This is a genomic window from Sinorhizobium prairiense, assembly GCF_029201645.2.
Classification (GTDB): Bacteria; Pseudomonadota; Alphaproteobacteria; order Rhizobiales; family Rhizobiaceae; genus Sinorhizobium; species Sinorhizobium meliloti_A.
Map to the genome: position 1 here is coordinate 115,343 of NZ_CP104132.1, position 55,649 is coordinate 170,991.

51 protein-coding genes, 1 tRNA gene and 15 pseudogenes (1 of these 67 cut by a window edge) are annotated in these 55,649 nt (G+C 59.7%); 32 read left to right on the top strand and 35 right to left on the bottom strand.

Going from position 1 to position 55,649, the window contains the following annotated elements:
- Positions 1–408: 408 nt before the first annotated feature.
- Both N0Q91_RS20135 and N0Q91_RS20140 read right to left on the bottom strand, forming a co-directional pair.
- A complete protein-coding gene (locus tag N0Q91_RS20135) occupies positions 409–1,239 on the bottom strand; it encodes an alpha/beta fold hydrolase (protein WP_275600265.1) in 831 nt (276 codons plus the stop codon).
- Between the two features lie 35 nt (positions 1,240–1,274).
- A pseudogene (locus N0Q91_RS20140) lies at positions 1,275–2,215 on the bottom strand (homocysteine S-methyltransferase family protein).
- 190 nt (positions 2,216–2,405) lie between these two features.
- On the opposite strand from N0Q91_RS20140, the gene N0Q91_RS20145 reads away from it, so the two are divergent.
- Positions 2,406–3,368 carry an AraC family transcriptional regulator gene (locus N0Q91_RS20145; RefSeq protein ID WP_275598483.1) on the top strand — a complete coding sequence of 321 codons (963 nt, stop codon included), beginning with the start codon at positions 2,406–2,408 and terminating at the stop codon, positions 3,366–3,368.
- A gap of 490 nt (positions 3,369–3,858) precedes the next feature.
- Complete coding sequence (locus N0Q91_RS20150; RefSeq protein WP_275598484.1) at positions 3,859–5,301, top strand: DUF1254 domain-containing protein; 1,443 nt, start codon at positions 3,859–3,861, stop codon at positions 5,299–5,301.
- A 261-nt stretch (positions 5,302–5,562) separates the two neighbouring features.
- On the opposite strand, the pseudogene N0Q91_RS20155 reads toward N0Q91_RS20150, so the two are convergent.
- The 10 genes and pseudogenes from N0Q91_RS20155 to N0Q91_RS20200 all read right to left on the bottom strand — a co-directional run.
- Positions 5,563–5,930: pseudogene (locus N0Q91_RS20155) on the bottom strand (IS630 family transposase); the annotation flags it as partial.
- 119 nt (positions 5,931–6,049) lie between these two features.
- The gene (gene tnpC, locus N0Q91_RS20160) at positions 6,050–7,669 is read right to left on the bottom strand and encodes an IS66 family transposase (protein ID WP_275598485.1); all 1,620 of its coding nucleotides are present in this window, start codon (positions 7,667–7,669) and stop codon (positions 6,050–6,052) included.
- 75 nt (positions 7,670–7,744) lie between these two features.
- Positions 7,745–8,089 (bottom strand): IS66 family insertion sequence element accessory protein TnpB, encoded by a 345-nt coding sequence (gene tnpB, locus N0Q91_RS20165; RefSeq protein ID WP_003537853.1) that lies wholly within the window; start codon positions 8,087–8,089, stop codon positions 7,745–7,747.
- Positions 8,086–8,472 (bottom strand): transposase, encoded by a 387-nt coding sequence (locus N0Q91_RS20170; RefSeq protein ID WP_015008426.1) that lies wholly within the window; start codon positions 8,470–8,472, stop codon positions 8,086–8,088. The genes tnpB and N0Q91_RS20170 overlap by 4 nt, the downstream gene beginning before the upstream one ends.
- A gap of 135 nt (positions 8,473–8,607) precedes the next feature.
- Entirely contained in the window at positions 8,608–9,057 is a 450-nt protein-coding gene (locus N0Q91_RS20175) for a DUF2721 domain-containing protein (protein ID WP_275598486.1), read from the bottom strand.
- Between the two features lie 413 nt (positions 9,058–9,470).
- Positions 9,471–10,262, bottom strand: coding sequence for a hypothetical protein (locus N0Q91_RS20180; protein WP_275598487.1), 792 nt, complete (start codon positions 10,260–10,262; stop codon positions 9,471–9,473).
- Between the two features lie 59 nt (positions 10,263–10,321).
- A complete protein-coding gene (locus N0Q91_RS20185) occupies positions 10,322–12,253 on the bottom strand; it encodes a DUF3604 domain-containing protein (RefSeq protein ID WP_275598488.1) in 1,932 nt (643 codons plus the stop codon).
- Between the two features lie 24 nt (positions 12,254–12,277).
- Positions 12,278–12,697 (bottom strand): hypothetical protein, encoded by a 420-nt coding sequence (locus tag N0Q91_RS20190; RefSeq protein ID WP_275598489.1) that lies wholly within the window; start codon positions 12,695–12,697, stop codon positions 12,278–12,280.
- 276 nt (positions 12,698–12,973) lie between these two features.
- Positions 12,974–14,014, bottom strand: coding sequence for a HupE/UreJ family protein (locus N0Q91_RS20195; RefSeq protein WP_375341895.1), 1,041 nt, complete (start codon positions 14,012–14,014; stop codon positions 12,974–12,976).
- Positions 14,011–14,883, bottom strand: coding sequence for a peptidylprolyl isomerase (locus tag N0Q91_RS20200; protein WP_275598491.1), 873 nt, complete (start codon positions 14,881–14,883; stop codon positions 14,011–14,013). Before N0Q91_RS20200 ends, N0Q91_RS20195 begins: the two co-directional genes overlap by 4 nt.
- 331 nt (positions 14,884–15,214) lie before the next feature.
- Here N0Q91_RS20200 and N0Q91_RS20205 point away from each other — a divergent pair, with 331 nt between their 5' ends.
- A complete protein-coding gene (locus N0Q91_RS20205) occupies positions 15,215–16,588 on the top strand; it encodes a DUF3300 domain-containing protein (protein ID WP_275598492.1) in 1,374 nt (457 codons plus the stop codon).
- A gap of 17 nt (positions 16,589–16,605) precedes the next feature.
- Positions 16,606–17,567: pseudogene (locus N0Q91_RS20210) on the top strand (DUF2950 family protein).
- A 221-nt stretch (positions 17,568–17,788) separates the two neighbouring features.
- On the opposite strand, the gene N0Q91_RS20215 reads toward N0Q91_RS20210, so the two are convergent.
- The gene (locus N0Q91_RS20215; protein ID WP_275598493.1) at positions 17,789–18,910 is read right to left on the bottom strand and encodes a Fic family protein; all 1,122 of its coding nucleotides are present in this window, start codon (positions 18,908–18,910) and stop codon (positions 17,789–17,791) included.
- Positions 18,911–19,413: 503 nt separating this feature from the next.
- Here N0Q91_RS20215 and N0Q91_RS20220 point away from each other — a divergent pair.
- On the top strand, positions 19,414–19,695 hold the full coding sequence (locus N0Q91_RS20220; protein ID WP_275598494.1) for a hypothetical protein: 282 nt from the start codon (positions 19,414–19,416) through the stop codon (positions 19,693–19,695).
- A gap of 73 nt (positions 19,696–19,768) precedes the next feature.
- Here N0Q91_RS20220 and N0Q91_RS20225 read toward each other — a convergent pair whose 3' ends face one another.
- The 4 genes and pseudogenes from N0Q91_RS20225 to N0Q91_RS20240 all read right to left on the bottom strand — a co-directional run bounded on the left by N0Q91_RS20225 (position 19,769) and on the right by N0Q91_RS20240 (position 20,883).
- Positions 19,769–20,044, bottom strand: coding sequence for a hypothetical protein (locus N0Q91_RS20225; protein ID WP_275598495.1), 276 nt, complete (start codon positions 20,042–20,044; stop codon positions 19,769–19,771).
- Positions 20,045–20,210: 166 nt separating this feature from the next.
- Positions 20,211–20,288, bottom strand: a pseudogene (locus N0Q91_RS20230) (DUF6481 family protein); the annotation flags it as partial.
- A 28-nt stretch (positions 20,289–20,316) separates the two neighbouring features.
- On the bottom strand, positions 20,317–20,541 hold the full coding sequence (locus N0Q91_RS20235; RefSeq protein WP_275598496.1) for a hypothetical protein: 225 nt from the start codon (positions 20,539–20,541) through the stop codon (positions 20,317–20,319).
- Between the two features lie 132 nt (positions 20,542–20,673).
- Positions 20,674–20,883, bottom strand: a complete 210-nt coding sequence (locus N0Q91_RS20240; protein ID WP_275598684.1) for a cold-shock protein — start codon at positions 20,881–20,883, stop codon at positions 20,674–20,676.
- Positions 20,884–21,236: 353 nt separating this feature from the next.
- Between N0Q91_RS20240 and N0Q91_RS20245 the strand changes: the two are divergent.
- The 6 genes and pseudogenes from N0Q91_RS20245 to N0Q91_RS20270 all read left to right on the top strand — a co-directional run.
- A pseudogene (locus tag N0Q91_RS20245) lies at positions 21,237–21,733 on the top strand (IS21 family transposase); the annotation flags it as partial.
- A 366-nt stretch (positions 21,734–22,099) separates the two neighbouring features.
- A complete protein-coding gene (locus tag N0Q91_RS20250; protein ID WP_275598497.1) occupies positions 22,100–22,636 on the top strand; it encodes an integrase catalytic domain-containing protein in 537 nt (178 codons plus the stop codon).
- Positions 22,588–22,965, top strand: coding sequence for a hypothetical protein (locus N0Q91_RS20255; protein WP_275598498.1), 378 nt, complete (start codon positions 22,588–22,590; stop codon positions 22,963–22,965). Before N0Q91_RS20250 ends, N0Q91_RS20255 begins: the two co-directional genes overlap by 49 nt.
- On the top strand, positions 22,941–23,234 hold the full coding sequence (locus N0Q91_RS20260; protein WP_275598499.1) for a hypothetical protein: 294 nt from the start codon (positions 22,941–22,943) through the stop codon (positions 23,232–23,234). The genes N0Q91_RS20255 and N0Q91_RS20260 overlap by 25 nt, the downstream gene beginning before the upstream one ends.
- Positions 23,235–23,238: 4 nt before the next feature.
- Positions 23,239–23,658, top strand: a complete 420-nt coding sequence (locus tag N0Q91_RS20265; protein ID WP_275598500.1) for a sensor histidine kinase — start codon at positions 23,239–23,241, stop codon at positions 23,656–23,658.
- 54 nt (positions 23,659–23,712) lie between these two features.
- The gene (locus tag N0Q91_RS20270) at positions 23,713–25,707 is read left to right on the top strand and encodes a hybrid sensor histidine kinase/response regulator (protein ID WP_275598501.1); all 1,995 of its coding nucleotides are present in this window, start codon (positions 23,713–23,715) and stop codon (positions 25,705–25,707) included.
- Here N0Q91_RS20270 and N0Q91_RS20275 read toward each other — a convergent pair.
- Positions 25,704–27,572 carry a sensor histidine kinase gene (locus tag N0Q91_RS20275; RefSeq protein ID WP_275598502.1) on the bottom strand — a complete coding sequence of 623 codons (1,869 nt, stop codon included), beginning with the start codon at positions 27,570–27,572 and terminating at the stop codon, positions 25,704–25,706. The genes N0Q91_RS20270 and N0Q91_RS20275 overlap by 4 nt on opposite strands.
- A 114-nt stretch (positions 27,573–27,686) precedes the next feature.
- Between N0Q91_RS20275 and N0Q91_RS20280 the strand changes: the two genes are divergently transcribed.
- Positions 27,687–27,878, top strand: coding sequence for a hypothetical protein (locus N0Q91_RS20280; protein WP_275598503.1), 192 nt, complete (start codon positions 27,687–27,689; stop codon positions 27,876–27,878).
- A gap of 265 nt (positions 27,879–28,143) precedes the next feature.
- Here the strand turns inward: N0Q91_RS20280 and N0Q91_RS20285 are convergent, their stop codons facing one another.
- Positions 28,144–28,455, bottom strand: a complete 312-nt coding sequence (locus tag N0Q91_RS20285) for an LLM class flavin-dependent oxidoreductase (RefSeq protein WP_275598504.1) — start codon at positions 28,453–28,455, stop codon at positions 28,144–28,146.
- Positions 28,456–28,482: 27 nt separating this feature from the next.
- Here N0Q91_RS20285 and N0Q91_RS20290 point away from each other — a divergent pair, with 27 nt between their 5' ends.
- Complete coding sequence (locus tag N0Q91_RS20290) at positions 28,483–28,833, top strand: Rrf2 family transcriptional regulator (RefSeq protein ID WP_275598505.1); 351 nt, start codon at positions 28,483–28,485, stop codon at positions 28,831–28,833.
- Here the strand turns inward: N0Q91_RS20290 and N0Q91_RS20295 are convergent.
- The 6 genes and pseudogenes from N0Q91_RS20295 to N0Q91_RS20320 all read right to left on the bottom strand — a co-directional run.
- A pseudogene (locus N0Q91_RS20295) lies at positions 28,781–28,975 on the bottom strand (2Fe-2S iron-sulfur cluster-binding protein); the annotation flags it as partial. The gene N0Q91_RS20290 and the pseudogene N0Q91_RS20295 overlap by 53 nt on opposite strands.
- Before the next feature lie 662 nt (positions 28,976–29,637).
- The gene (locus N0Q91_RS20300) at positions 29,638–30,753 is read right to left on the bottom strand and encodes an AI-2E family transporter (protein ID WP_275598506.1); all 1,116 of its coding nucleotides are present in this window, start codon (positions 30,751–30,753) and stop codon (positions 29,638–29,640) included.
- Between the two features lie 408 nt (positions 30,754–31,161).
- Positions 31,162–31,578, bottom strand: a pseudogene (locus N0Q91_RS20305) (DUF4112 domain-containing protein).
- Positions 31,575–31,803 (bottom strand): annotated as a pseudogene (gene ligD / locus N0Q91_RS20310) (non-homologous end-joining DNA ligase LigD); the annotation flags it as partial. The pseudogenes N0Q91_RS20305 and ligD, both read right to left, overlap by 4 nt.
- 203 nt (positions 31,804–32,006) lie before the next feature.
- Positions 32,007–32,075 (bottom strand): annotated as a pseudogene (locus N0Q91_RS20315) (hypothetical protein); the annotation flags it as partial.
- Positions 32,053–32,214, bottom strand: coding sequence for a DUF1810 family protein (locus N0Q91_RS20320; RefSeq protein WP_275598507.1), 162 nt, complete (start codon positions 32,212–32,214; stop codon positions 32,053–32,055). The gene N0Q91_RS20320 and the pseudogene N0Q91_RS20315, both read right to left, overlap by 23 nt.
- Positions 32,215–32,551: 337 nt before the next feature.
- On the opposite strand from N0Q91_RS20320, the gene N0Q91_RS20325 reads away from it, so the two are divergent.
- From N0Q91_RS20325 to N0Q91_RS20340, 4 genes and pseudogenes are all read left to right on the top strand, one after another.
- Positions 32,552–32,803, top strand: coding sequence for a hypothetical protein (locus N0Q91_RS20325; protein ID WP_275598508.1), 252 nt, complete (start codon positions 32,552–32,554; stop codon positions 32,801–32,803).
- An 804-nt stretch (positions 32,804–33,607) separates the two neighbouring features.
- Positions 33,608–34,645, top strand: a pseudogene (locus N0Q91_RS20330) (sensor histidine kinase).
- A gap of 3 nt (positions 34,646–34,648) precedes the next feature.
- Positions 34,649–35,039 (top strand): annotated as a pseudogene (locus tag N0Q91_RS20335) (response regulator).
- 134 nt (positions 35,040–35,173) lie between these two features.
- A pseudogene (locus tag N0Q91_RS20340) lies at positions 35,174–35,477 on the top strand (IS30 family transposase); the annotation flags it as partial.
- Here the strand turns inward: N0Q91_RS20340 and N0Q91_RS20345 are convergent.
- Positions 35,468–35,707, bottom strand: a complete 240-nt coding sequence (locus N0Q91_RS20345; RefSeq protein ID WP_275598509.1) for a hypothetical protein — start codon at positions 35,705–35,707, stop codon at positions 35,468–35,470. The pseudogene N0Q91_RS20340 and the gene N0Q91_RS20345 sit on opposite strands and share 10 nt — an antisense overlap.
- Before the next feature lie 188 nt (positions 35,708–35,895).
- On the opposite strand from N0Q91_RS20345, the gene N0Q91_RS20350 reads away from it, so the two are divergent.
- The 3 genes from N0Q91_RS20350 (at position 35,896) to N0Q91_RS20360 (ending at position 38,392) form a co-directional block, all read left to right on the top strand.
- Positions 35,896–36,684, top strand: a complete 789-nt coding sequence (locus N0Q91_RS20350) for an alpha/beta fold hydrolase (RefSeq protein WP_275598510.1) — start codon at positions 35,896–35,898, stop codon at positions 36,682–36,684.
- Between the two features lie 31 nt (positions 36,685–36,715).
- The gene (locus N0Q91_RS20355) at positions 36,716–37,882 is read left to right on the top strand and encodes a PAS domain-containing sensor histidine kinase (RefSeq protein ID WP_275598511.1); all 1,167 of its coding nucleotides are present in this window, start codon (positions 36,716–36,718) and stop codon (positions 37,880–37,882) included.
- A 174-nt stretch (positions 37,883–38,056) separates the two neighbouring features.
- Positions 38,057–38,392, top strand: coding sequence for a hypothetical protein (locus N0Q91_RS20360; protein WP_275598702.1), 336 nt, complete (start codon positions 38,057–38,059; stop codon positions 38,390–38,392).
- Here N0Q91_RS20360 and N0Q91_RS20365 read toward each other — a convergent pair.
- Together N0Q91_RS20365 and N0Q91_RS20370 are read right to left on the bottom strand one after the other, a co-directional pair.
- Positions 38,314–38,665 (bottom strand): annotated as a pseudogene (locus tag N0Q91_RS20365) (type II toxin-antitoxin system RelE/ParE family toxin). The gene N0Q91_RS20360 and the pseudogene N0Q91_RS20365 sit on opposite strands and share 79 nt — an antisense overlap.
- Before the next feature lies 1 nt (position 38,666).
- Positions 38,667–38,984: pseudogene (locus N0Q91_RS20370) on the bottom strand (LysR family transcriptional regulator); the annotation flags it as partial.
- Between the two features lie 61 nt (positions 38,985–39,045).
- Between N0Q91_RS20370 and N0Q91_RS20375 the strand changes: the two are divergent.
- The 4 genes from N0Q91_RS20375 (at position 39,046) to N0Q91_RS20390 (ending at position 40,879) form a co-directional block, all read left to right on the top strand.
- Positions 39,046–39,255, top strand: a complete 210-nt coding sequence (locus N0Q91_RS20375) for a CopG family transcriptional regulator (protein ID WP_275598512.1) — start codon at positions 39,046–39,048, stop codon at positions 39,253–39,255.
- Positions 39,256–39,544: 289 nt separating this feature from the next.
- Positions 39,545–40,210, top strand: coding sequence for a DUF433 domain-containing protein (locus tag N0Q91_RS20380; protein WP_275598513.1), 666 nt, complete (start codon positions 39,545–39,547; stop codon positions 40,208–40,210).
- Complete coding sequence (locus N0Q91_RS20385; protein WP_275598514.1) at positions 40,207–40,620, top strand: DUF5615 family PIN-like protein; 414 nt, start codon at positions 40,207–40,209, stop codon at positions 40,618–40,620. Before N0Q91_RS20380 ends, N0Q91_RS20385 begins: the two co-directional genes overlap by 4 nt.
- Before the next feature lie 185 nt (positions 40,621–40,805).
- Positions 40,806–40,879: transfer RNA gene (locus N0Q91_RS20390), tRNA-Ile, on the top strand.
- A 3-nt stretch (positions 40,880–40,882) separates the two neighbouring features.
- Here the strand turns inward: N0Q91_RS20390 and N0Q91_RS20395 are convergent.
- Positions 40,883–41,512 (bottom strand): annotated as a pseudogene (locus tag N0Q91_RS20395) (DUF1326 domain-containing protein).
- Positions 41,513–41,812: 300 nt separating this feature from the next.
- Between N0Q91_RS20395 and mctS the strand changes: the two are divergent.
- The 5 genes from mctS (at position 41,813) to N0Q91_RS20420 (ending at position 47,294) form a co-directional block, all read left to right on the top strand.
- Positions 41,813–43,204: a two-component system sensor histidine kinase MctS gene (gene mctS / locus N0Q91_RS20400; protein ID WP_275598515.1), complete on the top strand. Its 1,392-nt coding sequence runs from the start codon at positions 41,813–41,815 to the stop codon at positions 43,202–43,204.
- Entirely contained in the window at positions 43,201–43,845 is a 645-nt protein-coding gene (mctR, locus tag N0Q91_RS20405) for a two-component system response regulator MctR (protein WP_275598516.1), read from the top strand. The genes mctS and mctR overlap by 4 nt, the downstream gene beginning before the upstream one ends.
- 130 nt (positions 43,846–43,975) lie before the next feature.
- Complete coding sequence (locus N0Q91_RS20410; protein ID WP_275598517.1) at positions 43,976–44,524, top strand: TRAP transporter small permease subunit; 549 nt, start codon at positions 43,976–43,978, stop codon at positions 44,522–44,524.
- Between the two features lie 17 nt (positions 44,525–44,541).
- Positions 44,542–46,113: a TRAP transporter large permease gene (locus N0Q91_RS20415; RefSeq protein ID WP_275598518.1), complete on the top strand. Its 1,572-nt coding sequence runs from the start codon at positions 44,542–44,544 to the stop codon at positions 46,111–46,113.
- A gap of 65 nt (positions 46,114–46,178) precedes the next feature.
- The gene (locus N0Q91_RS20420; RefSeq protein WP_275598519.1) at positions 46,179–47,294 is read left to right on the top strand and encodes a TRAP transporter substrate-binding protein; all 1,116 of its coding nucleotides are present in this window, start codon (positions 46,179–46,181) and stop codon (positions 47,292–47,294) included.
- Between the two features lie 264 nt (positions 47,295–47,558).
- Here the strand turns inward: N0Q91_RS20420 and N0Q91_RS20425 are convergent, their stop codons facing one another.
- The gene (locus N0Q91_RS20425; RefSeq protein ID WP_275598520.1) at positions 47,559–47,813 is read right to left on the bottom strand and encodes a hypothetical protein; all 255 of its coding nucleotides are present in this window, start codon (positions 47,811–47,813) and stop codon (positions 47,559–47,561) included.
- Positions 47,814–47,867: 54 nt separating this feature from the next.
- Positions 47,868–48,785 (bottom strand): LysR family transcriptional regulator, encoded by a 918-nt coding sequence (locus N0Q91_RS20430; protein ID WP_275598521.1) that lies wholly within the window; start codon positions 48,783–48,785, stop codon positions 47,868–47,870.
- 102 nt (positions 48,786–48,887) lie between these two features.
- Between N0Q91_RS20430 and N0Q91_RS20435 the strand changes: the two genes are divergently transcribed.
- Complete coding sequence (locus tag N0Q91_RS20435) at positions 48,888–49,553, top strand: DUF924 family protein (protein WP_275598522.1); 666 nt, start codon at positions 48,888–48,890, stop codon at positions 49,551–49,553.
- A 1,305-nt stretch (positions 49,554–50,858) separates the two neighbouring features.
- Complete coding sequence (locus N0Q91_RS20440) at positions 50,859–51,101, top strand: hypothetical protein (protein WP_275598523.1); 243 nt, start codon at positions 50,859–50,861, stop codon at positions 51,099–51,101.
- A 401-nt stretch (positions 51,102–51,502) separates the two neighbouring features.
- Here the strand turns inward: N0Q91_RS20440 and N0Q91_RS20445 are convergent, their stop codons facing one another.
- On the bottom strand, positions 51,503–51,895 hold the full coding sequence (locus tag N0Q91_RS20445; RefSeq protein WP_275598524.1) for a response regulator: 393 nt from the start codon (positions 51,893–51,895) through the stop codon (positions 51,503–51,505).
- A gap of 207 nt (positions 51,896–52,102) precedes the next feature.
- Complete coding sequence (locus tag N0Q91_RS20450; protein ID WP_275598525.1) at positions 52,103–53,233, bottom strand: IS1595 family transposase; 1,131 nt, start codon at positions 53,231–53,233, stop codon at positions 52,103–52,105.
- A gap of 659 nt (positions 53,234–53,892) precedes the next feature.
- On the opposite strand from N0Q91_RS20450, the gene N0Q91_RS20455 reads away from it, so the two are divergent.
- Positions 53,893–55,092, top strand: coding sequence for an NAD-dependent formate dehydrogenase (locus tag N0Q91_RS20455; protein WP_275598526.1), 1,200 nt, complete (start codon positions 53,893–53,895; stop codon positions 55,090–55,092).
- A gap of 260 nt (positions 55,093–55,352) precedes the next feature.
- Here the strand turns inward: N0Q91_RS20455 and N0Q91_RS20460 are convergent, their stop codons facing one another.
- Complete coding sequence (locus N0Q91_RS20460; protein WP_010967243.1) at positions 55,353–55,646, bottom strand: type II toxin-antitoxin system RelE/ParE family toxin; 294 nt, start codon at positions 55,644–55,646, stop codon at positions 55,353–55,355.
- Positions 55,643–55,649, bottom strand: partial view of a type II toxin-antitoxin system RelB/DinJ family antitoxin gene (locus N0Q91_RS20465; protein WP_275598527.1) — the end only. Its footprint extends 302 nt past the window's final position; the window shows 7 of its 309 coding nt (coding positions 303–309); the start codon falls outside the window, past its right edge — the gene reads right to left on this strand; its stop codon occupies positions 55,643–55,645. Before N0Q91_RS20465 ends, N0Q91_RS20460 begins: the two co-directional genes overlap by 4 nt.

Sequence of the window (55,649 nt, forward strand, 5' to 3'; positions counted from 1 at the left end):
TGGCGAGAAAAAACTGGAAGAGTTTGCGGTCTCAGCCGTGTCCGGCTTCGAGAACTACATAACGATGAAGGATATTCTGGGCCAGGACCAAGCGCGTATCGAGGCGCGACAATCCTCGATGCGCTGCTGGACAAATACGGGGTTGCCTGACCGGCTCTCCCTCGGACGCGTCGGCTCACCTATACGTCACGCTCCAGACACGACCATCGCTGCCCGTCGTGTGGGGCCAGGATTATATTTCTTCCGTCTTGCGGTGAGGTCGACCTTGCGGAACACCCCCGCGGCCCGGTTTTCGCCGGTCTGCGCTCGAGCACCATAAGGCCGCCATCGGAAGTCGCGTGGGCGCAGTCGTTGATCGTTGTAGGCGCCCGCCTACAGGCCACAAGGCGATCGGCTATTTGGCGCTCCTCAACCGGGTATTCGCGACAGCGCCACCGTCTCGACGAAGGCTGCAGCGTCGCGCACGAAGCGCTCCGGCTCTTCCCAATGAAATGAATGACCGGAGGTTTCGTAGATCAACAATTGGGCGTTGCGGATCGCACCCAAAAGCTTGTTCTGATCCGACCGCGGAAAGAAATTGTCATAAGCGCCCCATACGATGAGTGTGGGAGCCCCGATGCAGTGGAGATCGCGCGTATGATCGGCGTTCATCAGCCCCTTTAACACCGCACGCCATACCCTGGCCGGAACTTTGAGGCTTTCGCTGACGAAGATATTAAGGAGTTGATCCGGAATTGGTTGTTTCACCGTGCTTCGCTGAAAATCGAAGGCGAAGGCCCTTCCAACAGGATCTTCGAGCTGCGAAACTCCTTCCCGCCAGAGTTCGTCCGCAACGATGTTACCGATCAGCGTCGGGAACGAGCCCATAAGGACAAGCCCGGAAACACGCTCGGGATAGTCGATGGCGATGCGCTGTGCCACGAAACTTCCCATTGAGTGGCCGGCAATGACTGCGCAGGGAATGCCGAGCCTGTCCAGGAGCCTTACCGCGTCCGCTGCGAAATCTACGGGCGAGTAGCCGCTGTCGGGCTTATCTGCCTCGCCGTGCCCTCTTTGCGTAAAGGCGATCGCGCGGATCGAGATCGGAAACTTCGACAGCACCGATTCAAACGAGCGCCAGCTATCGGGATAACCGTGCAGGAGGAGCAGCGGCATCCCGGTGGGATCGCCATGCTCGACGCAAGGAACCGAAAGGCCGTCAACGAGTGTGACGGTGTATGATCTCAGATTCTCGCTCATGGCGTCGCCCCATACGTATGCTTTCAAAAGTCGCGTCAGGCTGCTTCCATGCAGCTCATGCAGATCTGCTCGATGTGGCGATGATCCGTACCGCAGCAGCCACCGAGCACTTTGATGTGCGGAAAACTGCGACGCAGATCCCGATATTGCAGGCCGAGCTCTATCGGATTGCCATCATCGAGTTCCGTCGCGTTGTCGAGCTCGGCATGGCTGCATTCCGAGGCATTGGCCCTTATCCCGTACAGCCGTTGAACCCAGGCTTCCCCATCAAGGACGTCCATGAAGTGGGTTGGATGGGCGCAGTTAATCATGAAATATTGCGGCCCGTTGCCCGTTGCTAGGTCGACGGCCTCGATGGCGTCCCGAAGACGATCGCCGGTGGGGAGGCGTCCGTCGGTCTCGACCGTGAAGGAAATGACGGCCGGTAGTCCGGCAGCTTGTGCAGCGCGCGTCACGCCGATTGCTTCGTTGGTGTTCGTCATGGTGATGGCGGTGACCAGATCGACGCCGACTTCGGCGAAGACGCCGATTTGCCGAGCGTGATAAGCCTGAGCCTCGTGCGGGCTCATCACCTTGCCTGGATCATAGCCGTCCCCGCGAGGACCGATGCAGCCGCTGATAATCATCGGCGAACGGTCGGTCTCCAACTCTGTCCTCAGCTCGTGCAGGAGTGCGATCGCCTTGCGATTTGCCTCGTCAAGCGCAGCTGCGGAATAGCCAAGCTTGTCGCCCCAGTCGGGGCTCGCCCGCCAGGTGGCGCTTTCCAGGATGAAGCCCGCTCCGTTCTTTCGCGCGATCTCCGCGTGGCGGCGATAGTAGTCACGCAGCGCTTGCGTGCCTTGTTCGTCCCGCAGCAGATGGAAGGCGGCGAAATGGGGAGATCGAAACCATCCCGGAATGTCAGTGTTGTCTCGATTCCGGCGTCGGTTAGAATGATGCCTCCGCTACGCTGCGGCAGTCGTCTAAGATCAATCATTATTTATGTCCTCCCATGCTGGACAGCCGTGATCGCGGTAGCGTTGAACGCGCCCATCTGCAACGCGGCCCTTCGCCGGTATTTCCCGTTACTGTCATTGCGCTATCGGTTATGATGCAACCGGCGTTCCTGAAGAATGACCGGAACGCCGGTTCTCTTGTCCGAGCCGCCTGACAACGGAGTGTGGCGAATGGATGCGCTGCTGGACATCTGCCGTTCGATGCAGCTTACCGGAGGCGTCTTTCTCGAGGCGGAATTCACCGCGCCCTGGTGCGTGACGTCGCAGATCGCGCCAGAGGACTGCGGCCCTTTCATGCCGCAGCCCGCTCAGTTGATCGCCTATCATTACGTGACGGCTGGTCGACTCATTCTGCAGACGGATGGGCATTCACCGGTTCCTGTTCAAGCCGGTGAGATCATCTTGATGCCGCGCAACGACGAGCACGTCATTGGTAGTTCGACCAATGTCAGGCCGGTTAACGCCCATTTCCTAATCCAGCGCTCAGCAGCAGGCGGATTGGCTCGCATAGCGTACGGAGGCGGAGGCGAACGGACGCTAATCCTATGCGGCTATCTCGGTACCAATTCGCCCCACGCGACAATCTGTGGCGTCTTGCCGAGGATGCTCAAAATTGGTGTGGAGGAGGGAGCCTCCGGCGATTGGATCGAGAGTTCGTTCCGCTTTGCCGCGCAACAGCTATCGGCAGGGAGAATCGAGTCGCCAGCGGTCCTTGCGAAGCTGGCAGAGCTGCTGTTCGTAGAAGCGGTGTGTCGATATGTAAGGTCGCTTCCACCCGAGGCGAGCGGATGGCTTGCTGGCCTGCGCGACCGCGCCGTTGGGCGGGCGCTGGCTCTCCTGCACAGCCGCATGACTCACCCCTGGACGACGGAGGAACTCGCCCAGGAAATCGGTTTGTCGCGCTCGGCCTTTGCGGAGCGATTCACAAGCCTTTTGGGCGAGCCGCCGATGCGCTATCTGGCGAATTGGCGGATGCAGGTCGCGGCACAACGGCTAAGGGGCTCTCATGAACCCATTGCTCGCATCGCCTTTGAAATAGGCTACGAGTCGGAGGCCGCCTTCAACCGGGCCTTCAAAAGGACATTTGAGATGCCGCCAACGGCCTGGCGCAAAATGCAGTCGGATGGATCCTAATAGAAGTTTCGGTGGCGGGCCATACCCCAATTCCCTCGCCTGTCCGATGACAAGCAAACATCCGCCAGGGCGACGGAAATCAGCAGCCATCGAGTGCGGTGTGCGCCGGAAATTCCCTTTGATACGTTATGTGATCTTTACCCTCGCAACAAGCCATGGCCAGCGCTTGTGAAGAACGGCTCCCGATCCAAGCCGTGGCAGAAGACAGGCGAGGAAGCGTCCCGACCCGGCCCCTTGAGGGCCTTTCACTCGTGTATGAACATGACGCGGTCAGCCTCCGATGCAGCTCTTCTGACGCATTCACTCTCATCATGGCGAACGAACGCCGTGCCACGATGCAGCGAAGCGACGCGCAATTCCACCCAACGAGGACAAAGAAGCGAGTCTGATGGGCCGTTTTGCATTGTCAGCCACCGAAGCGAGGCGTAACGTTCTCCTGCTACCTATGCGCGCTTGACCGCAAGCCGCGAAACGGAGGGAAGTTGTTCACATGCTTACGAAACGCGATCTGCTCCGCTCTGCTGCGATGGCCGCATTCGCCGCCGCGACGGCGAAGTCCACGCCTGCCACGGCGCAAAGCAATGCCGATTGGCCAAGCCTGCTAGAGGCCAAGAACATCGCTGAGGCGGGGTTCATCTACGGACTGCCTATCGTGATGAACTATGCCATCATGTACGAGTATGCGGTCGATCGCAATTCGGGGCAGTTCAAGGCACCGTTCAATGAGATCAGGAATGAGCCTAACGTCTTCACCTACAAAGATACGGCAATCGTGACGCCAAACAGCGACACGCCCTATTCCTTCGTGTGGCTGGATTTGCGGGCGGAACCGGTGGTGCTCTCGGTGCCGGCGATCGACCCGAAGCGCTACTACTCGATTATGCTCTGCGACGGCAATACCTACAATTATGGCTATATCGGCACCCGAGCCACAGGGAGTGAGGCCGGCGACTACATGGTGGTTGGGCCGGACTGGACGGGCGACACCCCGGCGGGCATCAAGCAGGTGTTTCGTTCAAGCACACAGTTTTCGCTTGCGGGTTATCGAACCCAGCTTTTCGGCCCAGATGATCTCGACAACGTCAAGAGGGTGCAGGCTGGCTATAAGGTGCAGATGCTCTCTGCCTATCTGAAGCAGACGCCGCCGCCGGCCGCACCAACTATCGACTTCCCGAAAATCAACAAGGAACTGGTGAAGAGCAACTTCTTCGAGTTTCTCGACTTTGCGCTGCAATTCGCGCCGCCTGAAGCCAACGAAATGGAGATCCGCGCGCAGCTCGCGCGCATCGGCGTTGGGCCCGGCAAGACGTTCAACTTTAAGGACCTCCCTCTAGAGCAGAAGCTGGAGTTTGGTCTTGGCATGAAGGAAGGCCAGCGGAAGGTCGATGAGGCGGTCGCCAGTGTCGGTAAGACGATCAATGGATGGCGGGTCAGCGGTCTTCCAGGCGACAGCGCCCACTATAACGGCGACTGGATGAAGCGTGCCGTCGCTGCTCAGGCCGGCATTTATGGGAATGACCCGGAGGAAGCGACCTATCCGTTCACTCGCGTCGACAGCGACGGCCAGACGCTCGACGGCAGCAAGCACAACTATACGCTGACGTTTCCGCCCGGTCAGCAGCCGCCCGTGAACGCTTTCTGGTCGCTTACCATGTATGACGGTGAGTCCCAACTCCTGATCGAAAACCCGATCAACCGCTATCTGATTAACTCGCCCATGCTGCCGTCCATGAATACCAATGCGGACGGCTCATTGACGCTCTACATTCAAAAAGATAGCCCCGGTGCGGAGAAGGAAGCCAATTGGCTTCCGGCCCCGGCTGGCAAAATCTATCTCGTGATGCGTCTATATTGGCCGAAGCCGACGCCACCCTCGATCTTGCCAGCGGGCGAAGGGACATGGCAGCCCCCTGGCGTGAAACGGGTCTCATAGAAGAGTCCGCTTCGGCTGTGAGAATTCCATTGTTATGGCTAGGCGGGGATCCTCAATAGCTTCCGCCGTTGGCAATGGCTACTAATGTCCGACAGTGTTGCAAAACTGGTCATTGCCGGCGTGGACGCGTGATTCAAGGATTTGAGGGAAAATCAGGCGAATGATGGGATTTCAGACGGCTCCAGCGCAGCTCTTCTACGATTCCAGTCGAGAGCACTTTCCGGCAGACAGTGTCCTCGCCGCATCGACCGCCACTTAGCTTTCAAGGAGGTCTGGCCGCTCCTGCTCCAGTGCATGTGCGGTCTTTTTTGAATGTGAAGACGCTTTGCGCAGCCAGACGCCGAGCGTGCTGCGGCCGATAAAGACGGATCGGCCCAGGCGCAGAGACACCTCGTTCAGCGTGATGTCCTTCGACGCCTCGATCATACCAAGGATGAAAGGCTCATGATCGTCGAGACGGTGCTAGAAAGCGCTCACTGAGTCTGCCGGGCGCTCGCGATCGAGCCAATAGCCGTCGAGATCTGGTCCCGAACGGCGCCGCAGCCGACCGCGCGGGCATCCTTTCCAGCCGACGCAGCGAAAACTGGGTGGCGAAGATCATCACTCCATGCGCGGGCACATTGCCTCACGCCGAATCTCCTTTCATCGGACGGGCTCTGACCTCGTCAGCACCCGCGCAAAGTTTCAGCCCTACAACAGCAGGCCTTCGATCGAACTGATGATCCACATGCTGATCAACGGTAAGCGGTTAGCTGACGGCGTCTGACCTGAAGTTCCAGGGCATGAGAGCTTCGATTTCGGATGCGGGCCAGCCTTGAGCGATGCGGGTCAAGGTCTGCGAGAGCCAGTCGAGCGGATCGACGCCATTCATTTTGCAGGTCTGCAACAAGGTGGCCACCGTCGCCCAAGTTCGTCCACCGCCCTCGCTGCCGGCGAATAGGCTATTCTTTCTCGTAATCGTTTGGGGCCTGATCGCCCGTTCGACGATGTTGGAGTCGATTTCGATGCGACCGTCCGTCAGAAAGCGCTCCAGCGCCTCGCGCCGGGTGAGCGCGTAGCGGATCGCCTCGGCGGTTTTGGATTTTCCCGAGACCTTGCCCAGTTCCTTTTCCCAGAGCTCGAAGAGGCTGGCGACGGTGGTCGAGGATTTCTCCTGGCGCCGGGCCGCGCGGCTGTCGGCATCCTTACCGCGAACTTCATCCTCGATGCGCCAGAGCTCGGTCATTGCCAGGACAGTGTCTGTGGCGGCCTGCGAGACTCCGCTGATGTGCAGGTCATAAAACTTGCGCCGTAGATGTGCCCAACATCCTGCAAGCTGGACCCTTTCGTTGCTGCCGGTTTTGGCCCGCGTCTTGGCGAGATTAGTATAGGCCGAGTAGCCATCCACTTGCAGGATGCCGGTGAATCCGGAGAGATGACGCGTCACGCAATCCGCACCTCTGCTGTCTTCAAAACGATAGGCCACCATCGGCGGACTGGTTCCGCCATAGGGGCGGTCGTCGCGTGCGTAAGCCCAAAGCCAGGCCTTGGTGGTTTTGCCCGAACCGGGCGCAAGAGTGGGTAGGGTCGTCTCGTCGGCAAAGATCCTTTCGCCCTCCTTGACCCTCTCCAGGATATAATCGGCCAGCATCTGCAGTTCGAAGCCCAGATGCCCCATCCATTGGGCCATCAGCGACCGGCTGATCTCGACGCCATCACGCAAATAGATCGCTTCCTGCCGATAAAGAGGAAGACCATCGGCGTATTTGGAAACGGCGATATAGGCGAGCAGCCGTTCCGTCGGCAGGTCGCCTTCGATGATGTGTGCCGGCGCCAAGGCCTGGACCACGCCGTCGCTGCCCCGGAAAGCGTATTTGGGGCGACGCGTCACGATAACCCTGAACTTCGGCGGCACGACGTCCAGCCGCTCGGAGCGGTCCTCTCCGATCAGAACCTTTGACAACCCCTCGCACCCGGCCGGGATTTCCGGCTCGATGACCTCTTCGATGCGCTCGAGATGGGCGGCAAAACCCTTGCGCGGACGCGGCGCTCGCTTCGGCTTGTCCTTGGCTGCGCGATCGAGCTCGCTGCGGATTGCCGATAGGCCGGTTTCGACCTCTTCGAAGGCAAAGGAGACTTGCTCGTCATTGACCCCGAGGCGGAGCCGCTCAGAGCGCTTGCCATTTTGCGTGCGCTGCAAAACCTTCATGATCAAGGTCAGGTTGGCAATCCGCTCGTTGGCGCTCTTCTCAACCGCCTCCAACCGCGCGATCTCAGCCTCGGCCACCTTCAGCCGGACCTCTTTCGCGGCTTGTTCGCGCGCCAACGCGAGAACCATCGCTTTCAGCGCATCAACGTCGTCCGGCAGGTCGCTAAGGGGCAAATCCATGCGGGCGAATAGAGCACAAAAACAGCCGCTTTCCCAATCATTACAGCAACATGATTCATCTTGCCGCAGTCCTGTTCAGCCCGTCAGCAACGGCCGTCTGACCTTGGTTGGCCGGATCTTCTTCCAATCCAGACCGGCCAGAAGCGCCATTAATTGCGAATGGTCCAGACGTATCCTGGCGGCCGATATGCCCGGCCAGCAAAAGCTCTGCTCCTCGAGGGTTTTCGAATAGAGGCAGACACCGCTGCCATCCCACCAGACGATGCGAACACGGTCCGCCCGTTTCGACCGGAACACATAAAGCGCTCCGTTGAACGGGTCGAGACCGCCATCTCTGACCAGAGCCATCAAGGATGCCGCACCTTTGCGGAAGTCGACCGGCTGGCACGACACGTAAACGACAACGCCGGACGCGATCATGCCTTGCGGACCGCTCGGAGTATCTTCACCAGGTGATCCGACTCGATATCGCCGCCGACGCGCACCACGACATCACCGAGGACGATTTCGACCGCAGAGCTTGCCACCGGCTCAACGCGCGCGAACTTGACCTCCTTCTTCGCGGTTTCCGTCAGGGGCGCAACCAACCCCGATGACAGTGCCTTGCGACGCCACCCGTAAAGCTGCGAGGGATCCAATCCCTCAGCGCGCGCGATCGCAGAGACATTGGCTCCAGGCAACAACGTCTCGGCAATCAGGCGCTCCTTCTCCTCGTTCGGCCAGTCTCGCGGCTTGCGCCGCGCCCGCACCGGCGCCGCCGTCAAAACCTCGAATGTTCGTGGCTGATTCACACTGTCGCTCATAGGATTCTCCGCATCACTCATGCAGAAAATCCTCGATCAGCGCGTCAATTGATACGTGGGGGTCCCTACGCGCTTACGATCAACGTCTACAGCATGCCAACCGGTCAGAGCGCCGGCTCTGTGAGGAAGTCGATTTCAATCGCGCCTACCGTGCCTGTCCATTCGGATCTGCCGCAACATGTTCCGGCAGGCGATAACCAATTCAAACAGGAATGCAACGAGCGAAAGTATGAGCGAGACTATTGCACCGCCAAAGAACCAAAAAAGATTCTCTGGGCGGAATCCGATGGCAAGCGTCCCGGCGAGAAGATTCAAGATTGCGCCACCCGTGCAAATGCCAGCCACCACCCCGAGCACAACCGCAATTTCAAGTGCGAGCGTCCGTCGTCGCAGGTAGGCGAGCTGCATGCGCAGTGCCTGGCTTTCTCCGTTTCTCTCCGCGACCTCGTTCAGGCGATCCGACACTCTCCCGAGACGAGTGGCGAAAATGTTTACGAAACCTGCCGTGCCCGCCAACAGAAAGACAGGCGCCAGAGAGGTTTGAATGACCGCGGCAAAGTCATTGACGATAGGCGGTGCGTCCATAAGTGCCTTTCAAATGAACTGCGAAGCGATTGTGTCAGGTTGAGCCGCACTTGGCGTAAAGGGCGCCTTGAAGCCGCCGGGTCGCAGCAGCGGCCGGGTCTTCGTCGGCGGATAGGGGCTTCCGCGCGCCAAATGCTTACACCCGGCCAATGAAGTGGTTAACCTCCTGGGAGACCCACTTGCCGCAGCGCATACCGGGCGCTTTACCGAACTCCGTGATCTTGGCCCATGGCCAAAACGTTGATGTAGACTGGCCAGGAGGAGCATCAGATAAATGATTGCATTTTGCGACTTCGAGGACATCTGGTGGCAGCTTAACGGCATACATGACCCAGAGCTGTGGCCTCTCAGAGGCCTGGAGAAGCCACCATTGCGGCAAGTGCGGGCGATGGACTAAGCTCTCGACGGTTGCGTCAAAAACGAACGACCAGACCAATTGTCGGGCCGTGCTGGACCGTGTCGTAGACGAAGCCATCATTCTCATAGTCGACACCGGCAGCGCGGTATCCAACGACCGCCGAGATGGAGTCGCTGATTTGATAACCGGCGCCGCCCATCACATCCCAAACGAGGTCGGAAGAGGCCCCGCCTCCAATCAATGCCCAGCTCGTCAGGTAAAAGTGCTCGTTGATTGAAACGCGCCCCTTCAATCCAACGATCGGATCTGTCCAGGTTTCCGTCTGCGACAGTTCGGTTCCCCCCAGCAGACCGGGTGGGTTGAAGTCGAGTTCGTTCTTGATTGAGAACAGTCGGAAGCCAGCGAAGGCGTCGAGGCTGGCATCCGGCTGGTCGACCAGGCGATACTCGCCGGCGGCCGTCCACATAAGGCTGTGCGTCGTCAGATCGACGCTGCGTGCCAGGAGACCGAACGGCGTGTCGCGCGAAGCCGAAAGCCTGATGTAGTTGAGGTCGGTGAAGATGCCGAAGCGGCCATAGCGCGCTTCGGCCAAACCCATCACGCCAACGTCGAGATTCGACAGTATGTCGTCGAAGCTGGCATCGATACTAGTGGTTCTGCCCCGGGCGCCGACGTCGCCCTCTATCCCCGAAAGCCAGCCGTACATGCCGACGGTGAACGTCCAGCCGTATGGTGTCTCGTACTCCACCGTTTTCGCTCCCGGATAGATCGCATCCGCGGCGCCGGCAGTGCCTACGGATCCGAACAGCCCGAACAGGCCGGCAGCGATCAACTTGCGCAGTTCCATTATCCCCACTCCTTGCTTAATGCCCCCATCGAACCATCGGCGCAGACGCGCCGAATCCGCTACTCCGCTGGACTGTACCAGATCGGCGATGTGTAGGCTCGCTCCTGCATCGTCATCGGCACGTCCGGCGGCATGGTGATGCCAAAATACTTCGCGTCATAGGCTGTCCAGCGTGGCGTCGGAATTTCGATCACCCGACCGTAATAGAAGGCGCGCTCGGCGGGATCGAAGTCCGGGTCGGTCCAGACGCCAACAAGCTCGGGCGCCCCGATTGTGTTGGTCCAGGTGGCATTAGCGACATCGACGGTGTTTCCCACCGGCGTCAACTTGCCGTCGGCGCCGGGCTTGCGGTCTCCGGACCAGGCGACGTCATAGACCCGCTCGTGCAGTTCTCCCGCCGTGTCCATCCAGCCCTTGACGATCTGGTAGCGGTCGAGGTTGGCCCCAACCGGATCTTTCAGCGCGGCGACCAGGAAGGTCGGCGCCTTACCCTCGGGAGCAGGTCCGATATCGCCGCCCATCGGAACGCCCTTCGTATAACCCGCGGTCGCGGGACTCCGGGTATCGGCGTCGGCGTCGACGAAGTCGAACCCGCCGAAGAAACGCACCAGCATACGCGGACCGGTGGTGCCGTAGGTCTCGCGCCGCTCCATGGCATCGAAAAGTGCCTCCCGCGTGTTTTGCGCTGCCCATACCGCCGCGTAGCCGGAGGCCGTCTGCTCCCAGCCCATGATCACTCGCTCGCCCTGTTTGACGAAGGGATGGCTGGTGCGTTCCGCGCTTGGCTCGCTGCTCGACGTCTTGCCGAAGAAATTATCCTCCTCAACAGCGGCGAGACCGGTGTGCGCGTCCGTCGATCCGATCATTCCGAACTTGTAAGGATTGACGCCGAATTCCTGCTCCAGCTTGAGGCCGTTCTTCAGCGCCGAGCGGGCGTATTCGAACTCGAGCATTTCTGGCGTCTTGGCGACTGTCAGATCGAGGTTGCCCTTGTCCCACCGTTCGAAATTGGCGAACTCGTCGTTCGGAGACAGGAACGGATGCGTCTCGCCGTCACCTTTTATCTGCGTGACTTCATAAAGGCGCTCCCATTCACTACGGATCTCCGCGTACGCCCGGTCGATCGGCGCGTTGGTGCCAGGTTCGATCATCGGAAACATCAGACCGTTCGACAAATTGCCGTTGTGAGCGATCGCAAGCACGTCGCCGCCTGTCTTTTCCTCGTAGGCCGCCATCCACTTCCACAATTCGCGCGGATTATCGCTTCCGGGTGGTAGCACGGTGAATGGCACCACTTGACTCGCTCTTTGCGCGTTGTCGCGGAAAATGACGTTTCGGTGCAGATTGTTGCCGCCGGTGTTGGAAGTCCATTCATATCCAATAAACGCGGTAAATCTGCCCGGCTCGTTCGCCTCCTCCGCCGCCTTGATTGTCTCTCGCCATGCCGAGCGATATTGGCTCGAATCAGGCGAATAGAGGATCGGCCCCTTGAACTTCCCCGCACCAAACGAGGTTATGATGTCGACAGCCGCTTCGGCTCCCTGGCCCGAACGGATCATGTCGTACCACTTGCGGCCCAGCGGGTCGGTGAGCAACTCCGGTTTTCCGGCAAACAGGTCGGGGAAGAAACCCATGTTGTCAGAGTGGTCGGCCACGACGAGGAAATCGAGCGGCCGTGATAGCTTTACTGCCTGGCCCGTGGATGACGTAAGCTCCTCGCCCTTCGCAAGACGATACGCGTCCTGCGGCGTCAGCCGGGCTCCAAAAGCACCGGCATCCATCGAGAACGACGTATGCACGTGTGTATCGCCGAAGAACGGGCGAGTGGGAAAGTCGCGCCCGGCATATGGCGAATAGACAGGCGGGCGCTTGTGCCCCAGTTCCGCCCCGTCCGGGCTCAAAGTTCCGGCGTCCTGCGCGCGTGCTGGTGCCCAGAGGCTGGCGGCCATCACAGTCGCGATTGCGGTTCCTTGCAGCAAATTCCACGCCATTTGCTTTCCTCCTGGAATTGATCGTCAGTGATGTGCTGCCGACAGGTTCGCCCCCAGTCTCGGCTGGGGAGTAGGTGTCAGCGATGGCTGTGACTCCTTGCCCCGGCTCCACCCGGTCGCCAACGGGCTGCTTCCGACCCGCTGAAAGGTATCGATGAATTGCGCCTTCTGCTCCTCCAATCCGTAGATCCGAATGAGGCCGGTCTTGGTGGCCTGACCAACCGTCAGTCGGCCCTTGGCAATCTCGCTGATGACCGCCTCACCCGAAACGAGCACCAGATCGCCTGGCTCAACGCCGGAAACATGCACTCTCGCATGCAAGCCGTTGGCACCACGCTCAAATCGGGTCCAAAGCACCGGCTCCACGAGGACCAGCGAAAGGGATGGCTGAGACGGAGTCGGCGCCGCGGCACTAAGCATCTCACCGAACTGCTCCAGCGCCATTTTGGTCGCGCTGTATCGACGCCCGAACAAATCGACGCTCGCCCGATTGAAATTCGCCGGAGGTAGCCGACGGGCGGCCACCTCCCTCGATATTGCGCCTATGACGTGCAGCGAGTTCCGGATAGAGCCAGTTCAGGAAACCGCGTGAAACCGACTGGGGGTCCTCATAGCCGCAGGCAAACGCGCCTGGCGCCGGCGCTGCGGCCAGCAGAACTGCTGCCACAGTCACAACAGCTTTCCTTCGCCCGTCCGCCGGTGACCTCATTGTGCCCTCCTTCACAGGAACATCGCGTCCAGACGCTCGACGCTCCAGAACGCCGCGACGATGCCGATTGCATAGGCGGACGCGACGATCGCGTGCCGCGGAATGTTGACGAGCTGCCTTATTGAGTAGAGCCCGATCATTGTCATCGCGATGAAAGCGAGCTGTCCGAGTTCAACGCCGATATTGAACGCCAGCAGTGCCAGCGGTATGTCGCCTTGCGGCAGGCCAAGGTCCCCGAGAGCGCCGGCAAAACCGAAGCCATGCAACAGGCCGAACGCGAATGCCACTGTCCATGGACTCACAATTGCGAGGCTATTCTGTCCGCGCTCCATCCGGACGACTTCCGCGGCGACCATCACGATGCTGATGGCGATCATTGCCTCCACCGGTCGTGAAGGCAACGTCGCCCACCCGAGCGTCGCGCTGGTCAATGTGATCGAGTGGGCCACAGTGAAAGCGGTGACAGCCTTTACCAGCTTGCGCCAACCGCGCACGATCAGCATCAGACCAGCGACGAAAAGCAGGTGATCGAAGCCGAAGACGATGTGCTCTATACCTTGATGCAAATAAGTGACGAACACAGCCCAGTCGCTCTGCGACGCCGGGATGACAGCCGATGGCTCGCTGGGGGTCAACCGTGCCGTCCAGGTGTTGCCGTTGGCGAACATCACCCGGACGAGCGCGTCGGTCATGGTGTTCTGAAGACCATCGACAAGCACGCTCTGTCCGGCCAGCGGCTCAAAGGTTCGCACGCGCCAGCTTTGCACCATCGCGTCGCCGTTCGGGCGCGAGACGATTGGTGTGACCGTCTCGATCCTGCCGGAAAACAACGCCGTCAGCGCCAGACGCGCATTGCCCCGCATCGGCGTCTTGAAGAGAACGCTGTATTCGTTCGGTGCCCCTTCCTGAATGCTGAGATAGGCCGGACGGAGTTCGTGGGCGGAGGCGGCCTGCGAGAAGAGCGCAGCGGCAAGCATCAGTGTGAACAGCCAGACGCACCCCGCCGCGTAGCTACTTCGCACGAACACGGATCGGTCGACCCGCCGGCTCATTTCTGGGCTGCCTTCTGCTTCGAGGCAGCACCCAGCGCCGCTTTCGCTCCGTCGTCCAGCTCCACGCCATACTTCTTGCGTAGCGCGACAAGAAAATCGCGGCTGAGTTCGGCTTGCTTGAGCCTGCGCCACTCGGTGCCAACCGCATCTCTGACAGCTTCGAAGGGTTTCGGTGCTGCCGCCGTGCGGTGTGTGACAAACACCAGATGAATGCCATAGCCGGACTTCACCGGACCGCGCCACTGGCCCGGCTCAACTGCGAAGACTTGACGCGCGAAATCTTCGCCGAACATGCCCGAAACTGCTAGCTCGCTTGCGTCATCGAAGCGGTTTCCGAGCAGTAGTCGGTCGCCAACCGGCTCGGGTTCGCTTAGCGCATTCAGCTCGGCGAGCACGCTTTCGGCCTCAGCCGCAGCGTCGGCGCGGTGCTCCGGATCGAAGAAGATTTGCTTGAACGAGAGGCTGCCAGGTGTCCCAAAGTGCGACCCGTTGGCCGCATAGAGTTGCCGCAGCTCCGCCTCCGTCGGTTCAGCCAACTGAGCAGTGTCCTGGACGATGAATTTGAGCTTTTGCGCCAGCCGGCGGCGAATGATGGTGTCGTCCTGGTCGAGGGCCATTTCCTCGGCCTCGCGCGCCAGCAGCCTTTCGTCGAGGAGGCCTTCGACCAATCCTTTCAGTTCATCGGCGGTTGGATCGCGCAGCCACTGGCTCGACCAGGTTTGCTTCAGCCAGCGGACATCGCCCTCGCCGATGCGGACAGGCTCACCAGCCGCGGCGTCGGGCTGCTCGTCGTGCAGCCACGAGTAGCCGCCAAAGAGGATGGCGCCGATCACGGCGAAATGCAGCAGAGGCTCTCTGAACAAAGTCATGCGCCCAGCTCCGTACTTTCCTCCGTCGCGTGGCGGAGGAGCAGGATCACATTCGCAAAATCAGCCCGGTACCCCTGTTCGGCACAACCTGCGACACGCCCATTGTGCCCAGTGCAGCCTGTCTAGATTCATGCACCGACTGTCAGAAGGTTGCAACGTATATTTCAGGGTGTATTGTATTAGCTGATGTGATTTGGGGGATTTCTTCATTGACAGGTGGCGCTGCTCTGGAAGCGTAAGCCAATCCGAACGGCCCGCATTCTACACGTCGAAGAGCTTGTTTGGCACGAGACGTGCTCGCGCATCTCCGAAATCCGGGAGCGTTCAGGCCATGAGATCCAACACGCTTGCGCCGTCTATCAAAGTGAGTATGGCAGCCGCCTTTGCTCTCGCGACGTATCCGCCGGCGCCTTTCGTCGTCGCAGCCGCTGCTCAGGAGCAAGCCGCGGCGGCTGTTAAGGAAGCGGACACTGCGGAGATGCAGTCCCAGCCGCTCACCGAAGAAGAACTAGAAGTCCTTGTCGCCCGCATTGCCCTTTATCCGGATGAGCTCGTCGCCTTAGTGACATCGGCATCGCTTTATCCGCTGCAAATCGTCGAGGCAGCGCGTTTCCTTGAACAGGTAAAGACGAACAAGGATCTGAGGCCGAAGGAGAGCTGGGACGGCAGCATCATCTCCCTCTTGAACTATCCCGAGATCGTCAAGATGATGAGCGACGATCTCGACTGGACACAGTCGCTCGGTGATGCGCTCGCCTACCAGCAGAAGGACGTGCTTGTCGCCATCCAGCAATTGCGCGACAAGGCAGTCGCCGACGGCATCATCAAATCGGACGACAAGATCACGGTGGCGCAGGAGAGGGACAACGTCGTGATCCAGGCGGCCAATCCGGAAAAGATCTACGTTCCGCAGTATCCGCCGGAAATGCTTTACGCTCCAAACTATCAGCCCGCTCCGCTTGCCTACTCTCCCGAGCCCTATCCGAATTACTACTATCCAACTGCTACTTTCTTCGCAGGCTTCGTTACCGGCGCAGTGTTCGCAGCCGTCGTCGACTGGGATGACTGGGGCGTTTGGGGCGGGCGCTGGGGCGGTAGCGACATCAAGATCGACTGCAACAACTGTTTCAACAATGTGAACATCAGAGGCAAGGTGAACTTCGACGACGTCGATTGGAAGAACGTCGATCGCAGCAAGATCAGCTTCGACAGGAGCCAGCTCGCCAAGATTGATCGAACTTCGTTCGAAAACAATTTCAAGTCCATAAAGGACAACAACATCGCCAGCAGGGCGAGGACCGTGCGCAATGAGCAGGTCGGCGCCGTCAGGAACCGCACCGACACGATCTCTGTCGACGATGTTCGCAAGAGCAAGGTAGACGCCCGTCAAAAGATCGACGCAAGTCGAGTGAATACCACAGCCGGCGACCAAAGACCCGCGGAAGCGGTCAGGTCGAGACCGGCCGTTGCGAACCAGGTCAGCAACGCTAGACCCAGCGCAAACCGGGATCGCCAGATCAGCCGCCCGAAGCCGGGCGGAAAGATCGAGAGAAGTGGCGGCGGCAAGCCGTTACCACTAGGGCAAGTCCAGAGCGGCAAGGTCACCAGGGTTCACTCCGACCGCGGGCGTCAGGCGCTTGGCGGCGGCCAGCGCGGCGGCGGGAAACCGCATCGCGAGATCAAACGCCCTGGCCCCCGTAGATGAGTTGGGGAAGCACGCTCATGGTCAAGACGGTTCATCGGCCAATTTGGACCTCGCTCACGGGCTCCGTTCTGTTGGGTGTATCCATGACAGTCGGCTTCGCGCAGGAGTCCGGCACGTCCGCGGAAACGCCGCTCTCCGACTATGCGGCCGCCGGGGAGCCCCCGCGTTCGACACAGCGGAACAGGCAGCGGAGGCTTTCAAAACGACCGTCTCTTCTGGAGACTTTGACAAGCTCGCCAACCTGCTCGGCCTCGACGCCGCCAAGACAAGGGCCAGCGAGGGCGTCATGGAGACCTACGCGGAAATCCAAGAGGGCGTAAAGGAGAAGGTCGTTGTCGAAGACGTCGAGAACCACAAAGTCTTGGAGATCGGCGATGAACTCTGGCCGCTGCCATTCCCGATCGCCAAGCGCGACGACGGCAAGTGGGCCTTCGATACCTTTACCGGTCTTGAGGAGATTGCAAATCGCCGTGTTGGAGAGAACGAGCTTCAGGCGATCGCCACCATGCGCGCCTATGTCGATGCGCAGCAGGAGTACGCGCTTCAGGATCACGACGGCGACGGCGTGCTGGAATACGCCCAGAGACTGATCAGCAGCGACGGTCAGATGGACGGGCTCTACTGGCCCTCCAGTGCAACCGGCCCGGAAAGCCCGGCCGGGGCCGCGCTCGAGGATGGCGCCGTCCTTGCCAAGGCCAAGGCTGGAAAGGGCTATTTCGGTTATCATTACCGCATTCTCACCAGCCAGGGTGAGAACATTGCCGGCGGTAAATACGACTATGTGATCAACGGCAACATGATCGCCGGCTTCGCCCTCGTGGCCTGGCCGGTCAGCCATGGCGCGACGGGTGTCCACACCTTCGTCGTCAACCGCAACGGTATCGTCTACGAAGCGGACCTCGGCGACCAGACAGAGAGCATTGCCGCCGACATACGGCAGTTCAATCCGAATGACGACTGGCAGATCGTCGCGGATTAAACGTCACGTGCGCAGGGAGAGCGGACAGGTCAGCGAGACCTCCCGATCAAACACAACGTGCCGATCCTTGGCACCCCGGCGTCCGCTTCTTGCGCAGTACCAGACCCGGGCCGAGCAGTTGGCGAACTTCGGCTCTCCACCCTCTGCGGCCGCTGAGGGCGAGTTTCGATCCCTCGCCTTGAACGGATTCGAACCAAGGACCTCCTGATCGACACCGAAGGTCAGTTCGGAATCTCTTCGACATCAGCCAGAGAGTAGCTGGTACTCCGCCCTCCGCTTGCTTCCCGAATGAGAATCCCGCGTGCCATGAGGTCGTTGATGTCGCGCAGAGCGGTGTCCGGTGAGGTCTGCGTTAGCTTGGCCCACTTGGACGACGTTAATTTGGCCTCCAAGCCCTCGAGAAGTCGATTGACGACCTTGCGCTGGCGCTCACTAAGCCGCTGGCTGGCGTGCGCTTCCCAGAAGCGCGCCTTGCGGAGCACATTGGCGAGAATTTTTTCGGCCCCGTCAAAGGCACGATTGAGGCAGCCGAGAAACCACAGAAGCCAGCCGGTGATATCGAGATCGCCCTTCTGTGTCGTCTCGAGGATGGCATAGTAGTCCTTCCTCTCTTGCCGAATCTGCGCGGACATACTGTAGAAGCGCTGCGAGGTGCCTTCTGACCTGGCGAGCGCCATATCGGCGACAGCGCGCGCAATGCGGCCATTGCCGTCCTCGAAAGGGTGTATGGTAACAAACCACAAATGCGCGATCGCTGCTTTCAGGACCGGGTCGTGCGATGCTTGCCCGTTGAACCAAGAAAGAAATGCAGCCATCTCTTCTGGAAGTCGTGCGGCTGCAGGCGCCTCGAAATGGACCCTCTCACGTCCCATCGGCCCGGAGACCACCTGCATTGGGCCAGAATTTTCATCACGCCAAACACCAACAATGATTTTTGTCATGCCGCTGCGGCCGGTCGGAAATAGCGCGGCATGCCAAGCAAACAGCCGCTCATCGGACAGTGGGGCCTCATAGTTCTGGGTGGCATCCAGCATCATCTCAACGACGCCCTCGACGTGGCGGTCGGCAGGAACGAGCGCACCAATGTCCAGGCCGAGCCGGCGGGCGATGGAGGAGCGGACCTGTTCCTTGTCGAGAAACTCGCCCTCGATCTCACTGGACTTCACAACGTCTTCAGTTAGCGTGTACAGAACTGCTTCAGCACGAAAATCAAAGCCCAGCGCTTCCATCCGCCCGAGTAGGCGCCCTTGCTGATGTCGGACTGCCGCTAACGGCCCAGCCAGAGCATCGTTACTCCAGGCAAATCTCGGCCAGCCGTCCAGGTTGTGAATATAGCTCAACATTCTCCGCATCCTTTGCGGTGAATATGGCTATTAATCTCTGCACCCGCAAGTGAATTCTCCGCATCTTTCGCGGAGAATAATGACGATGTTCACCGCAAGAGCCCAATGCCATTTCCCCATTTAGCGGTCCCCGTTGATTCATTATGCGATATTTTCAGCCCAGAACGTGAACATCGTCACAACAAGTCGTGCGCGGCGCTCGTGAAGAGCGGCTCCCTTCGACCCGTTGCGGAAGCTCGTGGATGCGAGACGGAATTTCCGATACAGGCAAGCCCGCGGCTTAGTCGAAAAAAGCACCCATAGCGGGGGGTTCAGCAATTCCGCCCAAGATCTGTTCCTCTGCGCCTTCTGCTTCTGCTTGACTGTGGAACTTCTTGCCCGCTTCCGCAGTTGACCTGCTCACCTCGTCACGGAGACTCTCGCAGTGGCCGAGACAGGAAGATCTGCTCCTATCAACCATGCTGCTTGATCACGATCTTCAACCGCGATGTGAGGAGCTGAGAATGCCAGAAGGACCAATAGAATTTGCAGCGAGTTCGAATGGCGACAAGTGGTTTCTCGAGCATGATGGGGCCGCGGGCGAGCATATTGTCATCCATCGCGCTAACATCGCCTCTGGTGGTACCGAGACGAGATGGTCGATATCCAGCTTTCTTGAGGTCGCCGGCGACCATCCGCAAGGGCAGGCTCTTCGCGAAGCTCTGCGCGATATTCGTTTTCTCGAAGGAGAATCAAGGAGCGAAGGCTTGCTTGTTGAGCCGAAACCGTTGAGTTCGTTCCCCTGAGATCTCAAGCCCGATCGCGCTGAGGTAGTTCAGCTCACACTCTCTTGGTAGGACACCGCCATCATGTGCTGTGTCAGGCTCGATCATACGTAAACGATGTCAGTAGGGTGGTAACAAAATTGCTCGCCCTTTCTTTGACGAGGATCTCCGTCCATTCGTCGGTCCCTCTCAGCCTCAGATCCGTGTAGATGCTGTCGACGGCTGCCTGTTCGATCCGTTTGATATGCCTCTTGAACGCTGTCTCGCCGCCGGCATGATACATGTCACGGATGATCATGCGAAGGATTTCCTGGATTGCGATTTGCCAGGCCGTGTTGATCGCCTGAAGCTCATTGGTATCCTGTGCCATAGAGGCCCCTTGGTGTGAGTGAACCTACAACACGCCGCCGTCATGCTGTCTGGTCGGTGTGAAAAAGGGCAACGTGCCTGCCCCCAGCGCTAGCGTACGTCAGTTTCAGGCAGGGCAGCGTCGGCAGATCAACTGGGCGATGCAGATGACGGAACGCCGAAGCTTTTGCTCGTCTTGCCTTACGGTTGGCGTAGCGCCGGTCGCGTTCAGCCTTTCGCGCCGCCTCCTCTTCGATCGCCCGCGCTCTACCTGATAAGGTGTTGTAGCGGTGATCAGCTCGCCTTGGTGCGCTTCGCGACGAGAGCGGCAATAGCTGAGGCACGGTCCTCCAGATCCTTTGCAAGGCGGGCCTCACGAAGCCGCAACGTCTTTGCCTCTCGGGACCGGGCGATGGATTCGAGTTCTTCCACCGCCTTGTGTTTTGCGAAGAACTGTGTCTGGACCTTGCCGAAGGCGATCTCAGCCTGCTGGCGAGATTTACTGTATGTCTCTGTCATGTGGGTTCCGGGTACTGGAGAGCTCGACGCGCGAGCGAAAACAAAAAGGCCAGGCAAATGCCTGGCCTTGATTGGATAATGTGCTTCCGGCAGTGCCAGTACATCCGTGGTCAAAGGAAAGCAGATACCGATTTAAGCGGACTGAAGGTTGCAAGCCGACATTTTGCCGGACTTGCTGTCACGCTCCAGATCGAAACCGACCTTCTGGCCTTCGACGAGCTCGCGCATTCCGGCGCGTTCAACGGCAGAGATATGGACGAACGCATCGGCGCCGCCATTGTCAGGCTGAATGAAGCCGAAGCCCTTGGTGGAGTTGAACCATTTAACTGTGCCAGTGGTCATGATGAACCCTTTCATAGCAGTACTGAGAAGCCGCAACGCCAAAGCGCTGCAGATGGTGATAGCGATTTTTGAAAGGAAGGTTCGTTCAGAGCGCGGTGCCATCGCGCGTTAACCAAAGCTAGCAAGCAAATATCGATAAACATGTCTGTAAGGCATTTGAACGGCGCGGTCAACGTTTAGTTTTCAGGCCCGATAAATTCGCCGGCCGGTTGTGATCCGATAACAGGTCGTGTGTTCCTCGCGGTGAACCTCGACTTCGGGACTCGACCAGACGAGCCCCCGTGGAGCCTGTTGGCTGTCGGAACCTCGCTGACCACACGGCTTCAGCGTTGATCGTGTCGCTCGGCATTTAATTGAACAAAGAAGGTCTGTCCTATTCGGAGATCGCACGTCGCACCGGCTACGGCCGGCGCAGCATCGCGAAATGGCTGACTTTCGAGACGCCACCCGACCGACAGAAGTCGGCGTTGAAGCCAACATCCCCTTTATACTTCGAGGCGTTCCTCGCTTCCTGAGATGGCAATCGCTGCGGACGGCATCTGTTCCACGATATCAAAAAGCGCGGCTATACGGGCAGTTTCTCGAATCTCGAGCGGCTTCTCGCAAGCTGGCGCCGCCCGGAGAGGTCGGTCAAGGACAGCGCATCGCCCGGTCCGATCATATCGCATCAACCGGGCCGCAATGCTGTCCCGATACGCGATCCGGAGACCGGCCATGTGATCTCGCCGGTAGTCGCTGCTGCCCTCTGCCTGAAGCCGCGAAGCATGCTGACGGTCAGTCAGACCAGAAAGGTCGATGCCTTAAAACGGGCTCGCCTGAGTTCGTTTTGATGCGCAGCCTTGGCATGCGTTCCTGCAATGAGTGACCCATTTCCCGACGAGGTCGATGAAGCGCTTTGGGATAAAGCGTGCCGACGCGCAGACGCGGTTCGGGAAGTCCTGAAGAGTCGACCTGGCAAAATAGCAGCCGGAGATGTGGCACTGCTTGCGACCGAGCTCGAAATCCGTCGAGCGACCGCGTACCGCCTTATCATATTGCTTCGAGCTGGTGGCACGGTCATGTCGTTGGTGGATCGCAAACGCGGTCGACCGGAGAGGGCCACCGGTTGTTGGATGACCAGCGGGAAGAGATCATCCGCACGACCATCAGCCGATACTACCTGACGCGAAACCGTCCGACCGTTTCACAGTTGGTCCGGGATGTCCAAACGAACTGCATGTCGGCCGGGCTCAAGCCGCCGCATCGCCGAACGATCAAGGCTCGTCTCGAAGACATCGATCTGCAGAAACGCGCCAAACGCTGTGGCGAAGATAAGATCGTGAAGCAGACACAGGCCGTTCCCGGGGTATTTGCCGCCTCCCGGCCTTTGCAGGTCGTTCAGGTCGATCATACGAAAGCGGATATCTTTGTCGTTGACGAGGAAACCCGCCAGCCGATCGGCCGGCCCTGGCTGACGCTGGCGATGGATGTCTGCAGCCGCATGGTGACGGGATTCTACCTGACGATGGACGCGCCTTCCCGGTTGTCGACAAGTCTGTGCCTGCTGCACTCGGTCTTCGACAAGTCGGCTTGGTTGCGAGAACGCGAGATCACCGAAGCGTGGCCCGCCGCCGGCCTGCCGGAAACACTTCACGTCGACAACGGCGCCGACTTTAGGAGCCGTGCTTTCAAGAGAGGGTGCCAGGATGCAGGCATCGCGATTGAGTGGCGACCGCCGGCGGAGCCGCGCTTCGGGGTCATATCGAGCGTCTGATCGGCACGCAGATGGGGAAGCTGCACCTGCTGCCCGGCACGACGTTCAGCAACGCGCAGGAACTCGGCGAATACGATTCGAAGCGGCATTCGGCGCTCACCTTGCGCGAGCTCGAGCGCTACATCGCCCTCGACATAGTCGGCTCCTACCACCAGTCTATCCACAGCAGCTTGGGCCGGCCGCCAGTTGCCGTCTGGCGGGAGCACGAGAACGAGATTCCGCTGCGCCTGCCGCAAGATCGAATGCGTTTTTGGCCCGCGGGGACATGGTCCGTATCTTCGTGCGGCGACCCTCGGGCAACTTCGTGGAAGCTCGCTATGCCGATCTGACTCTGCCTTCAGTGACACTGCATGAGGCCGTGGCGGCACGGCGCGCACTGCTGGCGAAAGGCCGACAGGAAATCAACACCCGCGCCATCGTGGGCACGGCAATCGCGCAGCGCAAACTGGTCGAAGCGCAACGACAGGCGGAGGAGACCCGGAGGGCTCTTGCGGCTCTCAACAAGACGCTGACCGAAACCGGTCTGCTTCGAGACGAATTCATGGCCGTACTTGGCCACGATTTGCAACGCAATTGCTCATGGTGCACCGGAGGGTGAAATTGTGCTGCGTTCGAATATCGACGGAGAAGTGCTCACGATCTCAGTCTTGAATCAAGGCGAACCAATCCCTCCGACTACTATGGAGCGCCTGTTCCAGTCGTTCTTCCGCGGAGGCGATGCGACCGGGCGGCAGCAGGGATTGGGACTTCGACTTCATATCGCGTCCGAAATCGCCAAAGCGCACGGAGGGGAAATAGTGGTCACTTCGAATGATAGCGAAACCACGTTTTCGTTCCGGATGGCTCTGGGATTTTCACAGAAAACCCCCGGATGGAACCAGCGGTCACCTAAAGCGTTTCTTTCAGTTGCGGGTGGGCGGAGCGAGCAAAAGTGCACTGCGCCGGTTGGTAAGTTGGCAAGAGGCCTTTCGCGGTGGAAGTCGTCTTTTTCGCATATTCATCAGCAGAATTTTTTGAAGTGATTGTCGTAGAGAGCGGATCGAGCGCATCTCGACAAACCGGAATGGCAGGGGTTTATGCTCAAGGAGCTTGCTGAAGTATTGAGTTTCCGCGGTCGCAATGACGGCGACCGTTTTCTCGAAGCGATCGTCGATGAAACACCGGAGTGCATCAAGATCGTCGCACCCGACGGCAGCCTTGTGCGCATGAACCGCGCGGGCCTGACCATGATCGAGGCGGACTCCTGGACCAGCGTTGAAGGAGCGGCGACGCCGAGTTTCATTTCCGATGAGGATCGTACGACGTGGCTGGCAAATCATGCCCGGGTTTGTGCTGGCGAGAAACTCACTTGGCAATTCGACATCGTCGGATTGAATGGCACCCGGCGTCATATGGAAACCCATGCTGTTCCTATTGCGCTGGAGGACGGACGCACAGGGCAATTGGCGATCACCAGGGACATCGGCGACCGCCGTACGACCGAGCTCGCACTTCAGGATGCAAACAAGCAACTCGACCTGCTGGTCAAAGAACGTACGAAGGAACTCGAACGGGCGGCGACCAAGCTTGGCGAGACCGAACGCAACTTCTCGCTCCTCGTCAAGAGCGTGATCGACTACGCGATCTACATGCTCGACATCGACGGAAACGTTGCAAGCTGGAACGAGGGAGCGGCGCGCGCCAAGGGCTTTTCGTCAGACGAAATCATCGGAAGGCATTTCTCGAACTTCTACACGGAGGAAGACAGAGCCGCCGGACTGCCGGAACTAGGCCTCGCCACCGCGCGCGCTGAGGGTCGCTGGGAAAACGAAGGCTGGCGCGTCCGAAAGGACGGCACACGCTTCTGGGCCAGCGTGGTGATCGATGCCATCCGCGAGGACGGCGAGATTATTGGCTTTGCCAAGGTCACCCGCGACATCACCGAGAAACGGGCGGCCGAAGAGCGGTTGCGCGAAGCCGAGAGGCTGAAGGCCGTTGGCGTCTTCACCGGCGGCGCGGCGCATGACTTCAATAATCTATTAATGGCGGTGCTGGGGAGCCTCGAGCTTCTGCGGAAGCGGCTCCCGAACGACCCCAGGTCACTGGCCTTGCTTGACAATGCCATGCAGGGCGCTAAGCGTGGCTCGGCGCTGACCCAGCGGATGCTCGCATTTGCCCGACGGCAGGAACTAAAGAGTGAGTGCATCGACGTCGCCACGATGCTGGCCGGGATGTCGGAGCTTCTCGCGCAGGCGGTCGGACCGACAGTTGACCTGGAAACGCAGGTTTCCCGAAATCTGCCTTGCATCACCACCGACCAGGGGCAGCTGGAAAACGCACTGTTGAACCTGGTCGTGAATGCCCGGGATGCCATGCCGGGCGGCGGGAAGGTATCCATCCTTGCTAAAAGCCTCACCGTCGATGCAGGCGGAGACCTCGAGCTTACACCGGGAAGTTACGTCTGCATCACGGTCAAGGACACGGGCGAAGGAATGGACGCCGAAACGCTGGCGCGGGTCCGAGAGCCATTCTTCACCACCAAGGGCGTGGGCAAGGGCACCGGCCTCGGCCTTTCGATGGTCGACGGCTTGGTGGCGCAATCAGGTGGCAGGATGCGCATCGAAAGCCAACCCGGACTGGGCACCTCGGTTGAGCTCTGTCTTCCCGCAGACGAACTGGCCGCAGCCGAAATCGCCACGCCGGACGTCGCCGAAGACGGGTCGGTCAAACCGGTCAAGAAGCTACGGGTGCTGGCGGTAGACGATGACGCACTCGTCCTGATGAACTCCGTCGCGATGCTGGAAGACCTTGGTCACGACGTCGTCGAAGCCGCCTCCGGCACTCAGGCCCTTCGGTTCCTCGAGTCCGGCGAGCAGATAGACCTTGTTATAACCGACCAGGCGATGCCGGGGATGACGGGGCTGCAACTCGCCGAGACCGTCCGGAAGCAGCACCCCAATATGCCCATCGTTCTTGCGACTGGCTACGCCGAGCTTCCCGCAGGCGCGGATGCCAGCATGAAGCGATTGGCCAAGCCGTTCACCATGGCCCAGCTTGCCGAAATCGTGTCGGCGGCCGTGCAGTCAGGCTAAGACACGAGTTCCACATTCGAGACCGGTACGATCAGATGGAACTTGAGCCCATCTTGTTCGTAGATCACCTCCACGGTTCCTCCGATCTGGCTGCCGAGCATTCGCTCGATCATCGCCGATCCGAAGCCGCTGTTCGTCGGAGGAATGATCGGCGGCCCGTCGAGCTCGATCCATTCGAAGTGCAGCATCCGGGCCTCGCCGTCCTCGATCCGCCACTGAATTCGGATCGTGCCGTCGTCTGATCTTAAGGCTCCGTACTTGACCGCGTTCGTGCAGAGCTCATGGAGCGACATGCCCAGGGCGAGGGCGGCCGTCGAGTTCATGGTGAGCTCGGGGCCGGTGACCGAGAACCTTGAGGGTTCGGCAGTATCGAACGGGCGAATAGCGGTAATGACGACATCGCGGAGCGGTGCCGATTGCCAGGCGTCCTTCATGAGGAGAGCATGGGCTTCTCCCATGGCTGCAAGCCGATGGTTGAACGTCTCGAGCGTCGACGGATCAAGCGCCGAAGATCTGAATGACGCGCGGGCTACGGCCTGCACTGTCGCCAGCAGGTTCTTCACCCTGTGATCGAGTTCGCGCATCAGAACGCTACGCTGCTCCTCCTCCTTCCGGCTTCGCTGCCGCGCGAGAACCAGCTCGTCCATATAGGCGTCGATCGCCGCGCCAAGCTGACCGAATTCACCATTAGCGTGGGACATTCCCGTTCGCGCGGTTTCGTCCTGCTTACGCCATGCCTCGACGGTCCGAAGCAGATGCTTCACGGGTCTACGAATTGAGAACCTTCCGGTGACGCTGGCCAACGTCAGTGCCAGTGCGGCAGCGGCGATCGCGCCTGCAGCGCCGTAATACATGGCGCGGGTCACCGCCGCGTACTCCGCGGCAGTCGAAATGCCCGCGCTGATATAGAGGCCAGGCTGGCTCTTGGATGGTGGAAAGTAGGCGAGGATGCGTCGCGTTCCATCCTGGCTGGTGAGTTCGGTAGTGCCGGGCCGCTCAGAATGGACGAGGTGCTGGAATTGCTCAGGAATGCTGGTGCCCACAAACCGTTCAGGTTCGGGGTGGCGGGCCAGAATGACGCCGTTGCGGTCGGCGATCGTGAGATTGCCGTCTGCGGGAAATGTGCGTTCCCGGACCTTCTGTTGGAGCCAGGCGAGGTCAAGCGACCCCGCGACCACGCCCGTGACCTTACCTGCGTCGTCGATAATCGGCACCGATACGGGCAGGACCTTCTGGTGGCTGACGCGGCCTTCGGTGAATTCCCCTACCGAGAACGTGCCGCCCAGCGATTCCTTCACATAGGCCCGGTCTGCCAGAGAAATTCCGATAGCCGTCTCTTCTTGCCAGCACTTGATCACGCCCGAGGCGTCGAGCACTGCGATGCCCGCGAATTCTGGAAGGCGTGCACCAGCTCGCGCCATGTAGGTGTTGCAAGCGACAGGATCGAGGTTTTGGACCGCGGGGGCAGCGGCAATACCCGATAGTGTGTTCTCAAGGCCGCCGAGGAGACGCTGCATCTCAAGCGCCGCAAGCTGTCCCGTGCGGAAAGCCTCGGCATGGACTTCGCGTTGCTTAGCCAGCCGGATGGAATAGAGGTTGTAAAACAGGATCGCGGTCAGCGGAAGGACCGCGACCAACACCAAAATGAAAAGCCTGGTCGACAGCGATGACCGCGATGTGATCTGCGTGTTCCCCTTTTTACCCCGTCCGAAATCAATGCATCGCCATGACGGAAAATGCAACGATCCGCGTGAACGCCGCGTTCGTATCGCAATCGAACGCATGACGTTGCCAGCACCTTTGAGACCATTGCGACACCGCCAGCGCGACAAGAATGTAAAGGGTTCGAGCGAGCGATTGATCATGCCAACACTGGCAGCCCGACGGGTCGAGCGGCTTACCTTAAACTTTAGAAGATGTCCGGCAGAACTTGGCTAGCCATAAAAGCGCATGAAGCCGAGCTGGTCGCGCGAGACATTGTGAATGTAGACATCCTCGAAGCCGCAGGAGCGCGCGTCCGTGATCGCCTGCAGAAGTTCCTCGCCCTTCGTGACAAGCAGGATGTGATCGTCAATGTCCTCGGGCGTTACGTCACGGTGACGTCATCGAACTCATGCGGTCGCCGCAAGACCGGGAGGCGGTCCGGCGGAGACGCGGCGCATCTCCACTGATCGCGAAACGGGCTTTCTCAAGGGTACCTCCCAGGAAATCTGCAACTGAAGGGCACGAGGTTGGCCGTCGCCGCCATTGTCTTCGTAGCACTTCGCGAATTCGCGGAGTTGAGCGACCGGTTTGCGAACGGTGATTACACCGTCGGTCCATGGTCCCATCCATCCGGCTGTCGCCGTCGTGAGTGCCGCGCCATAAATCGCGGGAGGCTGCTTGGCCAACGACCACAGTTTCGCTGCTTCCGACGAGAACCAGGGAAGCTTCATATCAACGGTTTCCCCTTGCAAAAGCGAACGGAACGACGTCTGCTCCGGCCTTTAGACGTTCATTGCGCTCGCCTTTGTCAGGCCAACCCTCGCCGACGACGCTTTCATTCATCGCTTCGCCGCTCCCCACTGCAATCCACCTGAGGCGGTCGGGGAACATCTCAGCCAGCGTGCCAACGAGGTGCGCAAGGACCACCGGGTGGTATCGCCATCCGCCGGGTATCGCGAGGCTGCCGAACGGGATCGAAGTCGACGCCAAGGCCGCGCCCAGCCACGTCCAGTTATTGCCGGAATTCCCCTTGTCGCTTGGCATTTCGCCGCTCTCAAGGAAAAGGGCATTGTGACGTCAGCAGTAGGACGAAGCGGGGGCTGGCGGATTGCGAAGGGAGCCGACGAGATCACGGTCGAGCAGATCCACGATGCCCTGCAAACCGGATCAGCATTCTCGATTGCCCTTTCAAGCGACCACAGTACCTGTCCTGTGGAAGGTGCGGTCAACACCTTCTTGGATCAGGCCATGGCAGATGCCGAGCGCGCCCTTCGGACACGCTTTGCAAGTACCACTATCCAGGATTTGGCGAACATCCGTCTCGTTTGGAACGCCGCTCCAACCCAATCCGTTTCAGGGACCGCCTTGCCTATGCTTCGACCGCTACACGCCCCAGGGGCTTGGAGCAGCAAGCGAGGATGAATCCTTCGTCTACGTCCTCATCCGTGATGCCGCCATTTTGCACCATGTGGACCTGGCCTTCTATCTTGCGCACCTTGCACGTGCCGCAGATTCCCATCGAGCGGCCCGACGGGATCACCAGCCCTGCGGCCTTTGCCGCCGATCGGTGCGCTGACCGATTCCGGAGTCGATGAAGAGGTGCCCATGTCTTCGCCGAGGCGTTCGGCGCGGAGGCACTTTCGTGACAGCAAGGGTGGACGACACTCTTGCGCCTGAAGCAGAAGCAATACTGCAGGACCTGAACCGCGTTGACCTTGCCGCGCGGCGGGGCGTCGTTGCGCAAGAAGGGTGGACGCGTTTTGGCGAAAATGCGACCCTTACACGCTCGAACAGGTTCAACGAGAGCGCGACCGGCACCGCTCTATGATACCGTAAGGACATCAAAAATTGGTGACGGCGTCGAGGGGCGCCTTCACCAGTGTCTCACCGGAAGCTCCATGGAACCAAGCTCCCTGCGGAACGTTGCCGTATCATCCGTGCAGAGCGATGGAGACTGCGGGTATTGCAGGAGGCCCAGATGGATATCACCACGCTCTTAATTATTGTTCTTTTCGTTCTCCTCCTAGGTGGCGGCTGGTACGGCCGAGGACGCTGGTATTAATCGGAACCCGAAGGGCCCCGATCTACCGTGGTGGCCAGGAACTCCGACGTCGAATATTCGTCTGGCCTACAAACCAGTGGTATTGGGCCGACCGGCGGTTTGTGACGGCGGGCAATCCGCTCAGGGCGAGGCGCGCTCACCATGCTACGCCCGCACCAACGAAGTTAAGTCCTTTCGCGCGGTCCCGCACGCTGGTCTCGCTCCGTTAGAGAGGACGGAGGTTGCCTTCTCTCTTCAAGCTCCGCCGCGATCCACTCGCGAAATAGGCTATGGGCAACCGCCAGCAGCGTTGGCCCGAGGAAAAGGCCGATGAGGCCGAAGGCCAGTACGCCACCAATTAGACCAAAGAGCCCCAGCAAAACGGGTAAGTTGGTATTTTTTCCGAGGAGATAGGGTCTCAGGAAATTGTCGATACTACTAACAAGAAGTAGGCCCCAAATCGCGACGAAGATGCCCCACCAGACTGATTCCTGCATGAAAAGCCACAGCGCGACAGGTCCCCATACAAAGGGAGGCCCCGCCGGCACGAATGACAGAACAAATGTCAGGCATCCGAGCAACAACGCCTGGGGCACACCGGCGATCCAGAAACCCACGCCGGCCAGGAGGCCTTGGGCCAGGGCCGTGCCGAGCAGGCCATAAACAACGCCCGTCACTGTCACTCCAACCACGCTAAGCAATCTTCGAGCGCGGGCTCCCGCCACCCGTTCCGCGATCTGACGGGTAAGGGCGGTCACACGCCGCCCGTGCAAAAATAAGAAAAAGCCGATGAAGATACTTAGCGCGAGTTCGAGAAGACCGGCGCCAAACAGCGTTCCCCCAATCAGAGCGACATCGGCGAAAGGGCCGATCAACTTCTTCATCTCGATGGTGAAGGCCGGCGCGTTATGTGCCAAGCCCTCCCAATAATTAGCCAAGTTCTCACCGGCGATGGGTAGCCCCCTCACCCAATCCGGCGGCGCCGGCGGGCCCTGTTCGAGGACATGGGTGACTCCTGCCACCAAGCTGCTGAGATTGTCCGCGAGTGTCGTTGCCAGCAATGCGAGCGGTGCGACGATGACAACGACGACCAGCACTGTCATGGCGGCCGCGGCCAGTGCCCGATAGCCGCCAAGGGCTCGCTCAAACAATCTGTAGGCGGGCCATGTCGAGAAACATATCACAGCCGCCCACAGAATGGCGGATAGGAAGGGCCGAAGCACCAAGATACAACCGACCGCCAGCAAACCCAGCGCGCCGAACGCAAGAAGTTGCCCAATCAGTTTGCCCTGAGTAATCATCTACATTGCCCATGTTGCGCACCCTACCCGCACAATGCGGAAATGACGGCCGAGTTTCCACCTAGAAGCGGCACACTTTTGGGAGGTCCTTGAAAGCTAATGCGTTTACCGCGACCTGTCGAGCAACACAAAATCACCAACGAGATCGCTCCCGTTCAGTGGGGCGACATTCCTCCCAAAGGAAAATAATAAAACCCGCGATTGTTGCCGCAGCTTCGCTTTCGGCACTCTCTACACGTTTAGCACAGAGCTCGACCAATCCCGAAACACCTCAGACCTTTATGCATCGTGCCCTCGAAACAAAGCTGGTTAAGAGTCTTCGAAGCTTATGTTAAGGGCCTACGCGAAATCCAGGACAATGCCGCGGTGTTCGATATCGCCATGCTCGGCAATCGCAGCTGACCGGCGTTACCGGTCGAGGTCGGCACGGTCGAGGCCGAAGTGATCGAGAACAAGCTGAAAATTGCGGCGATTGGATTTGAAATAGACGTCGAAGACATCGCCAAGCACCGGCACACTTCCAGCAACCGTGTCAAAACCGACATTGACCAGCATCTTGACGAGCTTGTCGTTTGGCACGCCGAGACGCCGAGCCTCATTGACGATAATGAGGCTGACGGCGGCGGCCGCAAAATCGCCCACGCCGGGGATCAGGCCAAGGACCGAGTCTGCCCCAACCGACATGCGTGTACCGGGAATTCGGAGCGCCGTATCATCACCCGCGCCAGTCCGCGAATCCGGCGAAGGCGCGTGAGCTGTTCGATGGGCATGTTGGACTTCTTCATTCTTTTTGTGTGTCTCCGCGCCCTGCGATTCAAATGTCATGCGGCAGCCTTATGCTTCCCAAGCCGCTTGATGGCCTGCTCAAGCCGGTGCTGTCCATCGCAGTAATCCTCCCATGCGCTTGCCTTTGCCAGAAGCGCCGGGACGGTGCGGACGGTAAAGCGCTTCGAGCCGAGATTAGATTGGACCTGCGTCCAGGTGAGTGGCATTGACACGGTGGCACCCGGCCGCGCGCGGCGACAGGGGTGCCACGGCGGTCGCCATGCGCATGTGGTCGTCACCGCCCAAGTCGAAAGCGGAAGGCGTTCGCGCGATTTGACCGACCTCTGTGGGACGCGGCGGGTCGTTGCCGCCGCCAATGAGTTCGAGGGTACGATGATCTGGTTCGCCGGCAGAGAAACGCTCAAGAGCGAGCCGGACTGTTCCCCGTCCTCCGCGGCAGCTTCACTGAACAGCGTCATCGACGAGCGGAATTTCAGATCGTCGGGCGAGCCGAAAAATCTCATGGCGAAACGGTCAGATACCCCCGCGGACCGCATCGACCGCCCGCGCCAAACTATCGGCAAGCACGGGATGTCGGAGATAAGCCCGAGCCTCCTCGATAGAACCGATGCCGTAGAAGTTCGCGGTGGGAGACCGTCCAAGCGCACACAACCGTTGCAAGAAGATGAACCACATCCAATGGTTTGCTTGCGTCCGGCCCTGAGCTCAGCAAGGACCTCTGCCATCGATCGTCCTTTCGATGATGATGTCAGATCGGTGCGGCGCTAGCAGAACTGCGACGGGAACCGTTATCGCTGACGCGCTGATCGCTACCGCCGCGGCAAGCCTGATCAGGCGTGCGCGTCGCGCGCGCCGAGAATCCCAATCATACGCCAATCCCTCTCCAGAACAGCATGCGGAGGCGAGAGAGTCCATTCTTCTTGAAAGCGTGCGTGATCTCGCGAGCGCTCGCCATTGCAAAGCGCCCCGCGGCTCTTATCTTTTCACGAGGAGGTCAATGGAGAAGCGGGCAATGAAGGAACTCGTCATCAATATCGTGTCGGACGATATGGCCGAAATTGTGGTGCCGAGCGGGGACAATGGCCGGCTCCGATGCTCCGTCATCTGCCTCTGTTGCGAGCGGGCCGACCAGCCGATGGACGACGATGGCTGCGGCATTTGCGATGCGTGCCTCGGCTTACCTGTTCGCGCAATGGATGCCTTGGACGGTCCCGAATTACCGGCGCCCTTCCCCCATCTATCTCTCACTACCCGTAATCGATGACTGCCTGCAGCGATGGATCTCTGTCGCGCGTTCGTAAGTCGTCCGGGTCCGAAGGGAACTCCTCAAAAGTGTCGAGCGCCCTTCGTCATTTCGGGAGGGGTCGACGACGCTGCGACGATAATTTGACTTCCCGTTGCTGCGCACCAGATCAACACCGTTGTCCGTCTTAAGCCGATGGAACGTGGAGGTACGAGCAGCCCCCGCTGCATCGAATCTCCCATAGACATGCATGTAGGAAACGATACCCTGGACGTCGATCCCTCTTGCTCAGGATGAAATAGCACCAATTCCATCGCCGGGAAAAACTACTGTCGCCCTCGCAGGACGCTCTCAATTCGCGAGCATGCGTCAGCCGAGTGATCTCCGCCATACCGATCTCGGCCGCCGCCATTATGCCACGGAGAAACGCGAGCGATCTCGTGGCGGATGCCCGCCGTTCGCCAAGGCACCGGCCAACCGGACAACGATATTGCATTCGCAACTGCCTTGTTGTGCGATCATTCAACAACAAAACTTGATAGTACCGCGCATGACAGAATGGACGGCAAGAGGAAACTGCTATGCAGGCCTCCTCAGCCGGCTACGGTCTGATGTGGCCTTGCCTGAAGCCTCAAGCCTGACGGGCAGTCGGAAATCACTGCCCAGCGTTCTTTGGCCACTGAGATCCCTACCACGAGAGATAGCGTGGTACGATTACCCATCAGGCGTGTTAAAGTCCTCTAGTCGAGCCTGCCCTGCGGGGCTTGTCGGCAGTGCCGCCGAGCAATGACTCGCTCCGTGAGCCTTCAGCCTGAGGGCCATTTCATGTCAACCACCCCGACTGTGCATTTCGAAGCGGCAAGTACTCTTGCCGTCGTGGTCTCGTCCCACGAACCTCTGCTTTTCCTGTCCGACGACCTGAAAATCATCGCAGCGAGCGCCTCATTCTGCCGGGCCTTCGACATAGACCCCACGTCAGTTCCCGGCAAAAAGCTCGGCGAACTCGGACAGGGGGAATGGGCGATGCCCAAGCTTGAGTCACTCCTAAAAGCTACAGCCTCGCGAAGTGCGGACATTCAAGCCTATGAAATAGACCTAAAGCGGCCTAACCGCGGCACACGGCAGTTGGTCGTCAATGCACAGACCCTTGATGATGGTGACGTCGAACATATTCGCCTTCTCGTGGCCGTGACGGACGTGACCGATGCGCGCGCAGAGGCGCGACTGAAAGACGACCTGGCCCGCGACAAGGCCATCCTGCTGCAGGAAGTTCAGCACAGGGTCGCCAACAGTCTCCAGATCATTGCAAGCGTTCTGATGCATAGCGCACGGCGGGTTCAGTCGGAGGAAGCGCGTGGCCATTGCCACAACGCCCATCACCGGGTGATGTCGATTGCGGCTCTGCAGCGACAGCTTTCCACGTCGCCGGGCGGCAGCGTCGAACTCCGCACATATTTGTTGAAGCAGCTTTGCCAAAGCCTCGGTGCATCAATGATAGCTGACCCTGGCCGGCTGTCCGTCCACGTTTCGGCCGACGACAGCGCAGTGGAAGCGGATGTTTCCGTCAGCTTAGGACTTATCGTGACCGAGCGGTCACGACGAGCGAACCGGGACAATCCTGATTGACTATCGATCCTCCGGCAGAGACTGGACCTCGCGGTCGCCGACAACGGCATCGGCATGGCCGCAGGACACGTGCACCCAAGGCTGGCTTGGGAAGCGGCATTGTGGAGGCACTCGTCAAAAAACCTGGACGGCGAGATCACGTTGAGCGATTCGGGTCCCGGCACCATCGCCACAATCGACCATCAAAAAAGCTCTGGGCTCCGGGCGGATCTTTCTCCATTCGTATATGCCAGGTGAACGATGCGACACGGAAATCCGGTCATCCTCGTCGTCGAAGACAGAGCGCTGATCCGGATGGGTGCAGTCAATCTGGTGTTGCATGAAGGCTACGAAGCGCTTGAGGCATGTGACGCATACGAGGCAATTCGCATACTCGAAGTGCGAAATGACATCGATCTGGTTTTCACAGATATCCAGATGCTGGGCACGATAGACGGCATCGATTTATCCACTACATCCGGGACCGTTGGCCACCGGTAAAGCTGATCGTCGCCTCCGGCGCAACAATTCTCGAGGAGAGCTTGCTCCCTTCGGGATGCCAATTCTTTTCCAAGCCCTATGTCAGCCACACAATCACAGTGCCATGGCACGTCTGCTCTTACCGGGAATTCCGCGCTCGCCGACCGCTTGAACCGGCATAGAAGAAATCTGTTCCGGCAGGGCGCAGAACAGGTTCGCACTAACCGTAGCTTCAATGCTTTAAGTCTTGTCGACAGCGTTCTTAACTGCGTCCTTTAGCTTTCTGCCGGAGCGTCGTGCGAGACGCAGCCGCGGCATGCTCGACGGCGTCACGGTCGCCGCTTCAGCACGGAACTCAACATCCTTCACCGTCCTGATACTGCCATTGGGAGTGCGATCTCATTCAGTTTCGCAAGAGGTTCGGCAAGGCGAACGTGACCTCACTGGTGGAGCGGGTCTGCCGATTTGCGGTCTTCCTGCGCAACAACGACCGGCAATCGAAGGCGATCATGGACGGGCTGATCGAGGTGCTCCAACCCCTCCCCCACGCTGCTCGACGCTCGATCACCTTCGCCGGGGCTCCGAGTTCAGCGAATGGTCCTATCTACAGCCGGCATCGGAATAGGTCTCTGCCTCGTGATTCACGACCGCGCTCTGCAGCGCCGCCATGATCTTCTTGCCCTCTTCGATCGACAAGCCGACCTCTCCGTCGAACAGGCGCTTCCAACTCTTATCGATTCGGACCTCCCGGCGGCAAACATCGGCGAACTCGTTCTTCCCCTCAATCGTGATCGTCCATTCCACCGCACCGTTGCCTCCTTGAGCAAAAGCGATGATCATGGACCAGTCCGGCCTAACAACCGTGCTCGACCCCGGAGAAGTTACCGGTCTCACAGACGGACCACCGGGTTTCGGCCAAAAGGTTAAGGCACTCGACGGCTGCCGGTAATATCCCTATGTTCCACGCATGTTTTTTGGCAGGAAGCCCACGAGCGGCGGCTGGCGCTTGTACCGAAGTCGGAGGGATCATGTCGGTTATCGCAAGGAACAATGTCACCGTGCGGGGTGAAGGACGGCGCGCCATGGTCTTTGCACACGGCTTCGGTTGCGACCAGAACATGTGGCGGCATGTCACGCCGGCGTTCGAGCAGGATTACAAGATCGTCCTCTTCGACCATGTCGGGTGCGGCAAGTCGGACCTCGGCGCCTATGACCATGCCAAATATTCCAGCCTTGCGGGCTACGCGGCTGATATCGTCGAGATAGGTCAGGCTCTGGATATCACAGGTGGCGTATTTGTCGCCCACTCGGTGAGCGCCATTATCGGCATTCTTGCGTCAATTGAAGCTCCTGACCTGTTCAGCGACCTTGTCCTGATTGGGCCGTCACCTCGATACATCAACGACGAAGGATATGAAGGCGGCTTCACACGGGAACAGATCGAGGAGTTGCTGGAGTTTCTCGACGACAATCATCTGGGATGGTCTGCCACTATGGGGCCCGTAATCATGGGAAATCCCGATCGTCCGGAACTGAGTGAGGAGCTTGTGAACAGCTTCTGCCGTACCGACCCGGAGATTGCCAAGGCGTTCGCGCGCGTCACCTTCCTTTCCGACAATAGAGCGGACCTTCCATGCTGCCAAGCCCGTGCGCTTGTGATCCAATGCAAGCAGGACGTCATTGCCCAGCAGGGGGTCGGGGAATATGTGCGGGACCATCTGCCCAAAGGAGAAATGGTCGTTATTGATGCAACTGGACATTGTCCGAACCTGAGCGCGCCTGCCCAGGTCATTTCGGCGATCAAAGCCTTTGTGTAAGGCGGAACCTCAAGGAGGGTTGGAGGGCATCATGGAGGACCTTGACGACCTCTATGAGAATGCGCCCTGTGGCTACCTCTCTCTGGCCGCTGACGGCGTGATCATCAAGGCCAACCGTACGCTTGCCGGATGGCTTGGCATGCAGAGCTTCGAACTCCTCGGCAGGCGGTTTTACGATCTGCTCAACGTTCCGGGAAAGATTTTTTACGAAACGCACTTTGCTCCTCTGCTACGAATGCAGGGCTACTTCAATGAAGTCGCCCTTGATCTTGTTGGCCCGAATGGGCGCAAGCTCCCGATGCTCGTAAACGCAGCCGAACGCCGTTTGAGCGACGGAAGTGTTCAGTTCACCCGTATAACGCTGTTCCAGGCGGCGGACCGACGCCGATACGAGCGCGAACTGGTGGATGCGAAGAACGCCGCCGATCGAGCACGCCGAGAGCTCGAGGAACTGAACAGAACTCTGGAAGAGCGGATTGATGCAGGTATTGCCGAACGGCTCCAGCTTGAGCAAGGGCTCCTCGCGGAAAAGGAAGTGGCTCGTTTAAGGGAGCAGTTCGTGGCGATCTTGGGCCATGACCTGCGCAATCCGCTGGCGTCGGTCGCCGGTGGGCTCAACATCCTTTCGCGGGAACCTCAATCCGACAAGTCAAAACGCGTCCTGACGATGATGAGCCAAAGCACCGAGCGCATGGCCGGGCTGATTCAGGACATGCTCGATCTTGCGCGCTGCAGAGCTGGCCAAGGCATTGCCATCGACCCGAAGCCAACCGACCTGCGCATCGTACTTGAGCACGTTGTCCAGGAACTGCAGACCGCGCATCCCGGGCGAGACATCCAACGCTCGCTCACGATCGAAGATCAGGTCACTTGCGACGGCGGCCGGGTCGCTCAGCTGGTATCCAACTTGCTGGGCAACGCCTTGGCGCATGGGGCTCCTGACCGGCCGGTGAAGGTCGTCGCGGCTCCGGGCTTGAACGAAGTCGTGATAACGGTTGCAAACGAGGGCCACCCAATTCCCGGACATGTGAAGGACCACCTGTTTGAGCCCTTCTTCCGAGCGACAAGCTCCGCGGAGAAGCAGGGGCTTGGCCTTGGTCTGTTCATCTCATACGAGATTGCTCGAGGCCATGGGGGCAGTCTTGAGGTTCAGTCGGACGAAAATCAGACCGCCTTCCTGTTCCGGATGCCGGTCTAGCAGGAGGGGCAGTAGAACCGGTCGCCGGAAACTTGCAGCGCGAGGAAGGCGGGAACGACTACGAGGCTTACAAAAACGGGTCGCCAGCATCCCACGTACCGGTATTGGCCCGAGGCATAGTGCAACGTCCAATCACAAGGGCTGGCTTTGGTTTATACCGCCACGCGCGGATGCATGGTTACCGAGACCCTACAAGCTGATGACGAACAGGCATGCGCGCTGGCCGCCGAGCAGGCAAAAGAGCCCAGAGATCAGATCCGAAGCTACATCGCAGCCCACGCGCCAAAATCCGAGGTCGATCGGATCACCGACTATCTGCTGCTGAACTTGCGCGGACTGTCGGCCTATGCCCGACTGGGCGACACCCAGAAGAAGCTGAACGATTGCGCCCGGACCGCTGGACCGCCCTTGAAGGAGAGTTTGCTCGTCGGTCACCTTGAACGGGATCGAACCCTCGACCCCTTGATAATCAGCGTGCTCAGGGAATTGCAGGGACTCACGACGAGATAAGTGAGGCTGCTTCTACTCGTTGTCGAACTCGCTGGGCCCTTCTGGGCGCCATGCAAACACGCAGAATTCGAATTCTATCCGCCATCACCATGTAGGCTGCAATGTAGGGGGACCGAGGGATAACAAGCTCTCGAGTTCTGGCAACCCGGCCAGGGCGGCCGCTTTCCGGAAAATCAAGCAGACGACGTACCGCGCTGACGATCTCCTCGTCAACGTGGACCGCCGCCCTCGGATTCTCCCGTTCGATGTAACTGAGATGGTGTCGCGATCCACCCAGAAAGAGGGTGCGCATCAAGCTGAATTGTCCGGAGACCCTTAACGAGCCTTCGTAGCGCTCCAGCCCTCCGATGTCCCGGCGTGCGTGCGCCCAGCCAGCCTTCAGCGCCCGCGCATGCTGTTCAAACCGAAGACCGGACGGCGTCGGTATCGCACCCGCCCGCCCGCGCTGAAAAAGCTTCGCCCCGACAGCCTGTTCGAGCGCCTCGACGCGACCGCTGATGGTGGACTGCGTCGTTTCCAACCGCTCCGCAGTGCGATTGAAATTGCCGGTCTCGAGCAGGTCAAGGAACGTGTCGATGAGATCCAGGTTCATCTTTGATCGCAAATCACGATTGATATCGCACTTCTAGGTGCGTTTATCACATGAGGCGGACATGAGAACGACCTTGGCTATTGACGACGATGTCCTGATCGCCGCAAAGGCAATGGCGACCCAACAGCAGCGGAGCGTCGGCGAGGTCATTTCCGAGCTGGCGAGACGGTCTCTGCGCCGGCCGCGCAACGGCGGCGAGCGCAATGGCATTCCTCTCCTGTCAGCTCGGCCGGATGCCAATGACGCTACACAAGCGAATGCTCCACCGTAGGGGCAAAGCGTATCGCCTGTACGCGTTGGCCTTCCGGCGAATTTCGCCTTATAGCCAGCGTTCGTACGCCTTGCCGATAAATAGCCGGTTCTCGATCCCGCGCGAGACTTCGCGCAGGTCGTCGCGCAGGTCGTCGGCTATATAGCGATCGGCCCATCACGCCGTCACGTAGCTTCAGAAAAAGCTGCTCTAGGCTGACACTCGTCTTTATGGAGGCTCGGAACTCCTCGACAAGGCCTTGATATCGTCGTTCGCGAGTTATATATTCCGACACATCGGAAGATTTAATATGGAGGCTCACATGCCCGCAGTTGCGGAAATGCTGAAGGCGAGCGAGGCCGCCGTTGTCTCACGCGTGAGCCTACGCGACATCAATCGCGTCATCGATGAGCACATCCTGCCAGACGCCTTTGTTTCGCTCGACAATGGCCGCCACGTCCTGGCGGGGGCCTGTTCACTCATCGCCTTCTATTTTGAGAGCGCGCGCCGCCTCACGTCGGAGGAGCGACTGTTTGCCATCCGCACCGCAGAGGCCCGACTGACAAAAGCGCGCACACTCCCATGGGCGGCCCTGTTGCGCGAGGACTGGACCGTTCACCACGAGTTTCTGACGATCGATCTTATGCCCTTTATGAGAGGTGCGAGCGAACGGCTGGACGACCTTGCCGCAGCGCGAGAGATCGTGACAGCCTCACCCGACGTACTTGGCGGTACGCCTGTCATCCGCGGCACCCGCGTTCCGGTCTATGATGTTGCCGCATCCGTAGCTGCTGGTCATTCGGTTGAGCGCATCCTGGAAGCCTGGCCTAGCCTGGACGCGGAGAATATAAAGCTCGCGTCTATCTACGCGGAAGCGAACCCCTTGCGCGGCCGGCCCCGCGTCTCCGGCGACATTCCCGAAGGCTCAGTCATCATCACGGATCGTCGCGTCCCCCGTCGTAGGAAGACGGGATGAAGTTTCTGATCGATGAGTGCCTCAGTCCGCAACTTGCAAAAATGGCAATCGAAAAGGGCCACGGCGAAACAAGCCACGTCGTCTGGATGAAAATGGGCGGCCTGAAGGACTGGGAGCTCAAACCGATCATTCTCAAAGACGACTGGACGTTTGTCACGAAGAACTCGGTCGATTTCCGGGGACCAAAAGACAAGCCGGGCACCAAGGGACAATATGCCGACGTCGCCATCCATGCCGGGCTGATCTGCCTCAACGGCCCACCCGGCATGGACCTCGACGTGCAGCTTGAGTTGTTCGAGCAGGCATTGATCGAGCTCGACAATGACGATGACCTCATCAATCGGGTATTGGAGATTTCCCTCGAAGACGAAGACCTCCGCGTGCTTCGCTACGGTCTGCCGAAAGAATAGTCAAAAGGGCCCGCGGGGCAGCATGGCCGAGGTAGCTAGGTCACCAAAGCTACTATTTACCCACCTGGCGTTTCAGCGATCCCCTGGACTGTCATCTGAGCCTCAAAGTCGGCGCTCTTGAGAGGGAACAATTCATCGCGACCGAGCTTGATCGATCGGTTTTCTGTCCCTAGAAACTCTCTGGTGGGGCCTGTAGCTCAATGGTTAGAGCCGTCGGCTCATAACCGATTGGTTCCAGGTTCGAGTCCTGCCGGCCCTGCGGCTATTGAATACGCCCATGCTGATTAAAGTGCAGCTCGCACCAGTGAGCGTAGCTGTCCTCCAAGTTCAACGGCACACCCGTGAATGACGACGACCATCCGCGGCCGACTTCGTTCCGCTCGTATTCGAAGCCGTTCGGCAGGAGAATACCAACGCAATGCTCGTCGCCAGTTACCGGGTTCAGGATAGGCTCGCCACGGCCAATGGCGACGCCCTCCGCTTTGCACTTCGCCCGACGAGCCTTCATGTCGACATCGATGCTGATCGCCGTATAGATCGGATCGCGGACGGTTTCGCACATCGCAGTGTAGACCGCCCAGAACGTTGCCATCGGATCAGTTTCCTCGCCGGTCAGAATACTGAGGAGTGCACCGCGCTGAGCGTCGTCCGCGCGTTCGTCAATAATCGGCTGCATGACGCCGCGACCCTCATGAACCGCACCTGGCCAAGCAACGGCGATGGCCATATTCAATCCGTCGAGCTTCGCCGCGCCGAAATTTCCCCTGGCGATCGTGAAGAATCCGATGGCCTGGCAATGGCCATGGGTCGGTAAGGCATTGAACTGGCACGGGCATCCCTAGGAACAGTTGCAATTTCCGAATTCCGTTCCGTGGAGTTCCCAATCCGTCATTGTTTCCTCCATGAGTGTCACCCGTAGGCGCGCCCGCCGGCATGCGCTCGTTGAGCTCTACCCCTCTGCCACTGCTGACTATATTACCACCAGGCGGTCACGAAGCCCTAGTCACCTGAAAGTGGAACATTTCATCATACGCCTGGCCCTTTATGGAGTTTTGTTGATTGAGTTTCCTCCAAAACGTAGCTACGCGAACACGCTCCTCAGGAGCAATTTGACTGCGTGAGACGAGGGGTCTGGCGCGGAGCCGTGGCTCGCTTTACCCTTATGGTCTGAATAAATGCATTGGGGAATGCCGTGAACCTTCGCCATCAGATCGTCGCTCTTGCGGTCGTGCCACTCGTCATTGCGATCCTCACCATTACCACCTTCATCACGTGGCAGGCTACGAGCCTCGCGCAGAGCAGCATCGACACGTTCGAACGCAACATGCTGAAAGCGAAGGAGACTGAGCTGCTCAACCTCACCAACCTCGCCCGCTCGGCGATCGAGGACGTTTATGCCTCGGCGGGTGCGAACGATGAGGCGGCCAAGGATCGCGTGCGCAGCATTCTGACGTCTCTCGACTACGGCAAGGACGGCTATTTCTTCGTCTATGACTACGATGGCAACAATGTCGTGCACCCGCGGCAGGCCTTCCGGCCGGGCCACAACTGGCTGGATCTGACCGACCCTGACGGCAATCAGGTAATCGCCAACCTAATCCAAAAGGCCAAGGAAGGCGGCGGTCTGTATCAGTACAAGTGGGAGAAACCCTCATCCGGCACGATGGCCGACAAGCTCTCCTTCGCCATGGGGCTGGACAAGTGGCGGTGGATGCTGGGAACCGGCGTCTATCTCGATGACGTCTTCGCGCAAACGGCGGCTGCGAAAGCGGACCTGCGCGAAAAGATCGGCCATACCTTCCTCGTGGTGGCGTTGATAGCTGTGCCCGCCGTTATGGTCGTCTTTGCCACCTGCATGCTCGTTACGCTGCGTGAACGGCGCATGGCAGATAACAAGCTCAAGGCCCTCACACAGCGCATTATCGACACCCAGGAGGAAGAGCGCGCACGCCTTGCCCGCGAATTGCACGACGGCATATCGCAAAACCTTGTCGGCGTGCGCTATGCAATCGACCTTGCCGGAAGAAAGGTCCGGAACCACGCCGATGACGCATCCGGCGCCATCGATAAGGGCGTGGAGGCGCTCAACGTCGCCATCAAGGAAGTCCGCCGATTGTCGCACGATCTGAGGCCCCCCGCGCTGGACGACCTTGGTCTGACGGCTGCGCTGACAGCACTGAGCAACCATTTCTCCGAACGGACCGGCATCCGTACAGTTCTAGAGGCCGACGCCGGCAAGGACAGGCTGAAGACCGAAGCGAGCACGGCGCTCTACAGGGTTGCCCAGGAAGCGTTGAACAACATCGAGCGCCATTCCGGCGCCCGCGAGGTGCGGATCAAGCTCTGGAGTACTCGCGGCCGGATGCGTATGACGATTTCGGATAATGGCAACGGTTTCGAAGAAAGCGCTCGCCTTGGCCGCACCGGGCAGCAGAGCGGCCTTGGCCTTCGCAACATGCAGGAGCGCATGGCGCATTTCGGCGGTGTTCTCCTCGTCCGGAGCAAGCCGGAGGGAACCGTGCTAACCGCGATGCTTCCTCTTTCGGCCAATGTCAGCCCGAAGAACCGGACGGAAGCTGCATGAGTATTGTCAAGCCGATCAAGGTCGTCCTCATCGACAATCACCCGCTGGTTCTCGACGGCCTTCGCGCCGTGCTGGAGACGTTCTCGCATATCGAGGTGGTCGGCACGGCGGGCCTAGCGCTGACCGGCTTGGAAGTCGCGATTCAGACCAACCCAGCGGTGGTGCTGATCGACATCAACATGCCGAAGCTCAGCGGAATCGAGGCAATCGAGCTGTTCAAGGCAAAGTTGCCCGACTGTCGCATCGTGATGCTGTCAATGCATGACAGCCGAGAATACATCTCGGCATCTGTCCTGCATGGCGCGTCCGGTTATGTCCTCAAGGATGTTTCGACTGACGAGATCGTCACGGCGATCGAGACCGTTGCTGCGGGACGGACCTATTTCTCCACCGGCGTCTCCGAAGTTCTTCTCGATCGCCGGCCGAGCGAGCCCGCAAATCCGCTGACCACCCGCGAGCACGACGTGCTGATGCTGCTGGCATCCGGCAAGAGCAACCGCGCCATTGCCCAGTCGCTGGCCCTTTCCGAGGCAACGGTGGAAACACATCGCAAGAACATCAAGAAGAAGCTTGGAATTTCCAGCACCGCTGGCCTTATTCGCTACGCAATCGACAGCGGTTTTAGCCTTGCGGACGGCTAACCGGTAGGCCTACCCACTACTGGGTAGGCGGTTTTATTTGGTGATCCCAGCTATCTTGTTCACCCAATAAGGACGCCATACGAGTTCCGATGACGGTCGGCGGAGGGTGCCGGCCGGGGAGGAATTCATCATGTCCGGCCTTTTGTCGCTGTCGCGCGTCATCGACGCGCTCAACACGTTTATTGGAAAATCGGTGTCGTGGCTGCTGCTTGCCGCGGTGCTGATCAGTGCCGTCAACGCCGTCACGCGTAAGCTCTTCAACCTGAGCTCCAACGCGTGGCTCGAAGCGCAGTGGTACCTGTTTTCGGCCGTCTTCCTGATCGCGGCTGCCTTTACCCTGCTTAGCAGCGAACATGTGAAGGTCGACCTTGTCTACGGCCACATGCCGCGCAAGGCCCAGCTCTGGGTCGAGATTCTCGGCACGATCTTCTTCCTGTTCCCTTTCTGCCTCATCACCATTTATCTCTCCTGGCCGATCGTGGTGTCGAAGTTCCTGAGCGGTGAGGTGTCGAACAACACCGGCGGCCTGCTTCTCTGGCCGGTCTGGGCGCTGATCCCCATCGGCTTCGGCCTGCTGACCCTGCAAGGTGTCTCCGAGCTCATCAAGCGCGTAGCCATTTTGCGCGGCGACATGCCCGACGCGACGGCACTTGCCGACGCCGAAGCCCAGACGCTCTAACGCCAGGAACCGATCCCATGTTTGCTTTCTTCGCGGAAAACCTCGCGCCCATCATGTTCCTGTCGCTGGTGATCGTGCTGCTGATGGGCTATCCCGTCGCCTTCGCACTGGCCTTCGTCGGCTTTGTCTTCGGCTTCATCGGCATCGAAATGGGCCTGCTGCCGATCAATCTGTTCGGCGCCGTGCCCGACCGCATCTTCGGGCAAATGTCGAACGAAACCCTGCTTGCCATTCCGTTCTTCACCTTCATGGGGCTGATCCTGGAACGAAGTGGCATGGCGGAGGACCTGCTCGATACGATCGGCCAGCTGTTCGGTCCGGTCCGCGGCGGGCTTGCCTTCGCGGTCATCTTCGTCGGCGCGATCCTTGCGGCTACCACTGGCGTCGTCGCGGCCTCGGTCATCTCGATGGGCCTGATCTCCCTGCCTATCATGCTGCGCTACGGCTACGACCGCCGCGTGGCGGCCGGTACGATCGCGGCGTCGGGAACGCTCGCACAGATCATTCCACCGTCGCTCGTGCTGATCATCCTCGCCGACCAGCTCGGCCGCTCGGTCGGCGACATGTACAAGGGCGCGCTGGTGCCCGGCCTGCTGCTCGTTGCGATCTATGCCGGTTACATCATTCTCATGTCCTACCTACAGCCCGCCAGCGTTCCGGCGTTGCCGCCGGAGGCCCGAATACTGCGCGGCTGGAGGCTTGGCCGCAAGGTGGTGACCTCGCTGGTGCCGCCGCTCGTTCTGATCTTCCTGGTGCTCGGCACGATCTTCATCGGCCTTGCGACGCCCACCGAGGGCGGCGCGATGGGAGCCGTCGGCGCGCTCGTCCTGGCCGCATCCAACCGCCGCCTGGATCTCTCCATGATGAGGTCGGCGCTCTATGCCACGGCAAAACTGTCGTCCTTCGTGATTTTTATCCTGCTCGGCGCGCGCGTCTTCTCGCTGACCTTCTACGGCGTCGACGGCCATATCTGGGTCGAGCACCTGATGACCTCGATCCCCGGCGGGGAAATCGGCTTCCTCATCGTTGCCAACCTGCTGGTGTTCTTCCTGGCCTTCTTCCTCGATTATTTCGAGCTGGCCTTCATCATCATCCCGCTGCTAGCGCCGGTCGCCGATGCGCTCGGCATCGACCTCATCTGGTTCGGCGTGATGCTGGCGATCAACATGCAGACCTCGTTCATGCATCCGCCCTTCGGCTTCTCGCTGTTCTACCTGCGTTCTGTTGCACCCAACCGGGCCTACAAGGACAGGGTGACCGGCGCGACGATCCAGCCGGTGACCTCGGGCCAGATCTACATGGGCGCCCTGCCGTTCCTCGGGATCCAACTGTTCATGGTCGCGATGGTCGTGGCATTCCCGGGTCTGGTCACCCACTACAAATCCGGTCAGGCGGCGGTCGATCCGGCAACGATCCAGCTGAATGTGCCTATGCCTGGTGCCGAGGGTGAAAGCCCGTTCGGAACGCCGACGCAGCCCTTCGGCGCCCCGGAATCGTCTGATGACAGTTCGATGCCGTCCTTCGGAGCGCAAGCACCGGAATTCGGTTCGCCGCAGCCAAGCTTCGGCCGGCCAGCCCAGTCCAACTGACCATAACCAACGGTCCCGGTTGGACATCCGCGCCGGCCGGACACGCAGCCACCTGAGGAGATACGATGACTGATATTTTGAATCGCCGCAATTTTCTGACCAAGGGCGCGCTCGGCGGCGCGGCAGCGGTCGCCGGGGCTTCGCTCGCGGCACCTGCAATCGCCCAGGAACTCCCGGCCCTGAAATGGCGCCTGACTTCCGGCTTCCCGAACAATCTCGACACCATCTATGGCGGCGCCGTCGTCATGGCGGAAGCGCTGTCGAAGATGACGGAGGGCAAGTTCCAGATCCAGGTCTTCCAGGCCGGCGAACTGGTGCCGGGCCCCCAGGCGGTCGACGCGGTGCAGAGCAACACCGTGGAAATCGCCCATACCTGCGGCTACTACTTCACCGGAAAAAACCCGACCTTCGCGATCGGCTCGACCATTCCCTTCGGCCTCAACGCCCGCCAGCAGAATGCCTGGCTCTACCACGGCGGTGGCAACGAGCTTTATGACGAGTTCCTGAAGGAATACGGCATCGTAGGCAAGCCTGGCGGCGGCACCGGTGCCCAGATGGGCGGCTGGTTCCGCAATGAGATCAAGACGCTGGATGACCTCAAGGGCATCAAGATGCGCATTGCCGGCGTTGCCGGCGAAGTCATGTCGCGCCTTGGGGTCGTGCCGCAGCAGCTTCCGGGCGGCGACATCTATCCGGCGCTGGAACGCGGCACGATCGATGCCGCCGAATGGGTCGGCCCCTATGACGACGAGCGCCTCGGCTTCTACCAGATTGCTCCTTACTACTACTACCCGGCCTATTGGGAGGGCGGGCTGACCATTCACTTCTTTATCAACAAGGCGCAATACGAAGCGCTGCCCGAGCCCTACAAGGTCGCGCTCGACACGGCCTGCAAGGCTGCCAACATCAACATGCAGGCGCTCTACGACGTGAAGAACACGACGGCGATCCGCTCCCTGGTCGGCAAGGGCGTCAACCTTCGCCCGATGCCGCGCGACGTGATGGACGCCGCCTTTAAGGCGACCTTTGAGCTCTATGCCGAATACAGCGAGAAGCACCCCGCTTGGGCGAAGATCTATCCTGCCTGGAAGAAGTTCCGTGACGAGTCCTTCGAGTGGTTCCGCGTCGCCGAATACAGCTACGACAGCTACGTGTATGCTGCCCAAGCGGCGGGAAAGTAACGCGGGATCATCCTGTGTGGCGCAGCGTTGCGCCACACAGGTTAGACAGATTGCCTAGCATGTCAGATTGGCGCGTGGCGGATACCCCAAAGCTTCTCGCTACAAGCGCTGTCAACGGCGAAGCAAACTCCGGCCATGATTTGAGCGCATGAAAGCTGGCACCACGCCCCGCGTGCCATCAGCCGAAGCGACGGCAAGCATTCCAGTCGATACATTATGCGATCTATCCAGTTACCGCACGTTTTCGCCGTGGCTGTTCCATCATCATTGGAGCCGGTAAGACTGTTGTTGCGTTTCGGACTGACGCCGCGACGGGAATGCTTCGCCCTTTGCGTTGAGCGCCGTCTGCTTCGCTAGATTGTTGCCGTCGCTGTGAAGCGAGGCGAGATCGCCGGCGACACCGAATTGCTCGAGCCCGCTCCTGATGTCGGAAGAACGCCCGTGATCCGCCCAGACGAGTTGCCAAAACAACAGCAACAGTCCAAAACTCATTAGGCGATGCCCAAGCTCATCGGCCAACTGACTAACGGTTTAGCTCGCCTTCATGCGATGGAGCAGCTCCAGCTTTGGTGCTCATTGATAACTCGTTGCCACCGCCCGGCCGAGCACCTCTAGAAGCCAGACGAGACCGGCATCCATCAGCGCCGCCTTTGGCGCAACTGCCTGGACGCTCCCCACGGGAAGGTCCAGCGGCAACAGTGCAGTGGCTATGGCGAACCGCCCCGCGTGCATCTCAATGAAGCGCTTCGGCAAAACGGAAACCAGCTCGGTTTTCACGACGAGATCGAGCGCCAACATGAAATTTGGCACGGCGAGCGCCACCCGGCGGGATAGGTTACGGCTCTCGAGCAGTTGATCGACGAGGCCGGTGGGATCGCCCCGGGGCGCGACGAGCAGGTGCTGCATGCGGCAATAGTTTTCGAGCGTCGGGTTTTTCAGGAACGGGTGGCCGATCCGCGCCGCCACCACGAATTCTTCCTCATAGAGCGTTTCGGCGGCAAAACGTGCCGGCAGCTCGTAAAATGGCGCGACCGCGACATCGATCAGCCGCCCGTCAAGATCGGAAAGCGCCGCCTCCATCTGCATGTGCCGCACGACGATGTCGATACCCCTCGCCGTGCGGGCGATTTCGTCAAGCAGCGGTGGCAGGAACACCGAGAAACCGTCGGCAGTGCCGATAGTGAACCGGCGGCGGGAGCGCTCCGGATCGAACGGTTCCGCGGTGGAGACAACGCTTCTCACCCGCGCCAGAATGTCGGCGATCGGCGCCGCCAGCTCCTTGGCGCGCTCACTCGGTACCACACCCTTCGGCGTCTTGAGGAAGAGCGGATCATTGAACAGCCGACGCAGGCGGCCGAGACCGTGGCTGACGGCGGAGGCGGAGAGGTTCAGTCGCGCGGCCGCGCGGCCGACATTTCTTTCCTCGAGCACCGTTTCGAACAGCACCAGCAGGTTGAGATCGGCGCGAGAAAGATCGATCTTGTTCAGCATAATCCTGAAATTATATCACTTCATTCAGTATCGGCAACGGCGTATTTCTCTCTGCAATGGGCCAGGCGACGCGGCCTCGCCGCAACTCAAGCGGAGGAAGATATGAACGACTTCAGCTGGTATATCGAATCCCTAACGCTACGCAGTCTTCAGCCAGCCGAGGCGCAAAGCCGCGCCCCGACCCCGGCCGACCCAGCCTTCAACACGCGGCTGCGCGAAGCGCTTGCGGCGCCGGACGAGGCGGCTGCTGTAATCGCCTTCTGGCGCCAGGCCGGGCCGGCACGCTGGTTTGCCAAGGACGCCGAATTCGATTGCGCGTTTCGCGAACGCTTCCTCGCGGCCCACGAGGCGGCTGCGCGCGGCGAACTTTTTAAGTGGACGGCGTCGCCGGAAAAGACGCTAGCGCTGCTCATTCTCCTCGATCAATTCCCGCGCAATGCCTTTCGCAGCACGCCGCGCATGTACGACACGGACTCCCTGGCGCTCGGCATTGCCCGGGCCGCCGTCGACGTCGGCTACGATCTCCACGGACCGCGAGATCTGCAACTCTTCTTCTATCTCCCCTTCGGCCATTCTGAAAAGCTCGCCGATCAGGAGCGATCGGTCGAGCTTGCCGCCCGCCTCGGCGGGTCGAGCCTTTCCCACGCGAGACGACATCGGGACATCATCCACCGCTTCGGCCGCTTCCCGCACCGAAACGTGATTCTCGGGCGGACGATGACGGAGGAGGAGCAGGAGTTTTTGGACGAGGGCGGGTTTGCGGGATGAGACCTGACAGGCACGCGGGGGAAGTCCCGCCGAAGACGGAAAGAGCTTTCCCAGCAACTCGTCCGATGCAAGCCGGCGCCACTGGATCTAACTCAGAACGCCGCCCTTTTCAGCGCGCCGGCAGCTGAGCTTTGGTCGCTCTGTTGCAAATGATCCAAGCATCGCGATGTTCGAAGGAGAACTGCTCCGCAGAAGGGATTCATTGAGCCGGCGGCGAGGTCCATTGCAACCGATGTGAACGATGCGGCCGATCCAACTACCAGATGCTTAGTCGCAGCCCGCTAGAGCAACTCATTACTGTCCTTGGTCGCTTTTGCCTGCCATCTCGTGCCACTCGTATCGTTGTCGCACCTGCCCTTCGTGCCGGCGCGGCCTGGTATCGTTGGCCGCTTCGCTCGGAGTCGGCTCGTCGTGCGAAACCTTTCACCCTTTGATCGATAACAAAGAGCCGGTCGCCATTGCGCATGTCCGTCAAAGCATGCATGCTGCTATCTTCAGCAGGCGGATCAAGGGCACTGCTGCTTCGGGGCCTTGGTGTCCTGGCCCCAACGAAAGGAGGACAGCATGTCTTCCGACCTCCACCTTAACAGTACAGCTCGTAATCTCGTCAGCGTCAGCGGGTTTGGATACGGCGCGAACGCTCGGCTTCGGCAGATTCGTGAAGGCGAGCCCGCAGCCGCACCACGCATCAAGCGGTTCAAGTCAGCAGCACTGGGCGCGAGGCTCTCCTTCCTCCGAGTTGGAACGCTTCGTCCTTGCTGACTGGACGCAGGGGGCTGGCGATGCCGACCATTGAAAGTCAAACTACTGAAAATTCAGGAGGACCAGATGGCCAAAGGCCAGGGAAGAAGTGATCGGGAAGCTCGAAAGCCAAAGAAGGACAAGACGGCAGCACCGGTCCCTGGCGTTCCGGGCGCTCAGGTCAAGTTCGCGGACACCGGACTCAGCCTTCGCTAGAAGCCGAAATAGCTCTGTCTGAGCAGAAAAGCCGCCGGTGCGTCCGCTGCTGCCGATCCAGATTGTAACGTCTCCACGCCGCCCTCTGGCAGGAGATGATCGCGCTGAACGCAATTGCGTTGCGCGTCCACGCTTAGGATACCCTTCATGATAGACGAGCCCCGCCTTGCGGCGGAAAACTGGTCCGGCGGGTAACGCCCGAGGGTTCAAATGCCGCCAAGCTGCAGAAGATACGCGCTACGCAAATCGTCCAAATGCGGGAGCTAAAGCCCATTGAGCGGCAGCAGCGCCTCGAGAAACGTATGATACATTGCCGCTACACTTTCTTTGTAGCCAACGAGCGAACCCATGGCGATTGATTACAGTGCCGGCGCAGGATTATACCCCTGCAAGACGGTAAGGAGAACGAGCCGGCTTCGGTACAAACGCTTTGATTCAGTTGCTGAAGCACTTCGCTATGCGATCGAGGACATGCCGCCATCCATGCTCCGCGGCACCGTTTTGGAGGTCGAGGAGACCCGTTATAATAGCCAGCAGATGCGAACGCTTTACGAAGCCGACGCATACCCTCTGCCGCGGCGGGACATGTGATGCCACGCCGTCGAGCGGCTCCCGGAATGCCGGTTTGGGGGCATCGACATCTCTGCTGTCGAATGCGCAAGGATGAATTCGATTGTCGAGGGTCAGAAATCCGGCTTTGAGCTCGAGCGCCGCGACAAGACCTCCGTAATTTCCGACGGCGATGGTCGTAGGAATGTTACCGATCACAACGCTCAAACATATCGGGGTGAGCGCTTCCACGGCAAACCATCAGCCGCTAGGCGGTATGTTGACTTCAGAGCTGCCAAAGGCTTCCCTTCAAGGCTGTTCTGAGGCTCCATCGATTTCAGCGCCGCAGGCAAACCTACGGGACCTTCGTTGCGAAGACGCCGGTGCGTTTTTCCGTCCGTTATCGCGTTTCCTGCTCTGGAACCCGACTGCAGCCGTCGCATTCATGTCGCCGGCATCCCTATCTGCCGGTCATTGAGCAGTTGAGAAATTGCCATCACCAACTGTGCCCTGGCGAATGGCTTTTCGAGCATGATGCTGTTCGGGACGCCTTTCGACGCCCAATCGGGCGCACCGTCTCCACTGATGTAGACTATAGGGATCTGAGGATTGATCTCCCGCGCGCAACGCGCCACATCCCAACCGTCTGGCAGTTGGCGGAAGCGGATGTCGGTGACCAACCCCTGTATGGTTACCGTTGCCGTTTTCAAGAGCTCTGACGCCTTACTGCCGCTCGTTACCGCCAGGACAGCGTATCCCGCCTCGGTTAGCCCCTGCTCGAAATCGATCAGCAACAGTGTTTCATCCTCGGCGAGCAGTATTGTGACCGGTGCCATCTGATGTATCTTCCGCGACATTTGCCCAACAACGCGCGGAAGCGCCAGCAGTTCCAGGTTATTTTTTAGGTAGTCCGGTTTTTTCTGTGAGAATTCTTGGGCATCCCCAATGATTCTCTTGCGTAGGTGGCGGAAGCATCATCGATCTATAGAAGTGAGGAATCGAGGCACGGTTGAGATGTACGGGATTCGACTACAGAGTTCCGATTAAGTGGGTGTTCCACGCGATACATCGCCTTTATCACCAAAGACAGCGACTGCTGATTTGACGATGATCCCACCATCCGGGCTTCTGCGCATTTGGCGGCCGGTAGCCACGTGAAAGACTTGCAGCAATTGCAGCGCCGGCGGCACCCGCGACCACAGGGTTTTCATGCGTTCCTTGCCATTTCGGCTTTTCCGCACCGCCTGGCCCGTAACAATGCGCTGTGACCAGCGGAAGCCGATCTCGTGGAAATACAGGTCGGCATGCTGCGGGCTGATATGATGAAAGACGCCGGCAATTGTGCGGCGGACACGGGGATTGAAACCTTCGACCGAATTGACATGAACGGCGTCACGAACGTATTCGCGGCTGGAATGCTTCACGGTGTCATGCCTGGCATAGTTCTCGCCAAGGGCTATGAACGCTGTCGCCTCGTCACTCATCAAGCAGGCGTCGGGGTCGATCTGCGCTTCGGCCGCGCGCGCCGCTGCACGTAGCGAAAGACCAGTCACCACCGCCGCACGGGCGTCACCGGCCGGATTGCCGGGTGTGACGTCATCTGGTCGCTGCACGATCACCATGACAGGTGTCTTCTGCGTGTTCGGCAGACCTTTTCGGCCTCGTCCAGGCGGTGGATCGTCCGGATTTATTCTCGGTCGCCCACCGAGATGAAAATGATCGATCTCCACTGTGCCATCGAGCATGTGCTCGCGCGCCGCCATGAGACGCAACGCGTGTCCCATCCGCCAGGCCGTGGGTTGGCTCACCCCCAAAGCCTCGGCCAGGCGCACCGAGGACAAACCCTTATCCGACTGCAGCATAAGCCACATGCCCTTCAGCCAGACACTCAACGGAAGCTTTGTGGAATGCAGAGGCGTGTGTGTCGTCACCGTGAACTGGAACCGGCAATCGCCGTTGGAGCATTGATAGAGACCCGGACGCGCACGCCGCTTGCCCATATCGCGCCCGGCGATCGCGATCGAGCGTTTGTAACCACAGGAAGGGCAAACTCTCCCACCCGGCCACACCATGCTTTCCAGCAATCTCCGACACTGCTCCTCATCGCGAAAGGCCACGATCATATCTTCCGCGGTCCGAATGTTGGTAAGCGCTGCAAGCATCGTTTCCGACATTCTCATCTCCTTCGGATCATGCCCGAAGAATCGCATCGCAACCCTTGGTTAGCAAGTATATTGCTGTCTTTCGTTGATAAAGGCCCGATACATTATGCGATCCTGGACGAACAAGCCGGGAACGTTTCGTGATTCCAGTGGGCCACGTCTCTGCCCCATAAGGAATTTTACGCCTCCGGGGCCTCCGGCTGAGGACCGATCGCTTCGATCTCAGCGATTTTCTGAAACTCCCCAAGACATTCTGGGCGGTGATACGAAAGCCACCGAGTGATGCGAGTGTTGGCGAGCAGCTTGGCAACGTATCGCGTGCGCAGATTGTCGATGCCGTAAGTTTCCTCGCGCTTTTCACTTGAGTCTGAAGTGCTGCCAGGTCCCTTTCCATTCGGGCAATCTGCTGGCCTGACGGCGTGGATGCAGCAGCGCCTGTCATCTTTTTGGCTGCGACCAACTGGCTGTCAGTCGCTGCGGCCACTTGAAACCTCGCCCGGCTCCTCCATCTTCTCGCGCAGTACTAGCTCCACGAACGTGGGAGGGCCAGGAGCAAGCCTGCTGCCCACAGATCGTCAACAGAGCATGTCGCCCTGCTGTTCGTCCGCATTGACCGGCAGTCTTGAACAGGTCGCGCCCTTCCTCTTCGTTTCCGATGAAGGGAGATGGAAATGGCAAAGGTCGTTTGCGTGCTTTATGACGATCCGGTCGATGGCTACCCGACGGCTTACGCGCGGGATGGCCTGCCGACGCTGGAGCGCTACCCCGGCGGCCAGACGCTCCCCACCCCGAAGGCGATCGACTTTGAGCCAGGCGCCCTCCTGGGCAGCGTCTCCGGCGAGCTGGGTTTGAGAAAATTTCTCGAAAGCCAAGGGCATACCCTGGTGGTGACATCGGACAAGGACGGTCCCGACAGCGTCTTCGAGCGGGAGCTCGTCGACGCCGAGATCGTCATCTCGCAACCTTTCTGGCCGGCTTACCTCACCGCCGAGAGGATCGTCAAGGCGGCCAGGCTGAAGCTTGCGATCACCGCCGGCATCGGCTCGGACCACGTCGACCTGCAGGCCGCGATTGATCGCGGCATTACCGTCGCCGAGGTGACCTATTGCAATTCGATCAGCGTGTCCGAGCATGTGGTGATGATGATCCTCAGCCTCGCGCGCAACTATATCCCCTCCTACCAGTGGGTCGTAAAAGGTGGCTGGAACGTCGCCGACTGCGTTGCGCGTTCCTATGACATCGAGGGCATGGACATCGGCACGGTGGGCGCTGGGCGGATCGGCACCGCGGTGCTGCGCCGGCTCAAACCGTTCGATGTCAAGCTGCACTACACCGACCGGCACCGGCTTACGGACGAGGTCGAGAAGGAGCTCGGCGTTACTTTCCATCAGACGGCGGCGGAAATGGTGCCCGTGTGCGACGTCGTGACGATCAACGCGCCCCTCCACCCGGAGACGGAAAACCTCTTCGACGAGGCGATGATCGGCAAGATGAAGCGCGGTGCCTATCTGGTGAACACCGCGCGCGGCAAGATCTGCAATCGCGATGCCATCGCACGGGCGCTCGAAAGCGGCCAACTCGCCGGCTATGCCGGTGACGTTTGGTTCCCGCAACCGGCGCCCAAGGACCATCCGTGGCGCTCGATGCCCCATCACGGCATGACGCCGCATATTTCGGGTTCCTCGCTCTCCGCCCAGGCGCGCTACGCCGCGGGCACGCGAGAGATTCTCGAATGCTGGTTCGAGGGCAGGCCGATCCGCGAGGAATATCTGATCGTCTCCGGCGGCAAGCTCGCCGGCGCCGGCGCCCACTCCTACAGCGCCGGAGACGCGACTCGCGGATCCGAGGAAGCAGCACACTTCAAGAGCTGAACGCGGGCGGACTTTTCTGCGGCCGTGCGGGGCAACCGCACGGCCGGTTGATGTTTCTCCACGGCCGTCTTACAGTTCACCGGTGTGATCTCTGCGATCACCGTGTTCAGCAAGCGGTCAGAATCACTCGGCCTGCCACAAGCATCTGCCGTGGAGATTGGAATCTTGGGCGCCTTGAACGGGATCGAACCTTCGACCTCTTGATAATCGGCGTGCTTAGGGAACTGCTGGGGCCCACGACGCAATGAGTGAGGCTGCTTCTACCCGTCGTCGAGCTCGCTGGGCCACTTCTGAGCGCCGTGCAGGACACGGAGAATTCGAATTCTATCCTCCATTACCATGTAGGCTGCAATGTAGGGGGTCCGAGGGATGACAAGCTCTCGAGTTCCGGCAATCCGGCCAGGGCGGCCGCTTTCCGGAAAATCAAGCAGACGACGTACCGCGCTGACGATCTCCTCGTCGACGTGGACCGCCGCCCTCGGATTCTCCCTTTCGATGTAACTGAAGATGGTGTCGCGATCGTCAAGCGCATATCGCGCCCAGACGAGCCTCATCGA

Bases quoted from the DNA above. Each gene is read 5' to 3' on its own strand.
- N0Q91_RS20320 (WP_275598507.1), bottom strand. From the start codon at position 32,214: ATGTGGTTCATCTTCTTGCAACGGTTGTGTGCGCTTGGACGGTCTCCC.
- N0Q91_RS20270 (WP_275598501.1), top strand. From the start codon at position 23,713: ATGCTCAAGGAGCTTGCTGAAGTATTGAGTTTCCGCGGTCGCAATGAC.
- N0Q91_RS20220 (WP_275598494.1), top strand. From the start codon at position 19,414: ATGCCAGAAGGACCAATAGAATTTGCAGCGAGTTCGAATGGCGACAAG.
- N0Q91_RS20145 (WP_275598483.1), top strand. From the start codon at position 2,406: ATGGATGCGCTGCTGGACATCTGCCGTTCGATGCAGCTTACCGGAGGC.
- N0Q91_RS20285 (WP_275598504.1), bottom strand. From the start codon at position 28,455: ATGCCAAGCGACAAGGGGAATTCCGGCAATAACTGGACGTGGCTGGGC.
- N0Q91_RS20420 (WP_275598519.1), top strand. From the start codon at position 46,179: ATGACTGATATTTTGAATCGCCGCAATTTTCTGACCAAGGGCGCGCTC.
- N0Q91_RS20455 (WP_275598526.1), top strand. From the start codon at position 53,893: ATGGCAAAGGTCGTTTGCGTGCTTTATGACGATCCGGTCGATGGCTAC.
- N0Q91_RS20150 (WP_275598484.1), top strand. From the start codon at position 3,859: ATGCTTACGAAACGCGATCTGCTCCGCTCTGCTGCGATGGCCGCATTC.
- N0Q91_RS20250 (WP_275598497.1), top strand. From the start codon at position 22,100: ATGTCGGCCGGGCTCAAGCCGCCGCATCGCCGAACGATCAAGGCTCGT.
- N0Q91_RS20435 (WP_275598522.1), top strand. From the start codon at position 48,888: ATGAACGACTTCAGCTGGTATATCGAATCCCTAACGCTACGCAGTCTT.
- N0Q91_RS20190 (WP_275598489.1), bottom strand. From the start codon at position 12,697: ATGGCGCTGGAGCAGTTCGGTGAGATGCTTAGTGCCGCGGCGCCGACT.
- N0Q91_RS20430 (WP_275598521.1), bottom strand. From the start codon at position 48,785: ATGCTGAACAAGATCGATCTTTCTCGCGCCGATCTCAACCTGCTGGTG.
- N0Q91_RS20225 (WP_275598495.1), bottom strand. From the start codon at position 20,044: ATGGCACAGGATACCAATGAGCTTCAGGCGATCAACACGGCCTGGCAA.
- N0Q91_RS20360 (WP_275598702.1), top strand. From the start codon at position 38,057: ATGGTTACCGAGACCCTACAAGCTGATGACGAACAGGCATGCGCGCTG.
- tnpB (WP_003537853.1), bottom strand. From the start codon at position 8,089: ATGATCGCGTCCGGCGTTGTCGTTTACGTGTCGTGCCAGCCGGTCGAC.
- N0Q91_RS20325 (WP_275598508.1), top strand. From the start codon at position 32,552: ATGAAGGAACTCGTCATCAATATCGTGTCGGACGATATGGCCGAAATT.
- N0Q91_RS20240 (WP_275598684.1), bottom strand. From the start codon at position 20,883: ATGACCACTGGCACAGTTAAATGGTTCAACTCCACCAAGGGCTTCGGC.
- N0Q91_RS20205 (WP_275598492.1), top strand. From the start codon at position 15,215: ATGAGATCCAACACGCTTGCGCCGTCTATCAAAGTGAGTATGGCAGCC.
- N0Q91_RS20215 (WP_275598493.1), bottom strand. From the start codon at position 18,910: ATGTTGAGCTATATTCACAACCTGGACGGCTGGCCGAGATTTGCCTGG.
- N0Q91_RS20450 (WP_275598525.1), bottom strand. From the start codon at position 53,233: ATGTCGGAAACGATGCTTGCAGCGCTTACCAACATTCGGACCGCGGAA.
- N0Q91_RS20175 (WP_275598486.1), bottom strand. From the start codon at position 9,057: ATGGACGCACCGCCTATCGTCAATGACTTTGCCGCGGTCATTCAAACC.
- N0Q91_RS20445 (WP_275598524.1), bottom strand. From the start codon at position 51,895: ATGGCACCGGTCACAATACTGCTCGCCGAGGATGAAACACTGTTGCTG.
- N0Q91_RS20235 (WP_275598496.1), bottom strand. From the start codon at position 20,541: ATGACAGAGACATACAGTAAATCTCGCCAGCAGGCTGAGATCGCCTTC.
- N0Q91_RS20170 (WP_015008426.1), bottom strand. From the start codon at position 8,472: ATGAGCGACAGTGTGAATCAGCCACGAACATTCGAGGTTTTGACGGCG.
- N0Q91_RS20200 (WP_275598491.1), bottom strand. From the start codon at position 14,883: ATGACTTTGTTCAGAGAGCCTCTGCTGCATTTCGCCGTGATCGGCGCC.
- N0Q91_RS20275 (WP_275598502.1), bottom strand. From the start codon at position 27,572: ATGATCAATCGCTCGCTCGAACCCTTTACATTCTTGTCGCGCTGGCGG.
- N0Q91_RS20410 (WP_275598517.1), top strand. From the start codon at position 43,976: ATGTCCGGCCTTTTGTCGCTGTCGCGCGTCATCGACGCGCTCAACACG.
- N0Q91_RS20345 (WP_275598509.1), bottom strand. From the start codon at position 35,707: ATGATCATCGCTTTTGCTCAAGGAGGCAACGGTGCGGTGGAATGGACG.
- N0Q91_RS20380 (WP_275598513.1), top strand. From the start codon at position 39,545: ATGGAGGCTCACATGCCCGCAGTTGCGGAAATGCTGAAGGCGAGCGAG.
- N0Q91_RS20350 (WP_275598510.1), top strand. From the start codon at position 35,896: ATGTCGGTTATCGCAAGGAACAATGTCACCGTGCGGGGTGAAGGACGG.
- mctR (WP_275598516.1), top strand. From the start codon at position 43,201: ATGAGTATTGTCAAGCCGATCAAGGTCGTCCTCATCGACAATCACCCG.
- N0Q91_RS20135 (WP_275600265.1), bottom strand. From the start codon at position 1,239: ATGAGCGAGAATCTGAGATCATACACCGTCACACTCGTTGACGGCCTT.
- N0Q91_RS20180 (WP_275598487.1), bottom strand. From the start codon at position 10,262: ATGGAACTGCGCAAGTTGATCGCTGCCGGCCTGTTCGGGCTGTTCGGA.
- N0Q91_RS20415 (WP_275598518.1), top strand. From the start codon at position 44,542: ATGTTTGCTTTCTTCGCGGAAAACCTCGCGCCCATCATGTTCCTGTCG.
- N0Q91_RS20355 (WP_275598511.1), top strand. From the start codon at position 36,716: ATGGAGGACCTTGACGACCTCTATGAGAATGCGCCCTGTGGCTACCTC.
- N0Q91_RS20300 (WP_275598506.1), bottom strand. From the start codon at position 30,753: ATGATTACTCAGGGCAAACTGATTGGGCAACTTCTTGCGTTCGGCGCG.
- N0Q91_RS20460 (WP_010967243.1), bottom strand. From the start codon at position 55,646: ATGAGGCTCGTCTGGGCGCGATATGCGCTTGACGATCGCGACACCATC.
- N0Q91_RS20375 (WP_275598512.1), top strand. From the start codon at position 39,046: ATGAGAACGACCTTGGCTATTGACGACGATGTCCTGATCGCCGCAAAG.
- N0Q91_RS20385 (WP_275598514.1), top strand. From the start codon at position 40,207: ATGAAGTTTCTGATCGATGAGTGCCTCAGTCCGCAACTTGCAAAAATG.
- N0Q91_RS20440 (WP_275598523.1), top strand. From the start codon at position 50,859: ATGGCGATTGATTACAGTGCCGGCGCAGGATTATACCCCTGCAAGACG.
- N0Q91_RS20185 (WP_275598488.1), bottom strand. From the start codon at position 12,253: ATGGCGTGGAATTTGCTGCAAGGAACCGCAATCGCGACTGTGATGGCC.
- tnpC (WP_275598485.1), bottom strand. From the start codon at position 7,669: ATGGATTTGCCCCTTAGCGACCTGCCGGACGACGTTGATGCGCTGAAA.
- N0Q91_RS20195 (WP_375341895.1), bottom strand. From the start codon at position 14,014: ATGAGCCGGCGGGTCGACCGATCCGTGTTCGTGCGAAGTAGCTACGCG.